This window comes from Halomonas sp. Bachu 37, from assembly GCF_039691755.1.
In the GTDB taxonomy this organism is placed as follows: domain Bacteria; phylum Pseudomonadota; class Gammaproteobacteria; order Pseudomonadales; family Halomonadaceae; genus Vreelandella; species Vreelandella kashgarensis.
Genome location: NZ_CP137552.1, coordinates 1,089,255 through 1,145,803, shown reverse-complemented (window position 1 = coordinate 1,145,803; position 56,549 = coordinate 1,089,255). Strand labels below are relative to the sequence as shown.

The window sequence follows — 56,549 nt, the reverse complement described above, 5'->3', positions numbered from 1 at the left end:
TCATGTGTGAGACAAAATAGTGAGCTGGCGGCTACCTATCTGCTGACAGGCATACTGCTCAGTCATACCTTGGGATACAGCTATACTACCCCGTTCTGGCTTCCGGCAGGCTTTGCTTTGGCGGCGGGTGTCCGTTTTGGCTATGGTGTATTGCCGGGTGCTGGCATCGGTAGTTTTCTCTTCAATATTTCGTACCTGGGGGGATGGGAGCTCAATCTGGACCCTCGGGTATACCTGACCGCATTGGAAATTGCGATAGGTGTCGTGGCTCAAGCGGCGGTAGGCGTTTGGGGCGTCCATCGACTGGGAAACCCATTGGTCAGTGGCCGGAAAGGGAGTATTCCAGGTTTCATTCTAGCGATAGGGTTCGGCTCCACTCTGCTCAGTGCCACCGTCGCTACTGCCGCCTTGTGGCAGCTCACTCCGTCGCCCGTCGGCCCACATCCTGCACATGTCTGGCTGGGCTGGTGGTTGGGGGACAGTTTTGGTGTGGTAGTAGGCGCCCCCTTGGCCTTGGCTATGCTCAGTCGTGCTCCCAATGGTATTTCCCGGCGCTCGAGGCGGCGACTACTAGTCCTGTTGGGCGGCAATTTAGCCGCCATTCTCTTTATTCACCAGGGGCAAGTGAATCAGCATAAGCGGCAAATCGAGCAATCCTTCGCCCGCGACGTGGAAATATTGCAAGCCAACCTGAACCGGATATATCAGCAGAACCTGGCGGACCTTGGCAAGCTGGCCCGTGCCTTCAGCCGGGATCGGCCACCCTCACCACAAGTATTTCATGATCTCTCCTATCAGATATTTACCGATAATCCATCAGTGCTGGCGTATTCTTGGGATCCGGTAGTACCGGTCGCCGAGCGCAAGACCTTCGAGCGCCAGACGCGGCAATTGCTGGATCGGGACGACTATCTCGTCGAGGGCGACTCCCTCGGACAAGACGATTCCATGGTGGTGGTCCAGTATGTGGAGCCATTGGCGCAAAACGAAGCGGCGCTTGGATTCAACTTATTATCTCAAGAGGATCGTCGCCAGTGGGTTTATCGGGCGTTTCAAAGCGGCCGACCCACCGCGACTGAAGTCATTCATCTGACCCAGGCGCCGAATGAACCGGGATATCTGATTCTGCAGCCGGTGTATCACTCACAACGTCAGCCCCAGGCGGTTTCGCTTGACAGCGACCAGTCTCTCGCGGGATTTGTGGTCGGCGTCTTTACCGTGTCTCGAATGATGAGCGCCGCGGTAAACATGAGCGAACTAGCCTTCATGGAGATAACCCTGAGCCAGGCAGGGGATCGCTTCTATTACCTGCCTCTCGAGCAGCCGAGTTCTCATGAGAGTTCTCATGAGAGTTTTTACGAGAGCTTTTATGAAAGTTCTCTGAAGGAACGTTTTACCCTCGATTTCGCGGAACAGACGTGGCTGGTGACGGTAGCCGCAGGCCATGGTTACCGCTTCGCGGCTCCCGGAAATACGTTGTTCGAATTCAACTTGCTACTCACGCTGCTTGGGGCGATGGGGGCCGCCGTCGTGCTCGGCATGCATACGCGTGAAGCCACGTTGGCACTTCGAGTGGAAGAGAAAACCCGGGACCTTGAGTATCAGGCCCACCATGACACTCTGACCGGGCTGGCGAACCGGTCACGGCTGGAAGCTGATTTGCACCATCGGCTTCGCCAGGAGCCGGTGCAGGGTTTCGCCTTGATGCTGATGGACCTGGATCGCTTCAAGCTCGTCAACGATAGTCTGGGACACGGTGCGGGAGATCAGTTGCTCATTGAACTGACGACTCGCTGGCACGGGCGCTTGGGAAACGGGGCAACATTATATCGTATGGGGGGAGACGAGTTTGCCGTCATCTACTCGACTTCCCGAAACGAAGCGGAGGCCCTGCTGGAGGATGCCAAGAGCCTGGGACAGGACTGGTTGAAAACTACCCAGCAGACCGTGTCGATCGGGCAGGTTTCGTTTCAAATCACCGCCAGTCTAGGTGTGGTGCTTTGCCCCTGGGATGGCACGAATGCCAGCGATGCGATACGCAACGCCGATAACGCGCTGCACCAGGCCAAGCTTCTCGGCAAGAACCAGTTGCAGGTTTATCAGCCTCGCCATACGGCGGTGAGTCTGGAAAGTTTCGCTCTCGAACAGGATTTGCGCTTGGCCATCAGCCGACATGAACTGGTGCTGTACTACCAAGGACAGTATTCGCTTGAGTTGCGTAAGCTTTGCGGTTTTGAAGCGTTACTGCGATGGCCCCACCCCGACAAGGGCATGATTTCTCCCGCGCAGTTCATTCCTCTGGCGGAAGAGACCCAACTGATCGTGCCTATCGGCTGGCAGGTGATTTCAATGGCGTGCAGTCAATTGGCCCGTTGGCAAGATGCAGGCCACACGATACCTTATGTGGCGATCAATATTTCCCCCCTGCAGCTTCTCCAGGCAGATTTCGTGATACGTTTGAACGAATTGGTCGATGCCTCCGGTGTGGCCAGGCATCGTATCGAACTAGAGATCACCGAGACCCTTTTGTTGCAGGATCCCGATGTTGCCCTGGAGCAGCTCAATGCCTTGCACCAGGCGGGGTATCGTCTGGCACTGGATGACTTCGGTACCGGATATTCTTCCTTCAATCGACTTAAGCAGATGCCCCTGGATCGTATCAAGATAGATCAGTGCTTCGTCAAGGATATCGGGCGTAACTCCAAGGATGAGGCGATCATTCTGAGCATGATCGACCTGAGTCACCGTCTTGGGATCGAAGTGCTGGCCGAGGGAGTGGAAACCTGGGAGCAATATCATTTCCTTCTGCGCCACGGATGCAACGATATGCAAGGTTTCTTGTTGGCCAAGCCTGAGGCGAAACCCTGCCTGGACTAGCGGCTCAAGGTCGGGGCTTGCACGGTTTCCTGCAGTACGCCACTGAGGGTGTGGGCCGCAATGGATAGCTCGTCATGGGTCAGGATGCCTACCGTGCAGGTGATGCTTGGCTCCAAGAGCGGCAGACAACAAGCGCCGGACTCCTGCATTTGCCGAATACACATCGAGGGGACTGCACTGACACCGAGGTTGGAAGCCACCATGCGGCCCACGGTAGCAAGTTGATGACTTTCAAATGCCACTTGCAAGTCGATGTCACGCTTGCCAAGTTCCTGTTCCAGCAACCGGCGCACCATGGAGGGTCGTTGCAGAGTAATGATGGGCTGCTGCAAGAGCATGGGCCATGTCAGATAGTCAAGTGCCGCCAGAGGTGAGTCTCTAGCAACCACGGCGACAAAGCGATCCTCGAACAGGGCGGTAAACGATAGACTGCCAGTGCCCTCGGGGCGGAAGGCTATGCCCATTTCAACCTGGCGTGAACGCACCATCTCGGTGACTTCTTCATTGATCACATCATGCACGGTGATGTTGATGCGTGGATAGCGCTGGCGAAACTCGACCAGCGCCGCAGGCAGCAGGTTGCAGGCAAATGCTGGCATTGCGGCAACGCTCAAGCGGCCCAGCTGCAGGGTGAAGCGCTGGCGTAGCAGCTCCTCGGTATTATCCCACTGGGCCAGGAGATGCTTGGCCAAGGGGAGCAGGGACTCGCCTTCGGGGGTAAGCCTTACGCTGCGAGTGCTGCGGATGAGAAGCCTGCCGCCCAGAGTCTCTTCAAGCCCCTTGATGGCCAGGCTGAGAGCCGGCTGGGAAAGATGCAGCCGATCGCAGGCCTGGGTGAAACTCAGCGTCTGCGCTACGGCAAGAAAAGCACGAAGTTGTTTGAGTGTCACGCGGTTAGGCCTTCAGTCGATTATTTTGAAAAAATGATAAATTGATAAAAAAAACAAACTTAACAAATATATTGCCAGGGACAACACTGACGCTACAGTAAAATCGTATCGAGCATGACTAGTGCGTTCTTGGTGAGCATCGCAGCTACTTTCATCAGGAGCGTCTCCCACGGTATTTCACCAACAACAATGTGAGGCTTACCAATGGCAGGATTCGATAAGCGGGTTTCATCTTACGCGGAAGCCATGGAGGGAATCCAAAGCGGTATGACGATTCTCGCCGGTGGCTTCGGGTTATGCGGTATTCCGGAAAATCTGATTGCGGAAATCAAGCGCCAAGGCGTCAAGGACCTTACCGTCGTCTCCAACAACTGTGGCGTGGATGGTTTCGGGTTGGGCTTGCTCCTGGAGGACCGTCAGATCCGCAAGATCTTCGCATCCTATGTGGGAGAAAATGCCCTGTTCGAGCAGCAGATGCTCAATGACGAGATTGAAGTCGTGCTCACTCCTCAGGGAACCCTGGCAGAAAAAATGCGGGCCGGCGGTGCGGGTATACCAGCTTTCTATACGGCCACCGGCTATGGCACACCTATCGGTGAAGGCAAGGAAGTACGTGAGTTCAACGGGCGACCGCATATTCTCGAAGAAGCCATCACCGGTGATTTCGCCATCGTCAAAGGGTGGAAAGCCGATCGCTACGGGAATGTCATGTACCGCCACACTGCACAGAACTTCAATCCCATGGCAGCGACTGCGGGTCGTATCACAGTCGTGGAAGTCGAAGAGATCGTCGAACCGGGTGAACTGGAACCGAGCCAGATTCATACCCCGGGCATATACGTGGATCGTCTCATCCAGAGCTCGTTTGAAAAGCGTATTGAAAAGCGCACCGTTCGCAGCTGATCCATTGGTTCAGGTCTTTTCGAGAATTCGATATAACAAGAGGTAATTGACATGGCTTTGACACGTGAACAGATGGCGCAGCGCGTGGCCCGCGAGCTGGAAGATGGCTTCTACGTCAATCTCGGTATCGGCATCCCCACGCTGGTTGCCAATTATATTCCCGATGGTATCGATGTCATGCTGCAGTCGGAGAACGGACTGCTAGGGATGGGGCGCTTTCCCACCGAGGAAGAAGTGGATGCCGACATGATCAATGCCGGCAAGCAGACGGTAACGGCCCGCCCTGGTGCCGCGATTTTTTCCTCGGCGGAGTCCTTCGCCATGATTCGTGGGGGACATGTGGATCTCACTGTACTGGGAGCGTTTGAAGTCGACCAGAACGGCAACATCGCCTCATGGATGGTTCCCGGCAAGCTGATCAAGGGCATGGGCGGTGCCATGGACCTGGTGGCCGGCGCGGAAAACATCATTTGTACCATGACCCATGCTTCCAAGCATGGTGAATCGAAGCTGCTGGAACAGTGCAACTTGCCACTGACAGGAGCTGGTTGCATCAATCGGGTACTTACCGACCTGGCCTATCTGGAAATCAAGGACGGCAGCTTTATCCTGAAAGAGCGGGCTCCTGGCGTGAGTGTCGAAGAGATCGTCGAGAAGACGGCCGGCAAGTTGATCGTGCCGGATCACGTACCCGAAATGACCTTCGTCGAGCTTGATTGAGCCGTGTCTGGGCCAGGCGGTGGATATTCATCCTCAGCCTCGCTCAGGCAATTTCACACCGCGTATGATGTGGCAGCAGGAGTTCGGCAACGCGCTCATGGGCGGTTTGAACACACTTCTGAGCCAGCGCAAGCCCGCCCAGGCTGATGCGATGTTCGTCGCCGTCGGCAAACACCACTTTCTGTGGTGGGGCGGGGTAGAAACGGTAGTCGAGCAGAGGGGAAATCGGCACCACCCCGTGGTGGCGATCCGTCTGTCCGGTCAAGCCTGCTTGTGTCAGCTTCTGGTCCAACGCGTCTAGTGTGGTGCCGAGCTGGCGGCAGTCAAACCCGGCATGATGCAGACGGGGTCCCATGATCGACAACCAAGCTGCAAGGGGATGAGCTTGCTTCAGCTGCTGATAGGTTTGCCAATCCGGCATGGGCCAAGGCCTGCCCCGACACAAGAGATTCTGTCCTTTGCAGTCGTCGGGATGGGCCTGGTTGATCAAGGCTTTGAGCTTTTCACGAGGCTGGCGCGACAAGGTTCCCAGTTGAAGTTCCGCAAGCACCAGCCAGCTGCCGTTATCCGTTGGCGCGAGCAAGTGGACAAGAACGCCTCTATCCGCCATGGCATAACGGCTCATGACGCGGTATCCCAGGTGAGCGAGAGACGGTAGCAGGGCGCTACTGGCAAATGCCCCATAATTGAGGGTAAGAAGCGTCATGTATTCCGCGGTGGTCGGCAAGGGCCATAGCCGCAGCGCCCCGATGTCGGGATGAGCGTGAACGTAGTCCAGCCATAGTTGCTGTGTGAACTCCTCGCGTTGCATAACGTTTCCTCGCCTTTGACGGTACCGACTCCTGATTCATCGCCAGCAAGGCTGGTCGGGGTCAGTATAGGCAAGGAAGGATCAACGCCGTTCAACGCGAGTAAAACGGCGTTGTCGCTGGAGTGCCGCTGGAGTCGCCGAAGTGCGAGCCTTAGAACGTCTAGAGCAACCCTTGGGTGCGCACATAATGATCAAATTCGCTAAACCCACCGATATGAGCTTGATCAACGAAGACCTGCGGAACCGTATATACGGGCTTGCCTGCGGTCTTGGCGATGTCTTCCTTGGTCACACCCTCTTTCGGCATGTCCACATAGCGGTATCCTTCAATCTTGCCCGCTCCCTCGAGTTGCTCGGCCAGGCGCAAGGCCCGTACGCAGAAGGGACAGGACATACGGCCGAAGATAACCACGAACATTGCACTCTCCTGAAGCATGATCAATTGGGCGTCATTGTGTAGCACCGCCCTGAAAATCGCCAATAGCGAACGACTACTCGCCCCATAAGCACGATGTATACGCATTAACGAAGGACACTAGGAGAAAAAATGCAGGCCTTGAGTTCCGCAGACTATCGATATCTTGCCGATATTGCCACGCGCTACCGGGATAAGCATTTGCGTGAAATGAAACTCTCTCCTCATTTCAATCCTGCCTTGGGGGTTGATGCCTTGTGTTTCCACCGAGTCGATGAGGTGCTGGTGGGGGCGTTGATCACTCCCATTGCGTTATGGCTGGTAGCCGTGCCAGCGCAAGCAAAAACGCACATACCCCCAGCAGAAGGAACCTGCTATCGACTATCTCTACCTTCAGGTGAGTACCGCCTGGAAGCGGAACTTCTCGAACCGCCGTTTCATGTCTGGCGGTGCTGTATCCTGGAAGATCTGAAGGAACTTCAAGACATGGGTGAAGCCGCAAGACTTGCTCAAGCGATGATGACGCGGTTGATGCAAGTTGATGACACAAAGTGATACAACATGAACAAGGCGTGAGTCCAAGTACCCAAACCAGATTGCCAGAAGTAAATTACCCAGAAACGAGTTACGCAGAACAAGCTACCCAGAAAGGAGAGCAGCATGAATGAGCATGGAAAAAACGCGACCCCTCGAGTAGCCCTGGTGACGGGCACCAGCAGCGGCATCGGTGAGGCAGTAGTAAAGCATCTATGTCAGCTAGGCCATCAAGTACTGGCAGTGGATTTCAACCCGGCGGGCGAGAACGTGGCGGAAGCTGCGGGCGCCGCCTTCTTCCAGGCGGACCTGACCGACCCCGAGGCCTGCCGTGCCGCCGTAGCGGAGGCCAACAAGCGGTTCGGAGGAGTGGATATTCTCGTCAATAATGCCGGAATTCAGCATGTGGCACCGATAGAAGAGTTTCCGGAAGAGAAATGGCGCCAGATCATCGACTTGATGCTTACCGCGCCTTTCCTGTTGACGCAGGCGGCATGGCCACATATGCGCGAAAACGGCTGGGGGCGCGTGATCAATATTGCCTCGGTTCACGCACAGGTAGCATCACCGGGTAAGTCCGCTTACGTCAGCGCTAAACATGGCATGATCGGTTTGACCAAGACAGCGGCCCTTGAAGGCGGTGCGCAGGGAATCACTGCCAATACGATCTGTCCCGCTTATGTGAAAACTCCGCTGGTAGACAATCAGATTGCTGACCAGGCCAGGATGCATGGTATGGAAGAGCAGGAAGTCATCGAAAATATCATGTTGAAGAATGCGGCGGTCAAGCGGTTGATCGAGCCGGCTGAAGTGGCAGAAATGGTGGCTTTCCTGGCCTCCGATTCAGCCGGGGCGGTTACCGGCAGCAGCTGGAACATCGACCTCGGATGGACCGCGCAATAAGTTCGTCGTGAAGCGACCGGAACCGCAGCATCAACGCTTGACCGGCCTTTTCTGCAACTTTCTTTGCAGTGTACGACGGTGCATTCCCAAGGCACGCGCGGTAGCAGAAATGTTGCCGTCGTGTTCTTGTAGTACCTTCTGGATATGTTCCCAGGTGATACGGTTGATCGATGGTGGATTGTCCGCAAGCTCGGTGTCGGGATCGCCTGTCTGACGTTCGAAAGCCGCCAGGACATCATCGGCATCCACTGGTTTGCATAAATAGTTCACCGCTCCCAGCTTGATCGCCTCGACGGCGGTCGCAATGCTCGAGTATCCCGTCAGAATCACAATGCGGCACTGGGGAGCCACTTCCAGCAACTCCGGCAATAGCTTCAGCCCCGAACTGTGCTCAAGCTTGAGGTCGAGCGTGGCCATCACCGGGTCATGCTGTGCTGCCAGAACCATGGCCTGTTCGGCATCATGGGCCACCAGAACCTCGTAGCCTCTACGACTCAAGGCACGGCTAAGTACGTGGCAGAACATTTCATCGTCATCGACGATTAGTAGTCGTTGCTCAAGGTTTTGCATGGGGACCTCGATGGCTGTGTACCAGGGGCGACAAATTATTTCGCCCTAGTGAAACATAACTTTGCAGGATAGCTTCAATGCGGCGCATGACGAGGCAGGATGACCTCGGTCAAGGTGCCGCCTTCGGGGTGGTTGTAAAGACTGACCCCCCCGCCAAATCGATTGATGGTGGCGTGGGTGAGAAAGAGCCCGATCCCCATCCCTTTGCTCTTGGTCGAGACAAAGGTTTCACCCAATTGATCGGCAATGGATAGGGCGACTCCGGGACCGTGGTCGCGAATGTCGATAGTGATGCTGTTTTCGTTCCAGTCCAGGCGAATGGATACGCTGTCGGGGTTTGCATCCGCTGCGTTGTTGAGCAGGTTGGTAAGCGCCTGGTCGAGTGTGGCATCGACTGCCAGCCAAGGGCGCCCGCGACGCTCCGCTATCTCCAGATGATGACTTACATCGGGACGTAACACGAGCCAGCGCTGAACGACGCCGGCTAGCCAGGTTTCGGCATCGATTACTTCGGGCTCCGCCATCCTCCGCCGATCCGCATTGGCCACCAGGTGCTGCAGGCGAGCCTTGCAAATATCCACCTGCTGGCGCAAGAGAGCCACATCCTTGCCTATGGGCGAGTCGGTGTCGGTTTCCTGCTCCATCTCCTTGAGTAGCACGGCCATGGTGGATAGAGGCGTGCCCAGCTCGTGAGCCGTGCCTGCCGCCTGTGTCGCGACGGCAAGTACTTGTTCGTTGCGTAAAGCGGCCTCGCGAGTACGCGAAAGGGCTTGGTCGCGATTGCGAAGCGCATGGGCCATCTTGTAGATGAAAAAGGTGACGAGACTGGCGGAAAGCCCGAAGTTGATCCACATGCCCAGGGTATGAAGCGTTAGAGGCCTGTCGATGGGGATGTGGCCGAATTGCGGGATGGGCCGGTAGAAAAACATCAGCAGCGTGTACGACGCCATGGCGCACGCTGCGATGATCCAGGCATGACGCCAGGGCAGCGTTGCCGCGGCGATAGTCACTGGAACCAGATAATAGGTGATGAAGGGATTTGTGGAGCCACCGGTAAAATAGAACAGCAAGGTGAGGCCGGTAATATCCGCCAGAAGATGCAACAAGTATTCGCCATGGGTGACAGCCCTGGGCTGGCTCAACCGCCACCATGTCAGTAGATTGAGCAGTCCCATGGTGATTATCACGCTTACCACGGTCACTACCTGCAACTGAAACGCCAGCAACTCGACCCCTACGATCACCCCGATCAAGTAACCTGTCCAGGTGATGCCTCGAACGATAGTCAGCCGTACCAGATTGCGGTTGGGAGTGGAAAGCGGGAGGGGCAGGGCGGTTGTCGGCATATCATTTCCAGGCGAGCAAACGATAAAAATCAGACGATACTCATTTCGTCGCGGAGTTCTTGACGCTGTGGGCGACTCCCTTCAGAGCCAACGTCAGCACGAAGACCAGCCAGCCGGCAGAAGCCATGAGATTGATCAGTAGCATCTTTTGCAGCCATGCGCTGCCCAGCAGAGCCTCCATCACCAGATAAATCGCCATGGCCAACAAGACGGGCAGTGCCAGTACATGTACCCACATGTCGGTGCGGCGCTTGCGCACATGGTAGCGACGCATCGTCAAGCGCAAGGGGCGGTGCGCCCAACTGGTAAATATCACGGTACCTACGGCAAGACCGGCTGCAAGCGTAGGTTCTAGACTTTCTCGATAAAGAGAAACGCTGATCGACCAGCCCAGCATCAGCCACATCAAGCCTTCCATGCTGGCGATCAGGTCGGCATAACGGCGAATCTTGGACATTAGAACGTTACTTCCCGTACAGGCGAGTTTGCCAGCATGATACGCCAAAGAAAGCGGGGTGTGGGCGAAGTGACGGCGGATTTTTCTTCCATCGCTATCGCGTATACTAGCGAGGCAAATCTACTTCAAGCACAGGAAATCGCGTGGACTCTCTTACCCTGACTCGTCCTGACGACTGGCACCTACACCTTCGTGACGGCCCGCACCTCGGCTCCGTGGTGGGCCATAGCGCCGCTCAGATGGGGCGTGCCATCATCATGCCCAATCTCAAGCCACCCATCACGACGACAAGGCAAGCGGCGGCATACCGGCAACGGATCCTCGATGCTCTTCCTCAAGGTTCGGAATTCCAGCCCCTGATGACGCTTTATCTGACTGACACCACACCGGCGGAGGAAATCGAGCAAGCTGTGGCGAGCGGTATCGTGCATGCGGTAAAGCTGTATCCCGCCGGCGCCACCACGAACTCGGACTCAGGCGTGACCGACCTGCGCCATTGCGAAGCGGCCCTAAAGGCTATGGCACGCTTGGGGTTGCCGCTGTTGGTGCATGGAGAAGTCACCGACTCGGACATCGATATCTTCGACAGGGAAGCGGTGTTCATCGAGCGTGTCATGAAGCCGCTACTGGAGCGCCATCCCGGGCTCAAGGTGGTTTTCGAACATATCACCACGGCCCAGGCAGCGGAATTCGTTGCCCAGGCACCTGACAATATCGCGGCAACCATCACCGCCCATCACTTGCTCTTCAATCGCAATCACATGCTGGTAGGGGGCATCAAGCCCCATTATTATTGCCTGCCGATCCTGAAGCGTGAACGCCATCGTCAAGCCTTGCTGGCAGCCGCCACTTCCGGCAGTGGCAAGTTTTTTCTGGGAACAGACAGCGCCCCTCACGCTCAGGGAGACAAGGAGTCCAGTTGCGGTTGTGCCGGGGTCTACTCAGCGCCGGCAGCTATCGAGTTCTATGCTGCAGCCTTCGAAGAGGCGGCGGCGCTGGAGCGATTGGAGGGCTTTGCCAGTCACTTCGGACCGGACTTCTACCAACTACCGCGCAACACTGACCGTATCACCTTGCGGCGCCAGGAGTGGACGATGCCCGAAGCGTATCCCTACGCTGGCGATCAACGGATTATCCCACTACAAGCCGGTCAATCCCTGGCCTGGAAGCTCGCCGGAAAAGGGGCGCAGTAAGCGCAAGGCCTAGCTCCGGCATCGGTAGAAATCAGGGACAATCGTCAGGAAGCGAGGAGAAACAGATCGAGAGAAGCGCTGCAGCAAGCGCTTCTACTCTTGATGGAGCCAGTTGTGGAAGATCGAGGGTAGGAAGCAGAAGATCAGGCTTGCGTACCGGACGAACCTAAATGCTGCAACATTCTGTCCACCATGCGATAGGAGTGATCTGCCGCCATGGGCAGGAACTCATCGAATGAAAGATGATTCTCACCGCTGCCAGGTATATCCGACAGCGCTCTGATCACCACAAAAGGGCAGTCAAACAGATGGCAGGTCTGGGCGATAGCCGCCGCTTCCATCTCCACGGCGAGCATGGCGGGAAACAGAGCACGTGTCGCCGCGACCTTAGCGGGATCGGACATGAAAGCGTCCCCCGTCGCTATCAAGCCTTCGCGCACTTGAACCTCACCCATGGCTGAAATGGCTTTTCGGGCAATTTCCATCAGCTCGGGTGAGGCCCGATAGGCTGGGGGCATGCCCGGCACTTGACCCATTTCATAACCGAATGCCACGGCATCCACGTCATGATGACGTACTTCACTGGAAATAATGATATCGCCGATGTTCAAGCCATCGGCAAAGCCGCCTGCTGAGCCTGTATTGATCACGACATCAGGTTGGTAGCGTTCCAGCAGCAGGGCGGTACCCACCGCTGCGTTGACTTTGCCTATGCCCGATTGCAGTAGCACCACCTCGAGACCGTAGCGGATGCCAATATGGAAAACCGAGCCCGCGTGCTCATGGGTCCGGGCGTTTTCCAGCTGGATAGCCAGTTGCTGTACTTCCTGCGGCATAGCGCCGATGATACCGATCCGCTTCAAGTTCCTCTCCTCACGCTCTGCAAGTTCTTCTCCTTCTTCGCGCTGGTGCCTCAAGCGAATACATTCTTCCATTCGCTGCGTCCCGCCAGGAAATCGCGCGCTATGGACTTGGCACCTTCCAGGCTGTGGCTCGCCGCCCAGCCGCACTGCATTTCATTGCATGCAGGCACGGCTTCGGCCACCAGCACGTCGTTAAGCGTTTTCTCGAGAAGATCGAGCACATCGTCATAATCGTCATGGTTGATCAACGATACGTAGAACCCTGTCTGGCAACCCATCGGGCTAATGTCGACGATTTTATCGGTATGGTTTCGAGATAGTTCGGCCAGGAGGTGTTCGAGCGAGTGCAGTGCCGGCATCTCCATATGAGTCTTGTTGGGTTGGCAGATGCGCATGTCATACTTGTGAATCTCGTCTCCCTGGTCGCCTACCTTGATGCCTGCCAGGCGCACATAAGGCGCCTTGACCTTGGTATGGTCGAGGTTGAAGCTTTCCACGTTCATGGGTTTATTGGTCATTGATAGTGCTCCTTGTAGGTAGCGGTGTTCGCTGTGGCTGATATGGGGATCCGCTGAGGCGTTGTTCAGCCTAGCAAAGGATGCATACATGGTTACGATACGCTCATGGTGTCATGATATTCAGCGGCCTCGAGGGTATTTTCCATCAAGGTGGCTACCGTCATGGGGCCTACGCCACCGGGTACGGGCGTGATATAGCTGGCAAGACGAGATGCTGTATCGAAGTCCACGTCTCCAACCAGCGAGCCGTCTTCATCGCGGTTGATACCGACATCAATGACCACCGCGCCGGGTTTTATCCATTCTCCCTTGACTAACCCTGGCTTGCCTACTGCTACTACCAGCAGCTCGGCACGTTTTACATGGGCTTCCAGATTCCGTGTGAAACGATGGCATACGGTAGTGGTACAGCCTGCCAGCATGAGCTCCAGCGCCATCGGGCGACCGACGATGTTCGAAGCACCTACCACTGTGGCATCCAGGCCACGTACCGCGATGCCACTTTTTTCCAATAAGGTCATTACGCCTTTCGGTGTACACGGACGCAGTGCCGGCATGCGTTGTGCCAGACGTCCAAGATTATAGGGGTGAAAGCCGTCGACATCCTTGTGAGGGAGAATTCGCTCCAGTATTAGGTTGGCATTCATCTGGGGTGGCAGAGGGAGCTGAACCAGAATGCCGTCAACACTGGGGTCGGCGTTGAGTTTGTCGACGAGGGTTTCGAGTTCCTGCTGCGTGGTGCTTTCGGGCAGAGCATGTTGAAAAGAGTGGATGCCGGCTTGCTCACAGGCACGGTGCTTGTTATTGACATAGACTTGCGAGGCCGGGTCGCCGCCCACGAGAACCACGGCCAACCCTGGTGCTTTAAGACCGGCGGAGAGGCGAGATCTGGTCTTCTCGGCGACTTGCTGGCGGACCTGGGCGGCAATGGCTTTGCCATCGATAAGTTGGGCGGTCATGGATACTTCCCCGTGAGTGAACGTAGCGTCTTGATGACGTATAATAATTCGATTTTCGCATGTGCCAACTGCAACGCAAAGCGCTGTATGGTTCTGTCCGCAAAACCAGGACTAAACTCGGGTAAACCAGAATTAGAAAGGGGTGCTAACGGGCAGTGCTTGACTCGAGTTTAAAAATCCGTAGTATATGCAGCGCTTGAGACGGGCCATGCGGTGACGTCGGAGTCGGATGAAAGTCGGGATGTAGCGCAGTCTGGTAGCGCGCCTGCTTTGGGAGCAGGATGTCGGGGGTTCGAATCCCTCCATCCCGACCACGTCGAGTTTGGCGATAGGAAGCTGTATTACAAGGTTTTCTTGGGCTTCGGTTGTGGTCAGGTGCTCAGTGACATACAGTGCGCCTATAGCTCAACCGGATAGAGCAACGGCCTTCTAAGCCGTAGGTTGCAGGTTCAAGTCCTGCTGGGCGCGCCATCATTTAGTGCGATGCTGGTTTTGTCTTGCAATCCTGAAATTGGCTTGAGCTGTAGTAAGAGCTTTATGTGCGAAGCGGTAACTGCTATTTGATATTCGTTATGGTGGATGTAGCTCAGTGGTAGAGCCCCGGATTGTGGCTCCGGTGGTCGTGGGTTCGATCCCCATCATCCACCCCATGGCGATTGTCGATGCTTTAAGTCGCATGTTCTTTACAGCATGTATCGAATGACGAAAAGTAAATAGTAGTAGCGGCGCAAGGCGTCGTGTCTGGCCTAAGCAATGGTGGATGTAGCTCAGTGGTAGAGCCCCGGATTGTGGCTCCGGTGGTCGTGGGTTCGATCCCCATCATCCACCCCATTTGCCTGGTCTAGCTGTATTAATCCAATCTGTCTCCCTTCTGTCGGCTCACTCCGACCATTGATGGCGATTGTTATATTGCCATTCTGCCTCACGATATTCTTCATCGCAGCTGTTATCCTTGTCATCATAAACGTCATTACCATCAGCTTATCTTTGCTACTTTGCCTGTCAGTAAGCTGGTCAAGGACTTTTGCTCCCGTTTCGTCCTGCTCGCTTAACCCTGTGGAGCTTCTGTCGAGCGGTGCCGGAGAGTTCTCCCCCTTGTAATTGCCCGCTTCACCCCCACTATGCGAGTGTGGCGCTTGCCAGCGTGCATCAGGGTTCTTAAAATTGCTCCCTTGAGCTTATTTCAACGCAACTAACATAACGCCTAGCCGGTAGAGGACAATTCATGCAAGTTTCCGTCGAGACGACCTCCCAGATTGAACGCCAGATCACTGTTCAGGTCCCGGCAGCTGAGATCGATGAGGCCGTCAGTGCCCGTCTGAAAGATACCGCGAAAAACGTTCGCATGAATGGTTTCCGCCAAGGCAGGGTGCCGATGGCGGTCGTTCGTCAGCGTTACGGCCACGATGTGCGTAATGAAATCGTGGGCGAGGTGATGCGCGAGCGTTATGTGCGGGCAATCACGGATGAGGGCCTGAATCCGGCTGGTTATCCCCAGATCGAAGCTCGAGTCAATGAACCCGGCAAGGATCTGGAATTCGTTGCCTCGTTGGAGGTTTATCCGGAAATCGAGCTGGCGCCCATCGAAGGAACTCAAGTCGAGCGCCCCGTGGTTGAAATCCAGGACGGCGATGTCGAAGAGATGATAGAGACTCTGCGCAAGCAGAACGCAGAGTGGCAGGAAGTCGATCAGGCCGCTCAGGACGGGGACCAGGTCACTATCGATTTCCAGGGCTATATCGATGACGAGCCGTTTGAAGGCGGAAGCGCAGAGGGCCACTCTCTGGTGCTCGGTTCCAACAGCTTTATTCCTGGCTTTGAAGAGCAGCTGATTGGAGCGAAGCCCGGCGAAGACAAGGAAATTACTGTCACCTTCCCTGAGGACTACCAGGCTGAACACTTGGCAGGAAAAGCGGCGATTTTCAAGGTCAAGGTCCATAAGGTAAGCACACAGCAGCTTCCCGAAGTGGACGAGGCGTTTATCCAGCGCTTCGGTGTTGAAGATGGCGACAAGGAAAAATTCCTTGTCGAAATCCGCAAGAACATGACTCGTGAAGCGGCCCAGGCCGTTGATAACCGGGTCAAGCAGCAAGTGCTCGAAGCTCTGAAGAAAGCTAATCCCATTCCGGTGCCGAGTAGCCTGGTACAGCAGGAAACAGACGGCATGAAGCGCCAGGCAGCCCAGCAGTTCGGATTGGGTGAAGACTTCGATGTCAGCCAGTTGCCCAACGAACTGTTCGAAGAACAGGCCAAGGCTCGTGTCCAGGTAGGGCTGTTACTGGCGGAAGTCATCAAGACCAATGAAATTGATGCAGACGATGACGCCATCAAGGCCAAGGTCCAGGAACTGGCTGAGCAATATCAAGAGCCTGAGCAAGTGGTCGAATATTACATGGGTAACGAGCAGCTCAAGACCCAGGTGAAATCTGCCATCCTCGAAGAGAAAGCAGTGGAAAAACTGCTTGAGCAGGCGAGCGTCGAAGACGTCAACATGTCTTACCAGGAGGCTCTGGCAGCCGCTCAGCAACAAGCCGAGCAAGATGAAGAGACTGCTGAAGAAGGCGAGCAGACAAGCGCCTGATTATCAGTCGCGGCGTGTCCCGAAGATCCCGATCAAAAGGGCACGCTACCCCCTTATCGGACGCAAGGAATCATCTAGATGAGTGAGTTTGAGACGCAAAATGCCGGCGGCCTGGTGCCAATGGTGGTCGAGCAGAATGCCCGTGGCGAAAGGGCTTACGACATCTACTCACGCCTGCTCAAAGAGCGTGTGATCTTCCTGGTGGGTCCCGTAGAAGATTACATGGCGAACCTGGTCGTGGCGCAGTTGCTGTTCCTGGAGTCGGAGAATCCCGATAAGGACATTCATCTCTATATCAATTCTCCAGGCGGCTCGGTAACGGCCGGCATGTCGATTTACGACACCATGCAGTTCATCAAGCCTGATGTGTCCACCGTATGTGTCGGCCAGGCGGCCAGCATGGGGGCGTTGCTCCTTGCGGGTGGAGCTGCGGGAAAGCGTTTCTGCCTGCCCAACTCACGGATGATGATTCATCAGCCGCTGGGTGGCTATCAGGGTCAGGCCTCGGATATCGAGATCCATACACGGGAGATCCTGGGGATACGTGACAAGCTGAACCATATCCTGGCGCATCACACGGGCCAGGACCTGGAGACGGTTTCGCGTGATACGGATCGCGATAATTTCATGAGTAGCGATCAAGCCAAGGAGTACGGCTTGATCGATCAGGTGCTGGCTAACCGGCCCACATCCTGATAGCGTGATTCGTTCTCGCTTTTCTTACTAGCTTTTCGGTGGCGCGAGCCGCCACAGTGATAGAGGTACGCGAATGGCCGACGGCAAAGGCAAGGACGAAGGCGGCAAACTGCTCTACTGCTCATTCTGCGGCAAGAACCAGAATGAAGTGCGTAAGTTGATTGCCGGTCCGTCCGTGTATATCTGCGATGAGTGTGTCGATCTTTGTAATGACATCATTCGCGAGGAGGTTCTCGAAGCCGATGCCGAGAGCGATGATGAGCGTCTGCCAACTCCTCGTGAAATACGTTACACCCTGGACGACTACGTGATTGGGCAGGATCGCGCCAAGATGGTGTTGTCCGTCGCGGTCTACAATCACTACAAGCGACTGCGTAGCGATGTCCGGGAAGGCGACGTCGAGTTGAGCAAGTCCAATATCCTGTTGATTGGCCCTACCGGTAGCGGCAAGACGCTGCTGGCCGAGACCATGGCGCGCTTGTTGAACGTTCCTTTCACCATTGCCGATGCCACGACCTTGACCGAGGCGGGGTATGTCGGTGAGGACGTCGAGAATATCATCCAGAAGCTGCTGCAGAAGTGTGATTACGACGTCGAGAAAGCCGAACGCGGTATCGTCTACATTGACGAAATCGACAAGATATCGCGGAAATCGGATAACCCATCGATTACGCGTGATGTTTCGGGTGAGGGTGTGCAGCAAGCCCTGCTCAAGCTGATCGAGGGCACGACGGCTTCCGTCCCGCCGCAAGGTGGGCGCAAGCACCCCCAGCAGGAGTTCGTACAGGTTGATACCGGCAATATCCTCTTCATCGTCGGTGGTGCCTTTTCAGGGCTGGAAAAAGTCATCCGGGATCGTGCCGAAAAAGGCGGGATCGGCTTCAATGCAAGCGTCAAGAGCAAGGAATCCTCGCGCGGCGTAGGCGAAGTGCTGGCGGATGTGGAGCCCGAGGATCTGGTCAAGTTCGGCCTCATCCCCGAGTTCGTCGGACGTTTACCGGTAATCGCGACGCTTACCGAATTGACCGAGGATGCCCTGGTTGAAATTCTCACTCAGCCCAAGAACTCGCTGATCAAGCAGTATGTGAAGCTGTTCGAGATGGAAGGCGTGGCACTCGAGTTCCGTGAGGATGCGCTACGTGCCGTGGCAGCGAAAGCTATGGAGCGCAAGACCGGGGCGCGTGGGTTGCGTTCTATCCTGGAGTCGGTATTGCTGGATACCATGTATGAAATTCCTTCACTCGAAGGGGTCAGCAAAGTGGTCATCGAAGCTTCGGTGATCGCCGGTGAAAGCGATCCGATACTGATCTATACCCAGCAGGAAGAGGAGCGGGTCGACGGTACCGATGGGTAGTTCGGTATTCGAATGTGCGGCCCAGCCTTAACCGCTTGAGCCATACCAGGGGGTCGCCTAGGCGACCCCCTGTTGCTAGTTAGCGATTGTCTCGGCTAACTTTTTCTCAAGTATCATTCCGATTTGTCGAGGAACGTCTGCGATGCAGCAGAATGCCGAACAGACACAGTGTCTGCCCCTTTTGCCGTTGCGGGACGTTGTGGTTTACCCGCAAATGGTCATACCTCTTTTTGTGGGGCGTGAAAAGTCCATACAGGCCCTTGAGGCGGCCATGGCAGCGGATAAGCGGGTCCTGCTTGTCGCTCAGCGTGAAGCCGCTCAAGATGAGCCGGATAATGCCGATCTTTATGCCATGGGTACCGTGGCCGATATCATGCAGCTGTTGAAGCTGCCGGATGGTACGGTCAAGGTATTGATCGAAGGCGTTTTCCGCGCCGATGTCGTGAATATCGAGGAAAACGACCAAGGTTATACCCAGGCTCAGCTGCTGTCGCGCGAAAGTCATCCTTTGACTGCGCGGGAGCAGGAGGCACTGGTGCGAGTACTGCTCAATCAGTTCGAGCAGTACGTCAAGCTGTCCAAGAAAGTCCCCAATGAAGTGCTCAACTCGCTTGCGGGAATCGAAGATCCGAGCCGCCTTGTGGATACCGTCTGTGCCCACCTCTCGCTGAAGATCGGTGACAAGCAGGAGTTGCTCGAAATGGATCGCGTCCGCGATCGTATCGAGCACCTCATGGCATTGATCGAATCCGAGATCGACTTGCTGCAGGTGGAAAAGCGTATCCGCTCGCGAGTCAAGGAACAGATGGAAAAGACCCAGCGCGAGTACTACCTCAACGAGCAGATGAAGGCCATTCAGAAAGAGATGGGTGAGCTGGACAATGTTCCCAATGAGGTGGAGAAGTACGAGCAGGCTATCGAGGCTTCAGGCATGCCCGCCGAGGCGGCCGAAAAAGCGACTCAAGAGCTCAACAAGCTGAAGATGATGGCCGCGAACTCCGCCGAGGCGACGGTGGTGCGTTCTTATCTTGATTGGCTGATCGCCGTACCCTGGAAAAAGCGCACTAAAGTCAAGCATGACTTGATTCGAGCCCAGCAGGTGCTCGACGAGGACCATTACGGACTCGAAGAGGTCAAGTCGCGCATTCTCGAATACCTGGCGGTACAGAAGCGTGTACGCAAGCTCAAGGGGCCGGTACTGTGCCTTGTCGGTCCTCCTGGTGTGGGCAAGACATCCCTGGGGCAGTCCGTGGCGCGTGCGACCAATCGCAAGTATGTACGCCTGGCCTTGGGCGGTGTTCGAGACGAATCCGAAATCCGCGGACACCGGCGAACTTATATCGGCTCTCTGCCCGGCAAGCTGATGCAGCGAATGAGTCGTGCCGGCGTCAAGAATCCTCTGTTCCTGCTCGACGAAGTGGACAAGCTGGGCATGGATCATCGCGGCGATCCGGCCTCGGCACTGCTGGAAGTGCTGGACCCCGAACAGAACAATAGCTTCAGTGACCATTACCTCGAGCTGGATTACGATCTGTCGGAAACCTTGTTCATCTGTACCGCCAATTCGATGAACATCCCGGGCCCGTTATTGGATCGGATGGAGATCATTCGTCTGCCGGGCTATACCGAGGATGAAAAGCTGGCGATCGCCAAGCGCTATCTCCTGCCCAAGCAGCGCAAGGCCAATGGGGTCAAGGAAGCAGAGCTGGAGCTGGACGACGCCGCGATTCTGGAACTCATTCGTTACTATACGCGCGAAGCGGGCGTGCGCGAGCTGGAGCGCCAGATAGCCAAGGTGTGTCGTAAGGTACTGCGCGAACGGCTGGAGCATGAGCGCGACAAAAAAGCCCTACCCCCACAGTTGCTGGGTGCCGATCAGATCGAGACCTATGCAGGGGTGCGTCGCTACAGCTATGGATTGGCGGACCAGGAGGACCAGGTCGGTCGTGTTACAGGACTGGCATGGACATCCGTCGGCGGTGAGCTGCTGAGTATCGAGTCGGTGGTGACCCCGGGCAAGGGCCGGGTCAACAAGACCGGGTCTCTCGGGGACGTCATGAAGGAGTCGGTGAGCGCGGCGCATACCGTGGTCCGGGCTAGAGCGCTTGAGCTGGGTATCGATCCCGAGCGATTCGAGAAGGAAGATCTGCACATCCACGTACCGGAAGGAGCGACGCCGAAGGATGGGCCGAGTGCCGGGATAGCGATGGTGACGGCAATGGTTTCCGCCTACACCGGCAGAGCCGTCCGTTGCGATGTGGCCATGACAGGTGAGGTCAACCTGCGCGGTGAAGTCTTGCCCATTGGCGGGCTGAAGGAGAAATTGCTGGCGGCGCGTCGGGGTGGTATAAAGACCGTGCTGGTGCCTGAGGAAAACCGCCGTGATCTCAAGGAGGTTCCGGACAATATCAAGGATGCCTTGTCGATTCATCCCGTACGCTGGATCGATGATGTTCTTGCCATGGCACTAGCGGATAAACCAATGGAAGGTCATGAGGCACCACGTTCGGACGAAGCCTATTCATCCAACGCAATTGCCAGTACTCATTGAGCCCTATTTATTACACATCCATTGTGTTAATTCATAGCAGTCTATAAGCCCAAAGCCTTGTGTGGCGGGCATTCTGCGGCATGTTTTCTTGACAGATGTTTCATCGCATTGCTATAAAATACAGCTATGCTGTGATCGTCAACATCGTCTGGTCATCATGCCGTTCAGAGCCATTTATTGAAACAGTCAAGGGGTGAAGTGTGAACAAGTCCGAGCTGATTGAAGCCATTGCTGCATCTGCCGATATACCCAAAGCAGCGGCTACCCGTGCGCTGGATGCCATGGTGGAATCCGTCACCGACAGCCTCAAAAAAGGCGAGAGTGTTTCACTTGTGGGCTTTGGTACTTTCACCATCAAAGAGCGCGCGGCACGTACGGGACGCAACCCGCAAACCGGACAGCCAATTGAAATAAGCGCAGCCAAAGTGCCTAGTTTCAAGGCGGGCAAGGCGTTGAAAGACGCCGTCAACTAAAATGCGTTTGTGGTAATGACATGTATGGGCGCATCGCTTCCGCGGTGCGCCCATGTTATTTGTAGGCCTGTTGTTCTCAGGTTATTACATCGGGTTGCGTACGTTCGAGGCAAGCATGCTGCAAGATATTCGAGACCGTTCCAGAAGCTGGGGCGCAAAAATTATCGTGGGGGCCGTGGTCGCAGCCATGGCACTGTTCGGTGTGGAGTCCCTATTCGGCCTGTTCGGCACCGACAGTAATGATGTCGCCAGCGTTAATGGCGAGTCCATCATGCGCCAGGAGGTGGAGCTTGAAGTGCAGCGTGCTCTTCGCTCCGGCCAGGTACCCCCCGAGCAGGAGCGCGAACTGCGCAATCAGGTGCTGGAGGAGTTGGTTACCGAGCGCCTGCTGACGCAATATGCCGAAGAGGGCGGCATTCATGTTTCCGAAGAGCAGTTGGACCAACTGATCGTCGGTTTGCCGGAATTTCAGGATCAGGACGGCCGTTTCTCTTCCGAGATATTCCGTAACCGGTTATCGAGTGCCGGTTATACACCGCTCTCGTTTCGCAATGAGCTGCGGGTCGATATCAAACGTCAGCAACTGCAGCAAGGGCTTGCGGCAAGCGATTTTACCCTGCCAGGGGAAGAAGAGAGGCTCGCCGAGCTGCAGCGTCAGCAGCGTAGCTTTCGCTATCTAGTACTGACTCCCGAGGAGCTGGATGAAGAGCCCAGCATCAGCGAAGACGACCTTGCAGCCTACTATGAGGAACATAGCGAGCGCTATCGTCGCCCGGAGCAGGTACGTGTGGAATATGTGGTGGTCGATCGCCAGGAAATGGCGGACGATATCGAGCTCAGCGAAGCGCAATTGCGCGAAACCTGGCGTGAGCAGACGCAAGATGCGGATCGTCGCGTGGCGCATATCATGGTGGAGTTCAGCGGCGAACGGAATCGGGAAGAAGCACGGGAACGTATCGAGCAGGCGCAGCAGGAGCTGTCCCGGGGTGAAGGCTTTGCTGATGTGGCAGCCATGTATTCCGACGACACCACCAGCGCGGAAAATGGCGGCGATCTTGGTGTGATAGGGCGAGGCTTCTTTGGCGAAGCCTTCGATGAAGCCGCATTTGCTCTCGAGGAGGGGCAGACCTCGGATATCGTCGAGATGGATGAAGCGTTTCACCTGTTGCAAGTAACCGAACTGGATCGTCTGTCATTCGAAGAGATGAGAGATGACCTGCGCAATGTTGCCGCATTGAGCGAAGTGGATGGTGAGTTCAATCAGCGTGTACAGCAGTTGATCGATGACAGTTTTGCCGCTGATGATCTGGCGAGTGTCGCCGACGATATCGGACTGGAGCTGCATACCAGTCAATGGCTGTCCCGTAACGCACAGGGCGAGGGCGTACTTTCCGAACCCGGAGTAATGGATGCCGCCTTCAATGACGAAGTGCTGGAAGAGGGATATAACAGCGAAGTCATCGAGCTCGACGAAGACCGCCGCATGGTACTGCGGGTAGCGGAACATCGGGAAGCGGCGTTACCTCCTCTCGATGAAGTGCGCGATGAAGTTCGTGCTTCCTTGCTGGCTCAGCGAGAGGAGTCGATGCTGCGTGACCAGGCGGAAGCGCTTATCGCTCGCTTGAATGAAGATGAATTACTCGATTTGCAATGGCAGCAGGCCGAAAGAGTGGGGCGCGATACGCAAACCGGAGTGGCACGCGCGATTGTCGACGCTGCCTTTCGCTTGCCTCATCCAGCGGATGGCGAAACCCGCTATGGTCACGTGGCGACTGCCGAGGGTGTGGCTCTGATCGCGCTCGACGAAGTGGTAGTCGGTGATCCGGATGAGCAAGTGGAATCTTTCGTTTCGCGCATGGCCCGTCAGCTAAGAGCTCAAGCGATAATCCAGGGCCTGGTCGATGATCTGCGTAGCGAAGCTTCTATCGAAAGGCGTTGATGCTTCCCGTTCATATCATCACCGGCTTTCTGGGTAGCGGCAAGACAACACTGATCCAGGAATTGATCGAGCAGAAGCCCGACCATGAAAAATGGGTGATTGTAGTCAACGAATTTGGTCGGGTCGGGATCGACCAGGCCATGTTCGTTCATCGCGACGACGTGGTCATCAAGGGGCTTCCAGGCGGTTGTCTATGCTGCCAGTTGGCTTTCGTGCTTCAGGTGAGCCTGGTCGAAGTGATCCGGCGTCACCAGCCGGATCGCTTGATTATCGAGCCGTCGGGATTGGGTCATCCGGCCGGTCTGCTGGAACTGCTGATGGGTGAGACATTCCGCATGGTGCTGGATGTACAGGATGTCATTGCACTCATGGACCCGCGCCGTCTGGACGATGCACGTTCTCAGAAAAGCGCCACGTTCCACGACCAGATTGAAATGGCGGATGCCGTGGTGCTGACCATGTTCGACATGGCTACCGACCAGCAGCTCGCCATGGCCAGGCAATATCTCGAGCAGCTCTGGCCGCGACGTAAATGGGTGGCTGAAACGTCCCGCGGGCGACTGCCCATTCATCTACTGTTGAATAGCCAGTCGAGTGGGAAATACCCGCCATCGGGACCAGGGCATGCAGACGCTCGTTCCATCCCACCGCAACATCGCCATGCACCTTTGATAATGCTCGACGAGATGGAGGCCGTGCAGCCGACACCCGAGAATCCCGTCTGTGAGATTTCACGAGGTCTGGAGCATGTCAGTCTGGGGATTCGCTTTCACCGCTCACTGCACTGGGATCTAGACCATCTGGTGAACTATTTTGCCGGGTTGAGCGGAGTGAGGAGAATCAAGGCCGTGCTTCACACGGCGGATGGTTGGCAGATCTATAATTGGAGCGAAGGATTGGCACGGTTAGGGCCGACCAGCTGGCGCCAGGACTCTCGTATCGAGCTGATTGCCGAGAGCGGGGAAACGATCTGTCAGCAAACTATCCTGGCCCAAGTGCAAGCCTGTCAAATCACCTGAAACCACCAGGCATGCAATCCTGACGCGACACTATAAAAAATCGCTTGTAAAAGGCCAGTTGCGCGGCGGGATTTAACCCGCGGGATCTGGAGGTGAATGCAGTGGGAACTGGCGTAATCGGGGCTCAGGATGCGCTATAGCATCGTCCAGCACGATATCCCAACCATGCTCATTGTCCCAGTCGCCCAGTACATACCGCTTGGCGGGTACGCCTTCCATCGTCAGATCATGCACGTACGGCCGGTGAGTATGGCCATGGATCATGGTCACGACGCCATGCTCGCTCATGCAGCGTTCCACTTCCGCCGGGGTGACGTCCATGATCGCATCCGCCTTGTTGGCGTTAGCCTCGCCCGATTGCAGGCGCAGGCTTTTGGCCAGCTCCAGGCGCTGCTCGATGGGAAGCGCGAGTATCTGGGCTTGCCAGGCCGGGTCCCGTGCCTGTTGTCGAAACTGCATGTAAGCCTCGTCTCGGGTGCATAGGCTATCGCCATGCAATACCACCAGAGGCGTACCTTCCAGCTCGAGCTCAGCCGGTTCGGCAAGCAGGGTGCCGTTACATGCCTGAATGAATCGTTCACCCAGCAGGAAATCCCGGTTGCCGTGCATGAAGTACAGCTTGGTGTCCTGGTGGGTAAGTTTCTCCAGTGCCTCGATAACCTGCCTGGCGAGCTCCGCCTTGGGATCGTCCTGCAAATCGAGCAGGTCGTCGCCAATCCAGGCATCGAATAGATCGCCGAGAATTAACAGGGCCTCGGCACCGCTGGCAGTATGTTCAAGGTAGCGCAGAAACCCCTGAGTGATATCAGGGGTGGTGGTATCAAGGTGGAGATCCGCAATCAGCAAGGTGTGCATAACACTCCCGGTCTATTCGTCTTCCTTGATGTAAGCTTTTTCGATGATAACATCTTCGGCGGGCACATCGGCATGCATGCCGCGGCGTGTCGTATCGACTCCCTTGATCGATTCCACCACGTCCAGGCCGTCGACGACCTCACCGAATACTGCATAACCCCAGCCCTGCAGGCTCTTGCCGGTGTGGTCGAGGAAACTATTATCACCCACGTTGATGAAGAACTGGGCAGTAGCGGAGTGAGGATCCTGAGTGCGAGCCATGGCGACAGTGCCGTAGGTATTCTTCAAGCCGTTATCCGCCTCGTTCTCGATCGGCTCGCGGGTGCTTTTTTGATTGAAATCCTGGTCAAACCCGCCGCCCTGTATCATGAAACCATCGATAACCCGGTGGAATAGGGTGCCGTCATAGAAGCCATCCCTGACATACTGTTCGAAGTTGGCAGCAGTGGCAGGCGCTTTTTCATGGTTCAGTGCGATGGTGATCTCACCATGGGTGGTTTGTAATACAATCATGGGTAAATTCCTGTTCAATAAAGGCACTCGCCTTGGCGCTGTGCATCGGGGGCACGTTATAATAGCTGTTTTGCCTTCTGTCGCGAAGTCATCGATAGCCGATGCAAATTCATACGCGCCGAACGACGGGCACGCCAACCACATGAGGTTCCTGCAGACACCATGAGCACCGAGACCACCAGCGCGCCGAATTTCATTCGTAACCAGGTACGTGAAGAGATCGAGACAGGTAAAGTCGCCAAGATCGTGACACGCTTCCCCCCCGAGCCTAACGGCTTTCTGCATATCGGCCATGCTAAATCCATCTGCTTGAACTTCGGGCTGGCCGAAAAGTTCGGTGGTGAGTGTCATCTACGCTTTGACGACACCAATCCTGCAAAGGAAGAGCAGGCCTATATCGATGCCATCAAGGAGGATGTCACCTGGCTGGGATTCGAATGGGCGGGCAAGGTGCGGTTTGCTTCCGACTATTTCGAGCAACTGTATGCCTGGGCGCAGCATCTGATACGCGAAGACAAGGCGTACGTCGATGACCTCACGCCGGACGAGATTCGCGAATATCGCGGCACCCTGACCGAGCCGGGCAAACCGAGCCCTTATCGCGACCGCAGTGCCGATGAGAACCTGGACCTACTAGAGCGCATGCGTCGCGGCGAGTTTGCCGAAGGGGAGAAGGTCCTGCGTGCCAAAATCGATATGGCGTCTCCCAACATCAACCTGCGTGACCCCATCCTGTATCGCATTCGCCATGCTCGGCACCACCAGACCGGGGACGCCTGGAAGATCTACCCTTCCTATGATTTCACCCACGGTCAGTCGGATGCCATCGAGGGGGTGACGCACTCCATCTGTACTCTGGAGTTCGAAGATCATCGCCCGCTCTACGAGTGGTTTCTCGCTAACTTGCCCGTGCCTGCCACGCCGAGGCAGATCGAATTCGCGCGCCTCAACCTGGACTACACCCTGACCTCGAAGCGCAAGCTGAAGCTTCTGGTCGACAATGGAATCGTCGACGGCTGGGACGATCCACGGATGCCGACGATTTCCGGAATGCGTCGCCGTGGTTACACACCGGCGTCGCTGCGCAAGTTCTGCGAAATGATCGGCGTGACTCGTGCCGACGGCGGCCTGGTGGAAATGGCCATGCTGACCCACGCGATTCGTTCGGATCTCGAGGACAACGCGCCCCGGGCCATGTGCGTGCTCAAGCCGCTCAAGGTGGTGCTTACCAATGTCGACGAGGATCATGAAGAGGTCTACGAGGTGCCCGGCCATCCCGCGCGGGACGATATGCCGGTGCGCAAGGTGCCGTTTACCCGTGAGCTGTGGATCGATAGCGACGACTTCATGGAAGAGCCGCCGAAAAAGTTCTTCCGTCTCGCTCCGGGCAAGGAAGTCCGGTTGCGCAATAGCTACGTCATCCGTTGCGACGAAGTGATCAAGAACGACTCAGGCGACATCGAGGAGCTGCGCTGTTCGGTCGATTTCGACACCCTGGGCAAGAATCCGGAAGGGCGCAAGGTCAAGGGGGTCATCCATTGGGTCAGCGCCAGCCATGGCGTGCCGATGGAAGTTCGTCTGTATGACAACTTGTTCATGGTGGAGCAGCCCGACCGTGACAAGGATGCGGATTTTCTCGATCATCTCAACCCCGAATCATTGAGCGTGTGCCAGGCCATCGGCGAGCCAAGCCTGGCTGACGCGGCTGCCGAATCCCGCTTTCAGTTCGAGCGTGTGGGCTATTTCTGTGCCGATCGCTATGCAAGCCAAGCGGGAAAACTGGTTTTCAACCGCACTGTCGGATTGAAGGACAGCTGGGCCAAGATCAAGAAGAAAGGCTGAGTGGAGCGATGATGCAGATTTACAACACGCTAACGCGACGCAAGGAACCCTTTACTCCGCTGGTGGCCGGCAAGATCAGCATGTATGTGTGCGGCATGACGGTTTACGATTACTGCCACCTGGGCCATGCCCGGGTGATGGTGGCGTTCGATGTGATCACCCGCTATCTGCGCTGGCGCGGCTGGGATGTCACCTATGTACGCAATATCACCGATATCGACGACAAGATACTCAAGCGGGCGAGCGAAAACGGCGAGACCATCACCTCCTTGACCGAGCGCATGGTGGATGCGATGCATGAAGACGAAGCGCGTCTGAATGTCCTTCCACCCTCGGATGAGCCTCGTGCGACCGGGCATATCAATGAAATCATCGCCATGATCGAGACGCTGATAGACAAGGGCTTTGCCTATGCCGCGAAAAATGGCGATGTCTACTATCGGGTTCGCAAGTTCGCCGACTACGGCAAGCTGAACAATCGCGACCTCGACGCCATGCGCTCGGGGGCACGAGTCGAGGTGGACGAGCACAAGGAAGATCCGCTGGACTTCGTGTTGTGGAAATCCGCCAAGCCCGATGAGGCCAGTTGGCCATCGCCTTGGGGCGAGGGTCGTCCCGGCTGGCATATCGAATGCTCGGCGATGTCCACGTGCTGCCTGGGCGATACGTTCGATATTCACGGCGGGGGGCCGGATCTTACCTTTCCCCATCACGAAAACGAGATTGCCCAGAGCGAAGCCGCCACTGGCAAGACCTACGTCAACACCTGGATGCATGCCGGTGCGGTCAGAGTCAGCCAGGAAAAGATGTCCAAGTCCTTGGGCAACTTTTTCACCATTCGCGAGGTGCTGGCCGAGCATGACCCGGAAGTGGTGCGTTACCTGCTGGTGGCGAGCCATTATCGAAGCCCCATCAATTACGCGCCGGAGGCACTGGCGGAAGCTCGCAAGTCGCTGGAGCGCTTCTATAACGCCCTGAACGAAGTGGAACTGGATAGGCCAGCGGGATCGAACGAAGCCCCTTCAGGCGATACGGCTTCAGAAAAGTCCTCCAGTGACTATGCATCACGCTTCACTGCGGTAATGGACGATGACTTCAATACCCCGGAAGCGCTTTCCGTCTTGTTCGATCTCACCCGTGAGCTCAATCGAGTGCGAGCGGAATATCCCGAGCAGGCACGTGAACTGGCACGTGAGCTCAAACGGTTGGGGGGAGTGCTAGGCTTGTTGCAACAAGCTCCGGCGGATTTTCTGCATGGCAGCGGCGAAGCTTTGCCCTTGGAGAAAACCGAGATCGAAGCTCGAATCCAGCAGCGCGCCGACGCCAAGAAGGCCCGGGACTTCGCTATGGCCGACAGAATTCGCGATGAGCTGGCAGCGCTGGGGATCATTCTGAAGGATTCCCGGGAAGGTACTCAATGGGTCGTGGAATCGGTGAACAACCGCGACTAGCAAGCATCCGATAGCGTTGTAATATTCGGCCCGAATCTGACATCAACGCTATCGGCTCTTATACTCGAGTGAACCCACGCCAACGAGTGAGATTCGCCATGTCCTTTTCTATCAAACCATTAGCCTCCGCTTTTCGTTCTTCTCATCGTCACCCTCACTATTTCTCATGCTCCCCCGGCTCACCAGCCCCCGCTCGATCTTCATTCGCCCGGTGGTCGGTGGCGATGCTGTCCTGCGCTGCATTAGGCGTCGCCTCCCAGGCTCATGCCGAGGATCCAGTGGTTGTCTCTTCCAAGATCGACACCGAAGGAGCAGTCCTTGGCGAGCTGATCATTCAGGCGCTGGAAAAGGAAGGCATCGAAACGGAAGATCGCTTGCAGCTGGGCGCGACCAGTATTGTTCGCGGCGCGCTGGAAACCGGCGATATCGACCTCTATCCGGAATATACCGGTAACGGCGCCTTTTTCTTCGACATGAGCGACAGCGACGTCTGGCACGATGCTGAACAAGCCTATAACACCGTGCGTGAACGCGATGCCGAGAACGGTCTGGTCTGGCTGACTCCCGCCCAGGCCAACAACACCTGGGCCATGAGCGTACGCGGAGACCTGGCTCGCGAGCATGACTTGGCGACGCTAGAAGACCTGGCCGAGTACCTGGACAGCGGCGGTGAATTCAAGTTTGCCGCCAGTGCCGAGTTCGTCGAATCCGAGCAGGCCTTGCCGGCTTTTCAGGAAGCCTATGGTTTCGATCTTGATTCTGACCAGCTGCTGGTGCTTTCCGGCGGCAATACCGCCGCCACCATGCGCGCAGCCGCCCAGCAGACCAGCGGGGTCAATGCCGCCATGACCTACGGCACCGATGGCGGCCTAAAGGCTCTCGACCTGGTGGTGCTCGAAGATACCCTGGGCGTGCAGCCGGTCTATCAGCCGGCCCCGGTGATTCGCCAGGAAGTGCTCGAAGCGTATCCGCAAATCGAGTCGGTCCTTGCCGATGTCTTTTCCACTCTGGACCTGGAAACGCTCCAGTCATTGAATGCCGAGGTAGCTGTCAACGGTCTGGCCGCCGAAAACGTGGCGGCAGACTATCTCGACAGTTTGGAAAAATAATTCATGTCGCTCAAGGATGAAATGGCGGCAATGGAAACCTCACGCCGAAGATTGTCCCCCAATTGGGTGCTGCTGGTCTTGGCCAGTGTCGCCTTGGCGGCATTCGTGGGGCTGGATCTTGCCAGCGTAGCTCCCAACCGAATCGTGCCGGGTGTCGGTCACGGCGCCATCAGTGCGTTGGGCTGGTTGGGGGCCGCGCTCGGCGCAGTGTTATTGCTGAGTGTCGTTGGATTGAGTCTGCTTGCGAACCGGCAACACTATCCCATTCTCCTGGCGCTGGTAATGACGCTGCTCGTGCTTATGCCCTTTGCCTTGATGATTGCGGGGTATAGGCTCATCGAAGCTGACATGCCCCAGGCTCGGCTAGGTATCGGGGCGGGATTCTGGGCGATCCTGTTCGTGCTATTGCTGGCGCTGGTGGAGTTGCGCCAACGGCTGGCCCTTTCCCGTCTCATGAGCTGGGGACTCATCGTCCCGGTGGGACTGCTCTGGTGGTTGTGCCTGGGCTTGTGGCTGGAACCGCTGGCGCTCATGCGCGAATATCACGTGCGCAGCGATCAGTTTTCAGCCGCGATGGCACGGCATATTGCGCTAGTGGCCGCTACAGCGAGCATCAGTGTTGTGGCGGGAGTGGCGATGGCGCTGTTGATGCGACGCTACTCCCGATTGCAGAAGGCGGCATTCGGTCTGCTCAATTTTCTGCAAACCGTTCCTAGCCTGGCCCTTTTCGGCCTGTTGCTGGCTCCCCTGGCCTGGCTTGCCGCCGAGTTTCCCACATTGGCCCGCTGGGGCGTCAGTGGCATCGGTTGGGCTCCGGCCTTGCTGGCTCTGGTCGCGTATAGTTTGTTGCCGATGGTACGTAACACGTTCGTGGCGTTGGAAGCGGTCAGCCCCGCGGTGATCGAAGCGGCACGGGGAATGGGCATGAATGCTCGGCAGGTTTTTTTCCAGGTACGCTTGCCATTGGCGCTACCGGTTTTGCTGGAAGGGCTTCGCATTACACTGGTGCAGGCGATAGGCCTCACGGCGGTAGCTGCCTTGATCGGTGCCGGCGGTCTGGGGACCTTCATTTTCCAGGGGTTGGGCCAGGCCGCCATGGATATGGTGCTCCTGGGTGCGTTACCCATCTTGTTGATGGCCTTGATGGTGGATGCCCTGTTGGGCGCTATCAGTGACGCCTTGCGCCCGGGAGGGGCGAGATGATAGAGCTTTTTAATGTCACCAAGCGCTTTGGCGACGATGTAGCGGTTGACGATATTTCCTTCAAGGTCGACAAGGGCGAGTTCTGTGCCCTGGTGGGTACCTCGGGCTGCGGCAAATCCACGACACTGCGCATGATCAACCGCCTGATCGAACACAGTGAAGGCGAGATCCATCTCGATGGGCAGCCGATCCGCGAATTCAACGAGGTCAAGTTACGCAGGCGCATCGGCTATTCGATCCAGAGTACCGGGCTCTTTCCCCACTGGACGGTGGCGCGCAATATTGCCCTGGTACCGCGTTTGCTCAAATGGCCCGCTTCCGATGTACGTGAGCGGGTACAGCAATTGATGGAACTACTCGGCCTGCCGATCGGAGAGTTTGCCGACAAGTATCCTCACCAACTCTCTGGAGGACAGGCTCAGCGTGTCGGTGTGGCCCGTGCACTGGCGGCCGATCCCGATATCCTGCTGATGGACGAGCCCTTCGGGGCGCTCGACCCGATCACCCGGGAAAAGCTACAGGACGAATTGCGCGCCTTGCAATCACGCTTGCACAAGACCATCGTTTTCGTGACGCACGATATGGACGAGGCCCTCAAGCTGGCCGATAGATTGGTCATCATGCGAGACGGTCGAATCATCCAGCAGGGCACCCCACTGGCATTGTTGAGCAAGCCTGCGGACAAGTTCGTCGAATCCATGCTCGGCGGAGTGGAGCGTGGCCTGAAACAGGCCGGGCTGACCAAGGTATCGAGCCATATGCTGCCGCTGGGCCCCACACTGCCTGCTCATTCCAGAGTAGAAAGTACGCTCTCACTTCGTCACGCCTTGTCCTTGATGCTGCGCGATCACACCGATCGGTTGACTGTCGTCGACGCACACGATGTGCCCATCGGTGAGCTGTCGCTGCGCAAATTGATCAAGGAGCATACTAGTGACCAGTGAGACGTCGTCACGATCCGGCAAATCAATGAAAGGAGTCGCAGTGCCGGTGATCTGGTTGCTATTGCTGGTGCTGGCGGTGAGTTTCATGCCTCAGCTAGAGGCGGTGCTACGGTTCGTGGAGCCGGATAGCCGCAATCTGATCTATGAACGTGCCGAACTTTCCCGGCTGCTCGGGCAGCATCTGCTGGTGGTTACCCTTGCCGCGTGCGTAGCGATTGCGCTGGGGGTGAGCGCCGCCATTGCCGTGACTCGTCCCGTCGGTCGTGATTTCCTGCCGCTGGTGGCGCAGTTGGCGTCGATCGGCCAGACCTTCCCCCCGGTCGCCGTGCTGGCGCTTGCCGTTCCCGTGTTGGGTTTCGGCACTTTGCCGATCATCGTGGCGCTGGTGCTCTACGGGTTACTGCCGATCGTGCGCAATACTCTAGCGGGCTTGCAGGACGTGGATATGAATATCAAGGAAGCAGCGCGGGGAATGGGCATGACCTCTGGACAGATACTGCGCAAGGTCGAGCTGCCCATTGCTGCCCCCGTCATCCTGGCGGGAATTCGGACCTCCGTCACCATCAATATCGCCACGGCGGCGATCGGCGCGACTGTCGGAGCGAGTAACCTTGGCGACCCCATTATTGCCGGCATCGTCAACGACAACACGGCCTATGTAGTCCAGGGCGCTATCGTGATAGGACTGCTGGCGCTGACGATCGATAGTGCGTTTGAACAATTGCAGCGCTGGTTGCGTGCGTATTGAACTCAGGTCGAATGCCCAAGGAGGAGCTGCTGCGCTAGTGTGTTGCTGTTGCGTTGACCTATGCTAGGGAAATCCTCTGGCATAACAGGGCATGACCGACAACACTGCCCCCAAAAGGGGTTACAAGGACAATAAACATGACCACACCGCACGTGCATGAGCCGGTCTTTCTGACCGGTGATGAATTCTCCATTCCTACTTTTAGGCTACTTGATCCCGACGGTTGTCTGCGTGAAGGCGCGACCGCCCCCCAGCTGTCCCGTGATCACGCGCGGCGAATCTATCGAGCCATGCTGGCCACTCGGGTACTCGACGAACGCATGATGGCGGCGCAACGTCAGGGGCGCTTGAGTTTCTACATGCAGTGTACCGGCGAGGAAGCCGCCGTGATCGGCGCCACGGCCGCACTCGACGATGCCGACATGATCATGGCGCAGTATCGCGAGCAAGGTGCTCTAGTATATCGCGGCTTCACTTTTGATGAGTTCATGAATCAGTTGTTCGGCAACGAGCTGGATTACGGTAAAGGCCGGCAGATGCCGGTGCATTACGGCTCGCGCAAGCTGCATTACATGACGATTTCCTCGCCGCTGGCGACCCAGATCCCCCAGGCTACCGGCTACGCTTACGGTCAGAAACTGGCCGAAGACGGCCATTGCACCATCACGTTCTTCGGTGAGGGCGCCGCCTCGGAAGGCGACTTCCACGCGGCGCTGAACATGGCCTCGGTGCATGCGGTGCCGGTGATCTTCTTCTGTCGCAATAACGGTTATGCAATCTCCACTCCCGCTGTCGAGCAGTTCGCCGCCGACGGCATCGCTCCGCGGGCCTTCGGTTACCACATGCATGTGATCCGCGTCGATGGCAACGATATCCTGGCGGTCTATGAAGCGACGCGGCAGGCGCGCCGGATTGCCGTGGAAAACAATCAGCCCGTGCTTATCGAGGCGATGACGTATCGCCTGGCGGCGCACTCCTCCTCGGACGACCCCTCGGGCTATCGCTCCAAGAGCGAGGAGCAGATATGGCATGACCAGGACCCGCTACTGCGCATGCAGAAGTGGATGCTGGGACAGCAGTGGTGGAGTGAAGAGGAAGAGAAGGAGCTTCAGGAGAGCCTGCGTCGGGAAGTGCTGGAAACCATGAAGCGTGCGGAAAAACGGCCGCCGCCGCCACTGGATAGTCTGGTCAGCGAAGTCTATGCCGAGGTGACGCCGTCGCTGCAGAACCAGTTCGACCAATTGAAACGCCATATTCGCAAGTACCCCGATGCCTATCCGCGTGGGGCACGCTCGCTGGACCCAGAAGTGGCTGTCGACAGCAACGACCAGGGGGAGCGCTAGAATGCCGACCATGAACATGCTGCAGGCGATCAACAATGCGCTCGACATCGCCATGGCCGAAGACGAGAAAGTCATCTGCTTCGGCGAGGATGTGGGAATTTTCGGTGGCGTTTTCCGGGCCACCAGCAACCTGCAGGGGAAATACGGCAAGGCTCGTTGCTTCAATACTCCTCTGGTAGAGCAGGGAATCATCGGCTTTGCCAATGGACTGGCGGCCCAGGGATCGGTTCCGGTCGCCGAAATACAATTCGCCGATTACATCTTTCCCGCCTTCGACCAGATCGTCAACGAAACCGCCAAGTTCCGCTACCGCTCGGGAGATCTGTTCAATGTCGGCGGGCTGACGATCCGCACCCCCTATGGCGGCGGCATTTCGGGCGGGCTCTATCATTCGCAATCGCCCGAGGCCTATTTCACCCATACGCCTGGCTTGAAGATCGTGGTGCCTCGCAATCCCTACCAGGCCAAGGGGCTGTTGCTGGCTGCCATTCGCGATGCCGATCCGGTGATCTTCTTCGAACCCAAGCGGCTCTATCGCGCCTCGGTGGGTGAGGTACCCGAAGAGGACTACCAGCTTCCCCTCGGTGAGGCGGATATCATCAAAGAGGGCACGGATATCACGCTGGTCGGCTGGGGCGCCCAGATGGAAGTGATCGGCAAGGCGGTAGAACTGGCGGAAGAGGCCGGTATCTCCTGCGAAGTGATCGACCTGCGAAGCCTGCTGCCGTGGGATGAGGACACCGTGGTCGAATCCGTACTGAAAACGGGGCGGCTGGTGATCACCCACGAAGCGCCCCGCACCGGTGGGTTTGCCGGTGAAATCGCCACCACCATTCAAGAGCGTTGTTTCCTGTATCTGGAGTCGCCGATTGCCCGCGTCACCGGATTGGATACACCTTTTCCCTTGACCCTGGAAAAAGAGTATCTACCGGATCATCTGAAGATTTTCGAGGCAATTCGCGAAAGCGTCGATTTTTGACGTCACAGGACGGGAGAAGAACAAATGAGCGATTTCATGCTGCCGGATATCGGCGAAGGGATTGTCGAGTGTGAAGTGGTTGAATGGCGCGTTGCGGAGGGCGATATCATCGAAGAGGATCAGCCCATCGTCGAGGTGATGACGGATAAGGCGCTGGTGGAAATCACCGCACCCGAAGCCGGTCGCATCACCCGCTTGTATGTCGACAAGGGCAGTATCGCCAAGGTACATGCTCCCTTGTACGCCTATGTCGGTGAAAACGATTCGGGTGAAAGCGACTCGGGTGAGAACGGTGCAGATGAAAACAAGGCAGGCGAAAACGAGCAGAACGGTGAAGACAGCCGACAGGCGCAGCTGGGCGATAGTGATAGGGAGCCTAAGCGAAGCGATGTCGGCTCGTCGGAGTCCAGCACGCCTCAACCCGCCCCGCGCGATCCGGCGAACACCATTGAAGCCAGCGCCGAACAGAGTGCGACCGCCAGTGCGGGGAAGGGCCCTTATGGACGAGTGCCCGCCAGCCCGGCGGTCCGTCGGCTAATACGCGAGCATGAGCTGCGACTGGATAGTATTCCTGGCTCGGGCAAGCAAGGGCGCGTGCTCAAGGAAGATGTGCTCGATTACCTGGAACAGGGCCCGTCCGATAACCGCCAAGGCCAGACGACGCCGGACAAGAATAGGGCTGATGAGGAATTCCGTGTGGAGCCGTTACGTGGTATCCGCGCGGTCATGGCCAAGCGGATGGTCGAGTCAGCCACTACGATTCCGCATTTCCAGTTCGGCGAGGAGATCGACGTCACCGAACTTTTGGCGCTACGCGAACGCCTCAAGCCGCAGGCTGAAGCACGGGAAACTCGCTTGACGCTGATGCCGCTGTTCATGAAGGCACTCGCCCTTGCCGTGGCCGAGCATCCTATCATCAATGCCAGGTTGAACCCTGTCGCTGATGAAATTCACTATTACACCGCCTGCAATATCGGCATGGCGGTGGATAGCAAGGCGGGTTTGTTGGTGCCCAACGTCAAGCACGTCGAACGCTTGAGCGTACTGGAAATCGCCCGGGAGGTGGCGCGCCTGACAGCCGCGGCGCGTGACGGGCGGGTGGATCAGGCCGACCTCAAGGGAGGCACCATCAGTATTTCCAATATCGGTGCCTTGGGAGGAACCTACGCGGCACCGATCATCAATGCGCCGGAAGCCGCCATCGTGGCGATCGGCAAGACCCAGTGGCTACCGCGCTTCGATGCCGAGGGGAATGTGGTAAAGCGGGCCATAATGACGGTGACCTGGGCAGGGGACCATCGTTTGATCGATGGTGGCGCCATCGCCCGCTTCTGCAATAGCTGGAAAGGCTATCTGGAAGCACCGGAGAGCATGCTGCTGTACCTGGGGTAACCATGAGCCAGGCGCCCCTGCAGCAGTTTTATATTCCCGAAGAGCAGTCGATCTATCTGCTCAGCCATCACGATGCGCGCAAGCTCAGGGAGTGGGTGGCCCTGTGCGAGGCGCAGTTGGCCCAGCTGGGTTATCGGGATATTCAATTGATCGGCAAGGGTGCCTATGGCTTCGTATTCGCCGGCACCACGGCGCTGGGTGATCAGTACGTATTCAAGTTCACCCGGGTAACGCTACCCCATGCCCTGCAGGAGCGCTTGGAGGAAGAAGCCTTCATGCTCGAACAGGTCAAGCATCCCCGGGTGCCCGCCCTGGTGGCGTTCCAGCGTGTCCGCGGGCAATCGATTCTGGTTATGCAACGAGCGCCCGGCTTGAACCTGGAAGAGTTCTCGCTGCGCAGCGGGCGCCTGTCGCCACGCTTGATCATGCGCATCGCCGCGCAGCTCGGTGAAATTCTGACGGCGTTGCGGCGTGAGACCGGTCCCGGTTCGCGCCCCGTGGTACACGGCGATATCAAGCCCTCCAATCTGGTATTCGATCCGGACCATGAAGACATCGCCTTGATCGACTGGGGCTCCTCGGTATTCGCGCAGCTGGATGCCAACCAGCAGTTCGTGGCGGCCAATGTCATGGAGCTGATGTCGGATAACCTGCAACAGACCAATGCCCGCCTGGGAGATGTCTACTTCATCGGCGAAGAACAGCTCAATGGTGCGCTCTCTTCTCCCCGTTTCGATGAGCAGGGCGTGGCGGGAACGCTCTATGCCCTGGCCTCGGCGCAATCGTGCCGCTTCGGCCATCGCGCCATTCCTGCCACCTCTCTGGGCCTGCCGATGGAGTTCGCCCGCACTCTCGACGGCATGCTCGATCCCGACCCGCGCACCCGGGCCCGTGCCGGTGAGCACTTCATCCAGGCAATGCCGAGGTTGTCCCGTCTGGTGATGATTGACCTTCCCCAGGCTCCCGTTTCATGCCTTGTCCCGGTATGGGTCAGGGCGACTCAGCGGGATATCGATACGGTGGTATACAGCTCGCGCAAGGAATTCTTGCGCGAAGTCAGCGGCCAGGAAGTGCTCAATGACGTCAACGACGTGCAACTGGATCGCTACTACAAGAATTTCATGCAGGGAATGGGGGAAACGGAAAAGGCGTTTCTCGCAGCGGTAAGCCGTCTGGGCAAGTATCCGGTGGTGGGTGGGCTGGCCGTACGTTGGGAGCGGGAGGGGGTATATATCGATACCTCGCTGAATCTCCACGACGCAAGCTTGAAGCCGGCGTTCATCGCGGCAGTCAATAACATGGTGCATCTGGCCCGGGCAATCCATCGGCGCGGCATCTTCAAGAGCTGTCTGTTCAACGCACGCGATACCTTGCACCTCGAGCGCGACCATCCCGACGAGCCCTTCCAGCCGCTCGAGGGGATGCGGCTTCCCTACGAGACCAGTTCGGTGCCGGAACTCGAGGACCAAACCCGCCAGCACAGTTACTTCGAGGACGGCCCCGATCCCGAGGAGCTGCTGATCTTGCCAGAGCCAATAATGGCGGCGCTGCGCCGGCTCAACGAGATCCACCATACCGGCATGATCATCTTCGAGGCATTGCCGAACCATCTCAAGATCCATAGTTACTATCGGCTGCTGGATCCCGCGCGGGAAGAAGAGTTTCGGCACCAGTTGGATACCATTCTCGAAGCAATCGGTGCCATCGAAGGGCTTGGAGTTTCTGGCTTCATGAAGATGCCCTACAAGGACACCCGCGCTTTTACCCACATGGAACGCCAGCCGGAACGCTTCTATCCTCGCGATCCCAGGGCCGCTCTTGCGGAGTGACCAGGAATCCTGGCGATGCTTAAAGCGATGCCGCAGCCCGGGCGGCCTGGTCATAGAGACCCGACATGGCGCGTAGCATGCCCGCCAAGCGACTCATTTCCTCCGGCTCGACTCCCATGGAGGAGAGCGATTCCACCAGACAGGCCTCGCGGATCTCCGCATATTTCCTACAGGATTCTCGGCCCTCATCGGTGGTGCAGAAAAACGTTTCCTTGCCCTGTTTTTCGCCACTGACCAGTCCCAGTCTCCCCAGCTTCTTCAGCGCATAGGTCACGGTATGGGTGTCCTCCACGTTGAGTACCAGGCAGATATCGGATTGTCGCTTGGCCCGCTTGCGATGATTGACGCTATGCAGTACCAGCACATCCAGTGAGCTAAGCTCCGGATAGCCCGTAGCGGTCATGCAGCGCACCATCCAGCGATGGAAGGCGTTGCCGGAAATGATGAGGCCGAATTCGAACTCGGAAAGTTCCTGGGAGCTGTGCGATAGATGCTCCGAGGAGACGATGGGTCCCCTCGGTTTTGGCTTGACCGACATGAACACTCCTTGTTTTTTTAACGATTGGCCATGACTTCGGGTAGCCAGGTGACGATACCGGGAAAGAGGCTGATCAACACCACGCCAAGCATCATCAGGAAGAAGAAGGGCATGGCCGCCCAGGCAATGCTGAGTATATTGCGACCGGTCATGCCCTGCAGGACGAACAGATTGAAGCCGACTGGCGGTGTGATCTGAGACATTTCAACCACGATTACCAGAAAGATACCGAACCATATCAGGTCGATGCCTGCCGCTTCCACCATGGGCAGCATGATGGAAGTGGTCAGTACCACCACCGAAATACCGTCGAGAAAGCAACCCAGCAGGATAAAGAATATCGTCAAGGCGACGAGCAGCATCCAGGGAGAAAGCCCCATAGTGCCGATCCAGGCAGCAAGGTCGCTGGGCAAGCCGGTAAAGCCCATGGCAGCGGTGAGAAAGGAGGCCCCGGCAAGAATGAAGGCGATCATGGTGGAGGTGCGCACCGCACCCAGCAGCGCATCGCGGAACATGGTGAGACCCATGCTGCCCTGGACGCGAGCGAGCAGCAGCGACAGCACCACACCGACGGCTGCCGCCTCGGTGGGGGAGGCCAGGCCGGTATAGATGGAACCGATCACACCGATGATCAATGCCAGCATGGGGATCAATCGCCGTGAGCGTTTCAGCTTCTCGCCTATCGGCAGGCCCGCCTCGGCAGGGGGCACACGATCAGGATGGCGCCAGGACCACAGCATCAGGTAGAGGGCGAACAACGAAATCAGCATCAGTCCTGGCAGGATGCCGGCCACGAAAAGACGAGCGATGGACTGGTCGGTGGCCACGCCAAAGACGATGAGTATGATCGAGGGCGGAATCAGCAGTCCCAACGTGGCGGAGCCGGCCAAAGTGCCGATGACCAGCTGTTCGTCATAGCCGCGACGGGTCAGCTCCGGAATGGTCATCTTGCCCATGGTGGCGCAGGTAGCCGCGGAGGAACCTGACACGGCGGCAAAGAGACCGCAACCCACCACGTTGGTATGCAACAGGCGACCGGGTATACGCTGCATCCAGGGCGACAGCCCGGTGAACATGTCGTCGGCGAGACGCGAACGGAACAGTATCTCGCCCATCCAGATGAACATCGGCAGGGCGGTCAGCTCCCAGCTATAGCTGGAACCCCAGATATCGGAGGCCATGACATCGCCGGTGGGAATCGAAGTGAACTGCGAAAGACCCAGCCAGCCCAGGCCCAGTAGGGAAAAGGCGACCCAGACACCGCTGCCGAGCAGTACGAGAAGGACGCCGAAGAGCAAGGTCAACATAACAAGCATGGGGATTCTCCGGGCTCACTCGGGGCCGCTGTCATCGACGATGAAGTCGTGTGGATCACGGATGGCCGTGGTCAGAGTGTAAAGGGCGCTCTCCAGCAGGGCGAGACACAGCAGGGCCACGCCGGCGAGCATCGCCGATTGGGGAATCCACAAGGGAATTCGCAGCAGGCCGTAAGAAGTCTCGTTGAAGGCGATGCTGTCATCCAGCAGCCAATAGAGATTCCATGCCAGGTAGACACTGAGTGCAAGGGCGATGGCAAGGCAGAATACCTCGAACCAGACCCGGGTTGCCGGTGGGAGACGGCCGATCAGCAATGTCACGCGAATATGCCCGCCATGCACGAACGTATATGCCAGCCCGAGGAAACTGGCGCCGACCAGCAGAAAGCCTGATATTTCCGAGAGGCCGGGGATGGCAAGGCCGATTCGGTCACCGCCGATTCCCGTGATGATACGATCAATGATTCGTCCGACAATCTGGGCAGTGATGAGCAGGCATATAAGCGTAAGGCAGGTAGCCGCCAGATAGCCGCCCAAATTGTAGAGAGGGCGCAGTCGATAGGTCATGAAAAAATCCCCGAGTAGGCCAGGAGCGCCCCGGCCGTGCTGAATGAAGTAGCCGGGGCGGTCGGGTTGGGATTACTCCCGATTGTTTTCGTAGGCGTCGAGGATGGTCTGTCCCTGTTCACCGGCGCTTTCGACCCACTCATCGGTCATGGTCTCGCCGACTTTCCGAAGGGTCTCGGCCAATTCCTCGCTGGGCTCGCTGACAACGATGCCGTTCTCCTCGAGCACGGCGATGGCGTCATCGGTCTCCTGACGGCTCATGTCCCAACCGCGTGTCTCTGCTTCGGCGGCAGCGTCGAGCACGGCCTGCTGAGTGGCTTCATCGAGGCGCGAGAAGGCTTTTTCACTGACGATGATCATGTTCTTGGGTAGCCATAGCTGAGCGTGGTTGAAATGGCTCAGATAGTCCCATGCCTTGGTATCAGCGCCGGTGGCGGGAGAGGTGATCATGGCCTCGACACGACCGGTACTGAAGGCAGTGGGGATATCGGGCACTTCGACCTGGGTCGGGACTGCACCGGTGAGCTGAGCGATGCGCTCGCTGGCGGTGTTATAGGCTCGCATGCTCAGATTCTCGAGGTCGTCGCCGGTCTCGATGGCCTTGTTGGTGTATATCCCTTGCGGTGGCCATGGCACAGCGAACAATAGGCGCAATCCTTGTTGTTCAAGTTCCTCGGCTATGATGTCTCGAGAGGCTTCCCACAATGACCAGGCATCGTCGTAGCTACTAGCCAGGTAGGGCACGGAGTCCACTTCGAAGATGGGATTTTCATTGGCCAAACGAGACATGATCAGCTCGCCGATGGGCACGATGCCACGACGCACCGAATTCTTGATCTCGGCATGGCCGATCAGTGATCCATTGGAATGGACGGTAATGTCCAGCTCGCCATCGGTGGCTTCGCGGACGTCATCGGCAAACTCACGAATATTCACAGTATGGAAAGTACGATCGCCATAAGGGGTCGGCATATCCCATTCGGTGGCAGCCTGGGCGGTGGTGCTCAGGCCGGCGAGACCAATACCCAGAGCGGCGGCAGTGGTTAATAAAGAGAGTTTCGAATAGCGAGAGGTCATGGTGATTCCTCGGTTATCGGATGTTGTTATCAGGTCGACTGGACGGCCAAATCCACTGGCTACCAGTGCCAGCCACATTCAGCATAGCGACTGTACTAGCGAAGGTTAAGGATCTGCTCAATGTCTAGTCAACGTAGTGTCGACTAATGGACGGTGTTTTATCGTCAAAACGTTGATAAATTGTTTTTAAAACAGATTGTGGAGTCTTCCATGAAACATCTACAGCTCAATGCCGATATGGGTGAGAGCTTCGGTTCTTGGATCATGGGGATGGATCATGAGGTTATGCCTCACGTTCATCTGGCAAACGTTGCTTGTGGCTATCACGCTTCAGATCCTGATGTGATGCGGGCAACGGTTCGTCTGGCGAAAGAGCACGGGGTGACTGTGGGGGCGCATCCGGCCTACCCCGATCTGGTCGGATTCGGGCGTCGTTCGATGGTTTGCTCACCGCAGGAAGTGGAAAACTTCGTGCTTTATCAAATCGGAGCCCTGGACGGTATCTGCAAGGCCGAAGGCATGAGCCTGGGCTACGTGAAACCCCATGGTGCGCTCTACAACGACATGAGCCGCGACCCGGAAATTTTTTCGGCGGTGATGCGGGCGATCCTGGCTTTCGATCCTGCGCTGCCGTTGATGACCATGGCGACTCGGGACACGTCTGCTGTAAGCGACCTCGCGGCGCAACATGGCGTTACCCTGTGGTTCGAGGCCTTTGCCGATCGAGCCTATGATGGCGCCGGGCGCCTGGTGTCACGACGGGAGAGAGGGGCGGTTCATCACGATCCGGCAGTCATCGTCGAACAGGCAACGCGCATCGCCCGTGGACTTCCCTTGATCGCAAGTGACGGAAGGGAACTGGTGCTTCATGCCGATACGCTTTGCGTTCACGGTGACAACCCCGAATCGATTGCTGCCGTGAAAGCCATCCGTAGTGCGCTGGACGAGCTGGCGTCATGAGTCATTTGCCACGTATCGAATCTGCCGGCCTTGACGGTTGGCTGGTGCGGCTGTTCGACGAAATCGAGGAAACCAACGTGGCCTGGTTGAGCGCCTTGGCCAAACGCTGCGAGGCAGCATTCGGGAAGGCACTGGTCGACTTGATTCCTTCCTACACCACGCTGCTGGTGATATTCGACCCCTTCACGCTGGCGCCCGGCCAGGCGCGTGAGGTTCTGGCATCGCTGTTAGCCACTCTGGAGCCTGGTACCAGCCTGGGTTCGGGGAAGATCAAAGAAGTACCAGTCTGTTACGACGTACGCTTTGCCGCGGACTTGCCGCGTGTGGCCGAGCGCGCAGGTATGGAGCTACAAGCCGTCATCGACTGTCATTCAGACAAGCTGTACCGAGTATTTGCGTTGGGCTTTGCTCCCGGTTTTGCTTTCATGGGCAGTGTCGACTCGCGCATAGAAACGCCAAGGCTGGAGACGCCGCGCCAGCGAATACCGGCGGGAAGCGTTGCCCTGGCGGGGCGGCAGACGGCAGCTTATCCCCTTGTGAGTCCCGGAGGATGGAATATTCTAGGCCGAACTCCCGCCACGTTGTTCGATCGCCATCGACAAGGCTTCAGCTTGCTGCAGGTAGGAGATCGAGTCAGATTTATACCGTTATCTTTCGGTGAATACAAAAAACTGGGGGGCGATATCCGGCCTATGGAGTCATCAACAACCATTACGGGAGAAAAGGGGAAAGCGAAGTGAATCAAGCCAGAACACTTGCATCCGTTTCTTCTTCGCCCGCTGCCGAGGGGTTGCGTGTAATCCAGGCCGGACCCTTGGCTTTGCTACAGGATGCCGGGCGTTTCGGCGTGCGTCACCTGGGGGTTACCCAAGGTGGTCCGGTGGATTTGCATGCATGGGCATGGGCCAATGCCTTGGTGGGGAACGGTTGGGGGAGTGCGGCGTTGGAAGTAACGCTAGGTGGTTTGACGCTTGAAGCCACCAAGCGCTTGAATATTGCCGTGTGCGGGGCGGATCTCGGCGTGATGCTGGAGGGGCGTCCCGCTCCCTTGTGGCGGACAGCCACGCTTATGCCGGGACAGCGGTTGTGCTTCGGTGCGCCGGTTTCTGGGGTACGCGCTTATCTTGCCGTAACGGGTGGCTTTCAGGCCGACCCGGTTCTCGATAGCGTTTCAGCGGTGGTGAGAGAAGGGCTAGGGGGCCATGATGGCCAAGGGGTCGCCTTGAAAGCAGGCGACAAACTTCGGGTGGCTGAGATTGATCCGGTGACTCGCCATCGCCAGGTACCGCATCAGGAAATTCCTGATTATGACCAGACGTGTGAGTTGCCGCTGATCCCGGGGGCGCAAGTCGGGCGCTTTTCGGGTGCCAGCCTGTTTGCGGCCTTCAATCAGCCTTGGAAAGTCGATGATCGTGCCGACCGCATGGGAGTTCGACTGCGCGGACCCAGACTCGAGAGCGATATAACGAGCATGATCTCCGAAGGGATCGGCCTTGGAGCGGTCCAGGTCCCTCCCGATGGCCAGCCGATCGTACTGCTCAACGATCGCCAGACCATTGGTGGTTATCCGCGTCTCGGCGCCTTGACCCCGCTGGGAGCCTCGCGCCTGGCGCAATGCCTGCCGGGTCGGGAGGTAAGGATACGCCCGGTTTCACATGAATGGGCGTTGACGCAGGCGCGGGCTTTTCGCGCACGAATCGATGATGCGCGTTGACGGGACTCATTCACTGACAAGCTTGTCTCTCTCCTCGGCCAGCCACTCCACGACGGCAAGACTGAGTTGATCACCGGCTTCGCCGAAGGCGGCGACGACACTCGGAATTTCCTCGTTCTCGGCGATGGCGGTTGCGGAAAACTGGCGGCTGGCCAGGCGCCGGTTGCTCCGCGGGTCACGTAACTGGGTATCCAGCTCGATGACGGCCTGTGTCACGTCTTGCGTGTACTCACTTTGGAAACGCCGTAGCTCGCTGATGAGTGCCAGATCGCCGGGCAGGCGGTCACTATTCACGGTAGTAAAGAGCTCGCTCTGCTGCAGTGCCTTGATCAGCCGCTCCCGCACCATGATTGGCGCTGTAGCATGCCAGCGCGCGCCACCGTAGATATTGATGACATTGGGCTCGGGCGCCACCACGATTCTTTCGCTGTCCAACAGGCGATCCGCTTCCGGTGTAGCCACCACTAGGCTGGCTGTACTGGGCGATTGTGTTTGGCTGGGAATAGGGGCGGCTGGAAGGGTATATAGCGTTATTGCTTCTTTTTCCGGAAGGAGGGTGCAGCTGCTGGAGGCTATTGCCATGGCGCAGGCGGGGAGCCATCTTAGCCACTTCGAGTGTGCGGCGTGAGCTATCATGGGCGAAACTCCTCGATGCGGTCACCTCCCAGTAGAAAGTCGCGTGGATTTTCCTCGAGTCGGCGAGTGATACGGTTGAGGTTGGACAAGGTGGCGCGTAACTCCTCTAACGCGGGAGCGATATCGCGCGTTCCCTGCAGGCCGACTTCGATGGCGCTGGCATTGTCCGTCACCAATCGATCGACATGTCGTGCGGCATTGGCAAGACTCGAGCTGGCCTGAGAAGCATTGCGAAAGGCGGCTTCGCCCTCCTGTTCCAGCAAATGTTGCACGGAATGAGTGAGCTCATTGACACTTGTGACGGTGCGCGTGGCTTCGCGCGACAATTCGCTGAAGAGTTTCATGTTGGTATCCAGCGCTTCCTGCTGAGCGACCACCATATCGGTAATATCTGACAGGTTGGCAAGAATATTGCCGGCTTGCTTTGCATTTTGATCATTGAAAAGATCATTGATATTTTCAAGTATCGTATTGATATTATTGATGATATCACCGCCTTCATCGAAGAGCGTAGCAAGGGGGGAAGGGTCGGCGATGATGAGGGGTGGTTCATCGTTAGAGCTGGTCAGCGGTGGGCTTTCCGGGGTGCCGCCATGCAGCTGCACGGTCATGCTGCCGGTGATGTTGGCATAGGCAAGGCGTGCTCGCGTGTCCTCCTTGATCGGAGTACCGCTGCCGACGCGTATCCGCGCAATCACCTGGCGAGGGTCATCCGGCGCCAATTCAAGCTGGGTAACCTCACCCACTTCAATGCCGCTGTATTGGACCTTACTACCAGTGGAAAGACCGCTTACGCTGCGCTCGAACAGGATGCGGTAAGTCTCGTATTCGCGGTCACTACTGCTTCTGCTGATCCATAATGCAAATAGCAGCGCGGCGACAGTTATTGCCACGGTGAATAAACCGATCACGACATGATGGGCGCGTGTTTCCATTACGATTGTGGCTCCTGGTCAGGCGATGATAGGTGGCGAGGCTGTTGCGAGACGGCCTGCTGAGCGGCTCTGCCGCGTGGACCATGAAAATAGTCCTGAATCCACTCATCCTCGGTTGTAGCCACCTTGTCCAGCGTATCCGCGACCAATACGCGTTTTTGCGCCAGTACCGCCACGCGGTCACAAGTGGCATACAGGGTGTCGAGATCGTGAGTCACCAGAAATACACTAAAGCCTAGCGCGTCCCGCAAGGTCAGCAACAGCCGGTCGAACGCCGCTGCGCCGATGGGGTCGAGTCCAGCCGTCGGTTCATCGAGGAACAATACGTCGGGATCGAGTGCCATGGCCCGGGCCAAGGCGGCTCGCTTTATCATGCCGCCGGAGAGAGAATCGGGGAACTGCAGTGCAGTCTGGGGTGGCAGACCCACCAGGGAAAGCTTGATGCGAGCAAGGTGCTCGGCATCGGCACGCGATAGCCGGGCGTGCTCTATCAAGGGCAGGGCGATATTCTCCTGCAGGTTGATCGAACTGAACAAGGCTCCCTGTTGAAAGAGCACGCCGAACCGCCGCTCCATTTGGGCTCGCTCCCGGGAAGAGAGGTGAGCCAGTTCCTGCCCGAATACCTCAATGCGTCCTTCATCGGGTGGCTTGAGGCCGACGATGCTGCGAAGCAGGACCGATTTTCCCGTTCCCGAGCCCCCGACCACGCCGAGTATTTCGCCGCGTAAAAGCTCAAGGTCGAGCGCTTCGTGAACGCTGTGGCTGCCGAAGCGGTTAACCAGCCCGCGCACTCGGATCACGGTCTCATGCCGAGGGGCATTCACCATCCCATCTCCATGAAAAAGAGCGCAGCGAGCGCATCCAGCAGTATCACCATGAAGATCGATTGCACGACGCTGGAGGTAGTGTGCTCACCCACGGATTGGGCACTGCCACTCACCTTGAAGCCTTCCAGACATCCGATGACCGCGATGACGAAAGCGAATAACGGGGCTTTACCCAGGCCGACCAGGAAGTGCTTCAGCGGGATATCACGCTCGATGGTGTACAGATACTGGGTAAGCGAAATATCCAACGTTCCCACCGCAACAGCCGCGCCCCCCGCCAAGCCGCATAGCATACCGACAAAGGTGAGCAGGGGCAGGCTGATCAATAGGGCAAGCACCCGAGGCAGAACGAGCAGTTCGACCGGATTCAGACCCTGGGCTCGCAACGCATCGATTTCCTCATTGGACTTCATCGCCCCCAATTGCGCGGTAAAGGCGCTGGCAGTACGTCCGGCCAACAGTATGGCGGCAAGCAGTACGCCGAATTCCCGCAAAAAGGCGAAAGCAACCAGATTGACGGTATAGATGGTCGCGCCGAAATCGCTGAGCACAGTGGCCCCAAGAAACGCCACCACCGCTCCTACCATGAAGGTGAGCAGTGCCACGATGGGAACGGCGTTAAGGCCGGTTTGCTGTACCTGGGCCACGGTGGCGGTAATACGCCAATGACGGGGTCTTATCAACACCCACACTAGGGTGGCTAGCACCAGGCCGATAAAACCCAGGAGTTGACGCTGCTGCATCCATAGCCCCGTGACGTTTCGGCCCAGGCTTTCCAACGCGGCGACCAGGCGTGAGGGCGTGGTGTCCTCGGGTTCCAGGGGAGACACCATGGCAGTGGCGACGCGCTTCAACAGAGCTCGCTGTTCAGCGCTGAGATCGGGCGCCCAGTCATCGACTTCCTGAACCCGTGCGGGCCCTAGTAATTCCACCATCAAGGAAGCGCCTGCTGTATCGATGGCCTGTAATCCTTGCAGAGAAATCCTTGTGACCGAGCGTTGAGATGGCAATGAATGAATGGCAGCCTTGATTTCAGTGTAGTGTGCCAATACCCACTCGTCCGAAAACGCCAGCTGATTGGTTTGGCAATCAATCCATGGGCCCGACATCCATGCCTCCTCTGCCCCGGTTATCCGTACGAGACGGAAACGCTTGATTTTATTCCTTACCTTACCCAGACCTCTGGGCGCGGTGCAAGATGGTGTGCCGGTCGGTCGCTTATGCCGAACGCTGTCAGTTGCATAGAGTCTTGTATCAAATGATGTCAGCTCAGCGCTTGGGAGCGAGTTCGTGGCGAATGTTATCGGCGACTTCCTTCAAGCGCGGGCCGATTTTTTCCACCAGACGTTCGTGAGACAGGCGCAGGCTCGCACCGCCACAGTTGATAGCCATGATTTCCGCACCATCTTCCAGGACAAGCGGCATCGAGACGGCGCTGATATCGGTCTGCCACTCCCCTTCGGAAAGGCAGAATCCATAGCGCGCGTAGTCTTCGCGGCTCTTCTGAATACCCTTTTCCAGTTTTGGCCAGTCCTTGCCATAAAGCTGCTTGAGTTCCTGCAGTACCTTGTCTCGCCGTTCATCGGGCAGCCCGCACAGCCAGGCGCGGCCGATGGCCGTCGTGGCCAAGGGCAGGCGTGAACCGACATCGAGACGGATGATCAACGGGCCGCTGCCGTGGCAGGTTTCCAAATAGACCATGGAGGTCTTCTCCGCAGCGCCGAGATTGACATTGCAATCGGTGGAGTCTGCCAGTTGTTGCAAGTGAGGCCGGGCAATGTCGCGAATACCGATATTGGCCAGGTAACGATACCCCAGCGCCAATATACCCGCGCCCAGACGGTACTTTTCGAGATACTGGTTATGCTGAAGGTAACCTAGCTGGGTGAGGGTGTAGGTGAGGCGCGAAACCGTCGGCCGCGGTATACCGGTGCGGTTGGAGAGTTCGGCATTGCCCAGATATTCCTCCTTGGCGCCGAAGGCACGCAGCAGTTCCAGCCCCCGGGCCAGAGCGGTGACGAAGTTGCGATCCTTTTCGGAAGACTCGCTCTCGCTTGTTGTAGTATTTGTTGTGTCATCCAGTCGTTTCATGGGCTTCTCGACGATTTCGTTTGGCATGCGAAGTATCGCATAGCTCGCGTGTCTTTATTGACGCTACCCTGGAATCCAGATCATGAAAAAGTCCTCTTGTAACGCAGGCATCCAGGAATCAACGTAAGGCGGCGTTTCCGGTCAGCACTCAGCGGTTGTCCAGGGTGTTGAGGGGCAGGTTCAAGGCGGCCCTTCGACGCAGCCAGGGGCTGGGGCGATAACGCGGGTCACCGGTGGCGGCCAGCAGGTTCTCCAAAATCGTCAGGATGCGTCGGCTACCGTAGTGATCTCCCATACGTAGCGGACCTTGGGGATAGCCCAGGCCAAGCTCGACGGCGCGGTCGATGGTATCGGGTGCGGCGACGCCTTGCTGGGCGATATCGGCCCCGACATTGACGATACAGGCCACCACGCGCTGCAGGACGAAGCCGTTGCTGTCGTTTATCACACTGACCTTGGTGCCATCGGCGCCCAGCAGGGCCGTGGCGGCATCGCGCATTTCCGCCGATGTGGCGGGAGTGGTCATCAAGGTTCGCCGCGACGCCAGCCCGGCGAGCATGTCCACGGCGACACAGCGACTTGTGTCCAGACCCAGACGCAGGGCGCAGGTGGTAGCGTCTTCGCCCAAGGGAGCCAGCAGGCAAAGGGCCTCGTTACTGGGCTCTTCAGCAGTTTCCAAAGGCCAGCCGGCAGCGTTTATCAGTGCAGCCAGAGCCTGGCGGTCAGATTGCTCATCGACGCCAAGCCATACCGGGCGTGGCGCCGACTGGGCAATGGGCGGCTCGTCTTCCACCACGGCCTTGCCGTCTTCGTAGCGATAGAAACCTTCTCCGCTCTTGCGCCCCAGCAATCCGGCATTCAAGCGCTGGCGCGTAATGGGTGAGGGGCGAAAGCGTGCCTCCTCGTAGTATTGATGGTAGATCGATTCCATCACCGCATGGGAAACATCCAGACCGGTCAGATCGAGCAGGCTGAGCGGCCCCATGCGAAAGCCGCCTTGATCCACCAGGATGCGATCGATGGTGGCATGGTCGGCCACATTCTCGCCCAGAATCTTCAAGGCCTCGGTGCCGTAGGCGCGCCCGGCATGGTTGACCAGAAACCCCGGTGTGTCGGTGGTTCGCGCGGTAAAGTGCCCCATGGCCTGTCCCAGTGCTTCGACGCGCTCGGTTACCGCCATTGCCGTGCGCAGCCCCGGGATGACTTCGACAATTTTCATCAGCGGCACGGGATTGAAGAAGTGAAAGCCGATGACGCGCTCGGGGCGCTGGCAAGCGGAAGCTATCGCCGTAACCGATAACGACGAAGTGTTGGTCGCCAGTACCGCGCGTTCCTCCAGAATATTTTCCAGTTCCTGGAAGAGCTGCTGCTTGGCTTCCAGCTTTTCCACGATAGCTTCAACGACGATGTCGCATTCGGACAAGTCATCCAGGCCATCGGCTTGATACAGAGAGGCCTTGTATTGTTCCACCTGGGCTTGGCTCAAGCGTTGCTTCTGGAGGCTGCGGTCCCACAAGCCGCCAATGAACTCCTTGGCCTCCTGTACCGCGCCGTCACGCGTGTCATGTAGCATTACCTTGACCCCCGCCTGGGCGGCCAGTTGCGCGATACCGCGCCCCATGGCTCCGGTGCCGACGATGCCTAGTGTGTGAAAGGGCAACTGGGTTTGCTGCTGGGGTGTGGTCATTAAAGGTGTCCTCTGCTACGGGGCGTGAGTTTCGCCAGCGTTCTGGTCGCGATGGCTGTGTCATCGCAAGCAACGGCAAGGCGGCTGCTCAAAGATGGGTGGGATGAAATAGTTAGCCTGTATATTGTTTCGCTAAGCAAAACCATGTTCCGTTTATTGACTGCCATCCTAGGCTATGCAAAAGTGCCTGACAAGCAAAGCAAGCGGTAGCGAAACAGGCCGACATCAAGGCGGCTTGTGATCCCGCCGTTTATCGCTCCCGGGGCAATCCCGCCAATTCCTTGAGGACACGTCATGATTCGCGATCCCGAACTTCTCAATCAGCTGCTCGATACCATTTCACGTTTCGTGCGCGAGCGCTTGATTCCCAATGAAGCACGTCTTGCCGAAGACGATGCGGTACCCGCCGAGCTGCTGGAAGAGATGAAGGAGATGGGGCTGTTCGGCCTGTCGATTCCCGAAGAGTATGGCGGTCTCGGCCTGACCATGGAGGAAGAGGTCCTGGTCGGCATGGAGATCGGCAAGACATCACCGGCGTTCCGCTCGGTCTTCGGTACCAATAACGGCATCGGCGCCCAGGGCATCCTGATCGACGGCACCCCTGAACAGAAAGAGAAGTACGTGCCGCGGCTGGCGACAGGTGAGCTGTTGAGTTCCTTCTGCCTGACGGAGCCGGATTCCGGGTCGGACGCCGCCAGCCTGCGGACCACGGCGATACGCGATGGCGATCATTATGTCCTCAACGGGACCAAGCGGTACATCACCAACGGCCCCGAAGCGGATGTCTTTACCGTGATGGCGCGTACCGATACCAGTGTCAAGGGCGCCAAGGGAATCACGGCGTTTATCGTCGATGGCGATACGCCTGGGCTCAAGCGTGGCCCGGCGGATAACAAGATGGGCCAGAAGGGGGCCCATACCTGCGATATCATCTTCGAGAACTGCCGTGTGCCGGCGGAAAACATCATCGGCGGCAAGGAGGGCCAAGGGTTCAAGACGGCGATGAAGGTCCTCGATCGCGGCAGGCTGCATATCTCCTCCGTGTGCGTGGGCGTGGCCGACCGTCTGGTCGAGGAGTCGCTCAACTACGCCATGGAACGCCAGCAGTTCGGCGCCCAGCTGGCCGATCATCAGTTGGTGCAGGCCATGCTGGCCGACAGCAAGACCGAAGCATATGCCGGCAGGTGCATGGTGCTGGACGCAGCACGGCGCAAGGACGCGGGTGAGAACGTTTCGACCCTGGCCTCCTGCAGCAAGCTCTTCTGCGCCGAAATGGTCGGCCGTGTGGCGGATCGCGCCGTTCAGGTACACGGCGGCGCGGGCTACATGTCCGAGTACGCTGTGGAACGCTTTTATCGTGACGTCCGTCTGTTCCGTATCTACGAAGGCACCACCCAGATCCAGCAGCTGGTCATTGCCCGTAACATGGTGCGGGAGGCGTCGTAATGACGTTGCCCACCCCTCGTCAGGTGCCGGATGAAAACATCTTCGGTCGCCTTCGTCCAGGGCGAGCCGGGCACCATGCTGGAGGAGGCGGAGCTGAGAAACTTCATCGCCGAGCGGTTGGCACCGTACAAACGGCCCACACAGATTATGCTGATGGAAAGCCTGCCGGCCACCGCCAGCGGCAAGATTCTCAAGGGACGGCTAAGGGACGGCTAAGGGACATCGCACAAAAGGAGCAGGTGAATGAGTGATGCTGACCGACACGGTGCCGAGACTTCGCAAAGCCTCATGGGATATCACGAACTGTTGGGCATGCAGGTGGTCGAGTGGACGCAGGAGTTCGTCGTCATCGAATTGAATATCGCTGACAAGCATCTCAACCGAAGCGGCATCGTGCACGGCGGCGTGCTCACCTCGATGCTCGACAGTGCGCTCAGCCTGGCGGGACTCTACTGCTCGACACCGGGACACGTGCGCAAGGGGATGACGCTATCGTTGACCACCACCTTCGTCAGCCCGGCACGGCACGGCGTCTTGCGGGCTACGGGAACGGTACGTGGCGGAGGTGCCAAGACATTCATGTCCAGTGGCGAGGTTCGAGACGAAGCGGGTAACCTGGTGGCATTGGCGGAAGGGGCCTTTCGGCGTCGTAGCGGTAGCGAAACCCAACAAGGCGTGCCTGAGTGACCAAGGCGCGATTCCAGGCTTCCTTGCTGGGCATCGTCACGTTAACCACCTTGTGGCATCTGGTAGCGGGAAATGCAGTGGTTCAGGCGGCAGGAGTGCTGGCCTTGGGCAGTTATCTTCTTTCGGTCCGCCATGGGCTTTCGGTAATGGCCCGGGGGCTTCTCGGCGTTGCGACCTTGCTTACGTTGCTGGTCCTGTGGCGAGCCGACGCTCCCGGTTTGCTGCTCTTCGAGGCTGCAGGGCGCTTCGCCTTCTTTGTGACGTTCATCGTGGCCTTGAGCCTGTTGCGCCTGCCGGCCTATCGCTCTCGTCTGGTGCGGCGCTGTGGTCAGAGCATGTTGCTGCAACCACCCAGCAGGCGATATCCCATCTTGTCACTGGGGGCGGCGCTGTTCGGCATCATTCTCAACATTGGGGTGCTCAATCTGTTCGCTTCGATGATCGAGAAAAGCAATACTCTGGTGGCTGCCCAAGGGCGGACCTGGGTGCAGCAGGCCCGCCAACGGCGCATGATGCTGGCGCTTCTGCGCGGATTCTCCCTGGCACCGCTGATTTCTCCCATGGGCATCGGCGTAGCGGTGGTGCTTTCCACCATACCGGGCCTGACATGGCCTGAGCTGGCTCCCTATGTACTCGGTGCCGCTCTGGTCATTTTCCTGTCCGGCTGGGCAATCGATCATCTGACTGGTCCTCATCCCGCCGTACAGGGAGATCGTCGATCGCCACCTTCACTGCGGCCTCTGGCCCATTTTTGCTTGTTGCTGACAGCCATCGTCATGCTGGTTTTCGTATTCTCCTGGGGGCTGGAGGTACGTTTGCCCATCGCCGCCTTGATGGGCGCACCGACAGCTGCTTTCGTCTGGCTGGCTTGGCAGCGCCGTCGGCTTGGTTGGGGTGGTACGGTAGCGGCAGCACACAGCCTCCATCGTCAGTTGCCCTGGTTGCTGGCGCCGGCCGGAAACGAATTGGTGGTGCTGGGTTCAGCAGGTTATCTCGGCCATCTGTGCGTGGGGCTGGTGGATACGGCGAGCCTCGCAACGGCTTTGACGTTGCTGGATTCACTGGGAGGTTTTACCGTCGTCATTGCCATGTTGCTGGTGATGGGGCTGGCGCAGGTCGGCATCAATCCCATTGTCACCGTGACCCTGCTGGCCGGCTTGCTACCGCAGCTGAATATAGCGGGGCTTTCCTCGCCATTGATAGGCGCATCGTTGATGGTGGGCTGGGCATTGGCCTTGATGTCCTCACCGATGACGGCCTCGATGCTGATTCTGTCGCGCTTCACCGGCATTCCTTCGACCCGTATCGGTTACCGCTGGAATGGTATTTTTCTTTGTGCTTCGATTCCTTTGCTGGCGGTCTGGTTCCTGCTGGCAGGGTGGTGAGCTGATATGTATGAAATAGGGTTTTGTTCATGAAAACAGGAGCTTGTGTATGAAAATCCTCGTCGCGGTCAAACGCGTCATCGACTACAACGTCAAGATCCGGGTCAAGCCCGACCACTCCGATGTGGAACTGACCAACGTCAAGATGGCCATGAACCCCTTCTGCGAGATCGCCGTGGAAGAAGCAGTACGCCTGAAGGAGAAGGGTGTGGCCACGGAAGTGGTGGCGGTGACCATCGGCCCCAAGGCCGCCCAGGAACAACTGCGCACCGCCCTGGCGCTGGGCGCCGACCGCGCCATCCACGTCGCCACCGACGACAAGGTCGAATCCCTGGCCGTGGCCAAGCTGCTGGCCAAGGTGGTGGAAGACGAGCAACCCAACCTGGTGATCCTCGGCAAGCAAGCCATCGACACCGACAACAACCAGACCGGCCAGATGCTCGCCGCGCTGACCAACCTGCCCCAGGGCACCTTCGCCTCCGAGGTCACGGTCGACGGCGACAAGATCACCGTCACCCGCGAGATCGACGGCGGCCTGCAGACCGTGGAACTGACGCTGCCGGCCATCGTCACCACCGACCTGCGCTTGAACGAGCCGCGCTACGCCAAGCTTCCCGACATCATGAAAGCCAAGAAGAAGCCGCTGGACAGCAAGACCCCCGAGGACCTGGGCGTCGCCACCGGTTCCCAGGTCACCCTGCTCAAGGTCGAATCCCCCGCCGAACGCAAGGGCGGCGTCAAGGTGGGCTCCGTCGACGAGCTCGTGGACAAACTCAAGAACGAAGCCAAGGTGCTTTGATAGGAGCTAATTGCATGAGCATACTGGTACTCGCCGATCTCCACGACGGCCAGCTGGCCGGCGCCACCGCCCACGTGGTCGCCGCCGCCCAACGCATTGCCGCCGACAATGGCGCCGACATCAACGTCCTCGTCGCCGGTGACGGCGTGCAAGCCGCCGCCGACGCCGCCGCCAAGCTCGACGGCGTCGCCAAGGTCCGCCTTGCCGACAACGCCGTCTACGCCCACCAGCTCGCCGAGCCCCTCGGGGCACTGCTGGTCGCCCTGGCCGACGACTACAGCCACGTCCTCACCAGCGCCTCCACCACCGGCAAGAACGTCCTGCCGCGTCTCGCCGCGCTCAAGGACGTCTCGCAGATATCCGAGATCGTCGAAGTCGACGGCGCCGACACCTTCAAGCGCCCGATCTACGCCGGCAACGCCATCGCCACCGTGCAGAGCGCCGACCCACTCAAGGTCATCACCGTGCGCAGCACCGGCTTCGACGCCGTGGGCGAAGGCAACGACGCCACTGTCGAAACGGTCGACGTCGTGGTCGAGAACACCCAGTCCACCTTCATCAAGCAGGAACTGGCCCAATCCGACCGACCCGAACTGGCCGGAGCCAAGGTCGTCATCTCCGGTGGCCGCGGCATGGGCAACGGCGACAACTTCAAGCTGCTCGACGGCATCGCCGACAAGCTCGGGGCCGCCATCGGCGCATCAAGAGCGGCGGTGGACGCGGGCTTTGTGCCCAACGACATGCAGGTGGGTCAGACCGGCAAGATCGTCGCCCCCGAACTCTACATCGCCGTGGGCATCAGCGGTGCCATCCAGCACCTGGCGGGGATGAAGGACTCCAAGGTGATCGTCGCCATCAACAAGGACGAGGAAGCGCCGATCTTCCAGGTGGCGGATTACGGCCTGGTGGGAGACCTGTTCGAGATCCTGCCGGAGCTCGAGAGCAAGCTGTAGGAGTTTCGCGTAGGTAAAAGCGTTGGATAATAAAAAGGCCTCGCAAGAGGCCTTTCGAGTTTCTAATTGATGTTTATTCTGCCTGGCGATGCGGGCCGCCCAGGTGGCGCGGATACGCGAGCGCCTCGACAGCGAGAAAATCGATGTCGCT

Annotated in this window: 54 protein-coding genes and 4 tRNA genes (1 of these 58 only partly in view); 36 read left to right on the top strand and 22 right to left on the bottom strand. The window is 57.7% G+C overall.

The genetic code is table 11. From position 1 onward, the window contains the following. Positions 1-6: 6 nt before the first annotated feature. Complete coding sequence (locus tag R5M92_RS05285) at positions 7-2,877, top strand: EAL domain-containing protein (RefSeq protein ID WP_346798387.1); 2,871 nt, start codon at positions 7-9, stop codon at positions 2,875-2,877. On the opposite strand, the gene R5M92_RS05280 is transcribed toward R5M92_RS05285, so the two are convergent. Further along, positions 2,874-3,767 carry a LysR family transcriptional regulator gene (locus R5M92_RS05280; RefSeq protein WP_346798385.1) on the bottom strand — a complete coding sequence of 298 codons (894 nt, stop codon included), beginning with the start codon at positions 3,765-3,767 and terminating at the stop codon, positions 2,874-2,876. The two genes, R5M92_RS05285 and R5M92_RS05280, sit on opposite strands and share 4 nt — an antisense overlap. Before the next feature lie 204 nt (positions 3,768-3,971). On the opposite strand from R5M92_RS05280, the gene R5M92_RS05275 reads away from it, so the two are divergent. Further along, a complete protein-coding gene (locus R5M92_RS05275) occupies positions 3,972-4,670 on the top strand; it encodes a CoA transferase subunit A (RefSeq protein ID WP_346798383.1) in 699 nt (232 codons plus the stop codon). A 51-nt stretch (positions 4,671-4,721) separates the two neighbouring features. Beyond that, positions 4,722-5,390, top strand: coding sequence for a CoA transferase subunit B (locus R5M92_RS05270; RefSeq protein ID WP_346798382.1), 669 nt, complete (start codon positions 4,722-4,724; stop codon positions 5,388-5,390). A gap of 43 nt (positions 5,391-5,433) precedes the next feature. Here R5M92_RS05270 and R5M92_RS05265 read toward each other — a convergent pair whose 3' ends face one another. Beyond that, positions 5,434-6,201 (bottom strand): DUF1338 domain-containing protein, encoded by a 768-nt coding sequence (locus R5M92_RS05265; protein WP_346798380.1) that lies wholly within the window; start codon positions 6,199-6,201, stop codon positions 5,434-5,436. A 160-nt stretch (positions 6,202-6,361) separates the two neighbouring features. Continuing rightward, on the bottom strand, positions 6,362-6,619 hold the full coding sequence (locus R5M92_RS05260) for a GrxA family glutaredoxin (RefSeq protein WP_346798379.1): 258 nt from the start codon (positions 6,617-6,619) through the stop codon (positions 6,362-6,364). A gap of 129 nt (positions 6,620-6,748) precedes the next feature. On the opposite strand from R5M92_RS05260, the gene hybE reads away from it, so the two are divergent. Further along, positions 6,749-7,171: a [NiFe]-hydrogenase assembly chaperone HybE gene (hybE, locus tag R5M92_RS05255; RefSeq protein WP_346798378.1), complete on the top strand. Its 423-nt coding sequence runs from the start codon at positions 6,749-6,751 to the stop codon at positions 7,169-7,171. A 105-nt stretch (positions 7,172-7,276) separates the two neighbouring features. After that, positions 7,277-8,053 (top strand): 3-hydroxybutyrate dehydrogenase, encoded by a 777-nt coding sequence (locus R5M92_RS05250; RefSeq protein ID WP_346798377.1) that lies wholly within the window; start codon positions 7,277-7,279, stop codon positions 8,051-8,053. Positions 8,054-8,083: 30 nt separating this feature from the next. Here R5M92_RS05250 and R5M92_RS05245 read toward each other — a convergent pair whose 3' ends face one another. From R5M92_RS05245 to R5M92_RS05235, 3 genes are all read right to left on the bottom strand, one after another. Beyond that, positions 8,084-8,623 carry a response regulator transcription factor gene (locus R5M92_RS05245; protein WP_346798376.1) on the bottom strand — a complete coding sequence of 180 codons (540 nt, stop codon included), beginning with the start codon at positions 8,621-8,623 and terminating at the stop codon, positions 8,084-8,086. Between the two features lie 74 nt (positions 8,624-8,697). Further along, on the bottom strand, positions 8,698-9,969 hold the full coding sequence (locus R5M92_RS05240; RefSeq protein ID WP_346798375.1) for an ATP-binding protein: 1,272 nt from the start codon (positions 9,967-9,969) through the stop codon (positions 8,698-8,700). 40 nt (positions 9,970-10,009) lie between these two features. Continuing rightward, the gene (locus R5M92_RS05235; RefSeq protein WP_346798373.1) at positions 10,010-10,426 is read right to left on the bottom strand and encodes a hypothetical protein; all 417 of its coding nucleotides are present in this window, start codon (positions 10,424-10,426) and stop codon (positions 10,010-10,012) included. Positions 10,427-10,569: 143 nt separating this feature from the next. Between R5M92_RS05235 and pyrC the strand changes: the two genes are divergently transcribed. After that, entirely contained in the window at positions 10,570-11,619 is a 1,050-nt protein-coding gene (gene pyrC, locus R5M92_RS05230) for a dihydroorotase (RefSeq protein ID WP_346798372.1), read from the top strand. 143 nt (positions 11,620-11,762) lie between these two features. Here pyrC and mtnN read toward each other — a convergent pair whose 3' ends face one another. The 3 genes from mtnN to folD form a co-directional block, all read right to left on the bottom strand. Then, entirely contained in the window at positions 11,763-12,482 is a 720-nt protein-coding gene (gene mtnN / locus R5M92_RS05225) for a 5'-methylthioadenosine/S-adenosylhomocysteine nucleosidase (protein ID WP_346799253.1), read from the bottom strand. 50 nt (positions 12,483-12,532) lie between these two features. Further along, entirely contained in the window at positions 12,533-13,000 is a 468-nt protein-coding gene (locus tag R5M92_RS05220) for an S-ribosylhomocysteine lyase (RefSeq protein ID WP_346798370.1), read from the bottom strand. A 92-nt stretch (positions 13,001-13,092) separates the two neighbouring features. Continuing rightward, entirely contained in the window at positions 13,093-13,959 is an 867-nt protein-coding gene (gene folD, locus R5M92_RS05215; RefSeq protein ID WP_346798369.1) for a bifunctional methylenetetrahydrofolate dehydrogenase/methenyltetrahydrofolate cyclohydrolase FolD, read from the bottom strand. 237 nt (positions 13,960-14,196) lie between these two features. Between folD and R5M92_RS05210 the strand changes: the two genes are divergently transcribed. The 11 genes from R5M92_RS05210 to R5M92_RS05160 all read left to right on the top strand — a co-directional run bounded on the left by R5M92_RS05210 (position 14,197) and on the right by R5M92_RS05160 (position 24,572). Next, positions 14,197-14,273: transfer RNA gene (locus R5M92_RS05210), tRNA-Pro, on the top strand. A gap of 80 nt (positions 14,274-14,353) precedes the next feature. Further along, positions 14,354-14,430 (top strand) — tRNA-Arg (locus R5M92_RS05205). Positions 14,431-14,534: 104 nt separating this feature from the next. Then, positions 14,535-14,609 (top strand) — tRNA-His (locus tag R5M92_RS05200). A gap of 106 nt (positions 14,610-14,715) precedes the next feature. Beyond that, positions 14,716-14,790 (top strand) — tRNA-His (locus R5M92_RS05195). A gap of 394 nt (positions 14,791-15,184) precedes the next feature. Further along, a complete protein-coding gene (gene tig, locus R5M92_RS05190) occupies positions 15,185-16,540 on the top strand; it encodes a trigger factor (RefSeq protein WP_346798366.1) in 1,356 nt (451 codons plus the stop codon). Positions 16,541-16,618: 78 nt separating this feature from the next. Further along, the gene (clpP, locus tag R5M92_RS05185; RefSeq protein WP_346798364.1) at positions 16,619-17,236 is read left to right on the top strand and encodes an ATP-dependent Clp endopeptidase proteolytic subunit ClpP; all 618 of its coding nucleotides are present in this window, start codon (positions 16,619-16,621) and stop codon (positions 17,234-17,236) included. 73 nt (positions 17,237-17,309) lie between these two features. Continuing rightward, entirely contained in the window at positions 17,310-18,590 is a 1,281-nt protein-coding gene (gene clpX, locus R5M92_RS05180; RefSeq protein WP_346798363.1) for an ATP-dependent Clp protease ATP-binding subunit ClpX, read from the top strand. 142 nt (positions 18,591-18,732) lie between these two features. Further along, positions 18,733-21,141: an endopeptidase La gene (gene lon, locus R5M92_RS05175; protein ID WP_346798362.1), complete on the top strand. Its 2,409-nt coding sequence runs from the start codon at positions 18,733-18,735 to the stop codon at positions 21,139-21,141. A gap of 200 nt (positions 21,142-21,341) precedes the next feature. Beyond that, positions 21,342-21,614, top strand: coding sequence for an HU family DNA-binding protein (locus tag R5M92_RS05170; protein ID WP_346798360.1), 273 nt, complete (start codon positions 21,342-21,344; stop codon positions 21,612-21,614). Positions 21,615-21,729: 115 nt separating this feature from the next. Further along, positions 21,730-23,553, top strand: coding sequence for a SurA N-terminal domain-containing protein (locus R5M92_RS05165; RefSeq protein WP_346798358.1), 1,824 nt, complete (start codon positions 21,730-21,732; stop codon positions 23,551-23,553). Next, the gene (locus tag R5M92_RS05160; protein ID WP_346798356.1) at positions 23,553-24,572 is read left to right on the top strand and encodes a GTP-binding protein; all 1,020 of its coding nucleotides are present in this window, start codon (positions 23,553-23,555) and stop codon (positions 24,570-24,572) included. The genes R5M92_RS05165 and R5M92_RS05160 overlap by 1 nt, the downstream gene beginning before the upstream one ends. Positions 24,573-24,644: 72 nt before the next feature. Here R5M92_RS05160 and R5M92_RS05155 read toward each other — a convergent pair whose 3' ends face one another. Both R5M92_RS05155 and R5M92_RS05150 read right to left on the bottom strand, forming a co-directional pair. Next, positions 24,645-25,427, bottom strand: coding sequence for a UDP-2,3-diacylglucosamine diphosphatase (locus tag R5M92_RS05155; protein ID WP_346798355.1), 783 nt, complete (start codon positions 25,425-25,427; stop codon positions 24,645-24,647). A gap of 12 nt (positions 25,428-25,439) precedes the next feature. Next, positions 25,440-25,940, bottom strand: coding sequence for a peptidylprolyl isomerase (locus tag R5M92_RS05150; protein WP_346798354.1), 501 nt, complete (start codon positions 25,938-25,940; stop codon positions 25,440-25,442). A 162-nt stretch (positions 25,941-26,102) separates the two neighbouring features. Here R5M92_RS05150 and R5M92_RS05145 point away from each other — a divergent pair, with 162 nt between their 5' ends. From R5M92_RS05145 to R5M92_RS05100, 10 genes are all read left to right on the top strand, one after another. After that, positions 26,103-27,782 (top strand): glutamine--tRNA ligase/YqeY domain fusion protein, encoded by a 1,680-nt coding sequence (locus tag R5M92_RS05145; RefSeq protein WP_346798352.1) that lies wholly within the window; start codon positions 26,103-26,105, stop codon positions 27,780-27,782. Positions 27,783-27,793: 11 nt separating this feature from the next. Beyond that, positions 27,794-29,233, top strand: a complete 1,440-nt coding sequence (gene cysS, locus R5M92_RS05140) for a cysteine--tRNA ligase (protein WP_346798350.1) — start codon at positions 27,794-27,796, stop codon at positions 29,231-29,233. A gap of 224 nt (positions 29,234-29,457) precedes the next feature. Continuing rightward, positions 29,458-30,342: an ABC transporter substrate-binding protein gene (locus R5M92_RS05135; RefSeq protein ID WP_346798348.1), complete on the top strand. Its 885-nt coding sequence runs from the start codon at positions 29,458-29,460 to the stop codon at positions 30,340-30,342. A 3-nt stretch (positions 30,343-30,345) separates the two neighbouring features. Further along, the gene (locus R5M92_RS05130; RefSeq protein ID WP_346798346.1) at positions 30,346-31,545 is read left to right on the top strand and encodes an ABC transporter permease; all 1,200 of its coding nucleotides are present in this window, start codon (positions 30,346-30,348) and stop codon (positions 31,543-31,545) included. After that, positions 31,542-32,489: an ABC transporter ATP-binding protein gene (locus R5M92_RS05125; protein ID WP_346798344.1), complete on the top strand. Its 948-nt coding sequence runs from the start codon at positions 31,542-31,544 to the stop codon at positions 32,487-32,489. Before R5M92_RS05130 ends, R5M92_RS05125 begins: the two co-directional genes overlap by 4 nt. A 25-nt stretch (positions 32,490-32,514) precedes the next feature. Then, entirely contained in the window at positions 32,515-33,237 is a 723-nt protein-coding gene (locus R5M92_RS05120; protein ID WP_346798342.1) for an ABC transporter permease, read from the top strand. Positions 33,238-33,374: 137 nt separating this feature from the next. After that, the gene (locus R5M92_RS05115; protein WP_346798341.1) at positions 33,375-34,580 is read left to right on the top strand and encodes a thiamine pyrophosphate-dependent dehydrogenase E1 component subunit alpha; all 1,206 of its coding nucleotides are present in this window, start codon (positions 33,375-33,377) and stop codon (positions 34,578-34,580) included. A 1-nt stretch (position 34,581) separates the two neighbouring features. Next, entirely contained in the window at positions 34,582-35,559 is a 978-nt protein-coding gene (locus R5M92_RS05110; RefSeq protein WP_346798339.1) for an alpha-ketoacid dehydrogenase subunit beta, read from the top strand. Between the two features lie 24 nt (positions 35,560-35,583). Beyond that, positions 35,584-36,951: a 2-oxo acid dehydrogenase subunit E2 gene (locus R5M92_RS05105; protein WP_346798337.1), complete on the top strand. Its 1,368-nt coding sequence runs from the start codon at positions 35,584-35,586 to the stop codon at positions 36,949-36,951. 2 nt (positions 36,952-36,953) lie between these two features. Further along, a complete protein-coding gene (locus tag R5M92_RS05100) occupies positions 36,954-38,780 on the top strand; it encodes a protein kinase domain-containing protein (RefSeq protein ID WP_346798335.1) in 1,827 nt (608 codons plus the stop codon). Positions 38,781-38,799: 19 nt separating this feature from the next. Here the strand turns inward: R5M92_RS05100 and R5M92_RS05095 are convergent, their stop codons facing one another. The 4 genes from R5M92_RS05095 to R5M92_RS05080 all read right to left on the bottom strand — a co-directional run bounded on the left by R5M92_RS05095 (position 38,800) and on the right by R5M92_RS05080 (position 42,278). Continuing rightward, complete coding sequence (locus R5M92_RS05095; RefSeq protein WP_346798334.1) at positions 38,800-39,318, bottom strand: winged helix DNA-binding protein; 519 nt, start codon at positions 39,316-39,318, stop codon at positions 38,800-38,802. A 17-nt stretch (positions 39,319-39,335) separates the two neighbouring features. Next, positions 39,336-40,634, bottom strand: a complete 1,299-nt coding sequence (locus R5M92_RS05090; RefSeq protein ID WP_346798332.1) for a TRAP transporter large permease subunit — start codon at positions 40,632-40,634, stop codon at positions 39,336-39,338. A gap of 15 nt (positions 40,635-40,649) precedes the next feature. Next, entirely contained in the window at positions 40,650-41,201 is a 552-nt protein-coding gene (locus R5M92_RS05085) for a TRAP transporter small permease (RefSeq protein WP_346798331.1), read from the bottom strand. Between the two features lie 72 nt (positions 41,202-41,273). Next, positions 41,274-42,278, bottom strand: coding sequence for a TRAP transporter substrate-binding protein (locus R5M92_RS05080; RefSeq protein WP_346798329.1), 1,005 nt, complete (start codon positions 42,276-42,278; stop codon positions 41,274-41,276). Positions 42,279-42,488: 210 nt separating this feature from the next. Here R5M92_RS05080 and R5M92_RS05075 point away from each other — a divergent pair, with 210 nt between their 5' ends. From R5M92_RS05075 to R5M92_RS05065, 3 genes are read left to right on the top strand one after another with little or no spacing between them, the layout of a single operon-like run. Next, positions 42,489-43,238: a 5-oxoprolinase subunit PxpA gene (locus R5M92_RS05075; RefSeq protein WP_346798327.1), complete on the top strand. Its 750-nt coding sequence runs from the start codon at positions 42,489-42,491 to the stop codon at positions 43,236-43,238. Then, positions 43,235-43,978: a 5-oxoprolinase subunit PxpB gene (gene pxpB / locus R5M92_RS05070; protein ID WP_346798326.1), complete on the top strand. Its 744-nt coding sequence runs from the start codon at positions 43,235-43,237 to the stop codon at positions 43,976-43,978. The genes R5M92_RS05075 and pxpB overlap by 4 nt, the downstream gene beginning before the upstream one ends. Beyond that, the gene (locus R5M92_RS05065; protein WP_346798324.1) at positions 43,975-44,952 is read left to right on the top strand and encodes a biotin-dependent carboxyltransferase family protein; all 978 of its coding nucleotides are present in this window, start codon (positions 43,975-43,977) and stop codon (positions 44,950-44,952) included. Before pxpB ends, R5M92_RS05065 begins: the two co-directional genes overlap by 4 nt. Positions 44,953-44,958: 6 nt before the next feature. Here the strand turns inward: R5M92_RS05065 and R5M92_RS05060 are convergent, their stop codons facing one another. The 6 genes from R5M92_RS05060 to R5M92_RS05035 form a co-directional block, all read right to left on the bottom strand. Further along, on the bottom strand, positions 44,959-45,588 hold the full coding sequence (locus R5M92_RS05060) for an ABC-type transport auxiliary lipoprotein family protein (protein WP_346798323.1): 630 nt from the start codon (positions 45,586-45,588) through the stop codon (positions 44,959-44,961). Further along, positions 45,585-46,523: an MlaD family protein gene (locus R5M92_RS05055; protein WP_346798322.1), complete on the bottom strand. Its 939-nt coding sequence runs from the start codon at positions 46,521-46,523 to the stop codon at positions 45,585-45,587. The genes R5M92_RS05060 and R5M92_RS05055 overlap by 4 nt, the downstream gene beginning before the upstream one ends. Beyond that, positions 46,523-47,350: an ABC transporter ATP-binding protein gene (locus tag R5M92_RS05050; protein ID WP_346798320.1), complete on the bottom strand. Its 828-nt coding sequence runs from the start codon at positions 47,348-47,350 to the stop codon at positions 46,523-46,525. Before R5M92_RS05050 ends, R5M92_RS05055 begins: the two co-directional genes overlap by 1 nt. After that, positions 47,344-48,459: an ABC transporter permease gene (locus R5M92_RS05045; protein ID WP_346798318.1), complete on the bottom strand. Its 1,116-nt coding sequence runs from the start codon at positions 48,457-48,459 to the stop codon at positions 47,344-47,346. Before R5M92_RS05045 ends, R5M92_RS05050 begins: the two co-directional genes overlap by 7 nt. A 160-nt stretch (positions 48,460-48,619) precedes the next feature. Next, positions 48,620-49,441: an IclR family transcriptional regulator gene (locus tag R5M92_RS05040; RefSeq protein ID WP_346798316.1), complete on the bottom strand. Its 822-nt coding sequence runs from the start codon at positions 49,439-49,441 to the stop codon at positions 48,620-48,622. A gap of 148 nt (positions 49,442-49,589) precedes the next feature. Further along, the gene (locus R5M92_RS05035) at positions 49,590-51,128 is read right to left on the bottom strand and encodes a 3-hydroxyacyl-CoA dehydrogenase (protein WP_346798314.1); all 1,539 of its coding nucleotides are present in this window, start codon (positions 51,126-51,128) and stop codon (positions 49,590-49,592) included. A 294-nt stretch (positions 51,129-51,422) separates the two neighbouring features. Between R5M92_RS05035 and R5M92_RS05030 the strand changes: the two genes are divergently transcribed. Genes R5M92_RS05030 through R5M92_RS05005 form a run of 6 tightly spaced genes read left to right on the top strand, consistent with a single transcriptional unit; the run spans position 51,423 to position 56,398 of the window. Beyond that, positions 51,423-52,574, top strand: coding sequence for an acyl-CoA dehydrogenase family protein (locus tag R5M92_RS05030; RefSeq protein WP_346798312.1), 1,152 nt, complete (start codon positions 51,423-51,425; stop codon positions 52,572-52,574). Positions 52,575-52,604: 30 nt separating this feature from the next. Continuing rightward, the gene (locus R5M92_RS05025; RefSeq protein ID WP_346798311.1) at positions 52,605-52,790 is read left to right on the top strand and encodes an AMP-binding enzyme; all 186 of its coding nucleotides are present in this window, start codon (positions 52,605-52,607) and stop codon (positions 52,788-52,790) included. Positions 52,791-52,817: 27 nt separating this feature from the next. Next, a complete protein-coding gene (locus tag R5M92_RS05020) occupies positions 52,818-53,261 on the top strand; it encodes a PaaI family thioesterase (RefSeq protein ID WP_346798310.1) in 444 nt (147 codons plus the stop codon). Next, entirely contained in the window at positions 53,258-54,646 is a 1,389-nt protein-coding gene (locus R5M92_RS05015; RefSeq protein WP_346798308.1) for a hypothetical protein, read from the top strand. The genes R5M92_RS05020 and R5M92_RS05015 overlap by 4 nt, the downstream gene beginning before the upstream one ends. 49 nt (positions 54,647-54,695) lie before the next feature. Further along, positions 54,696-55,445: an electron transfer flavoprotein subunit beta/FixA family protein gene (locus R5M92_RS05010; RefSeq protein ID WP_346798307.1), complete on the top strand. Its 750-nt coding sequence runs from the start codon at positions 54,696-54,698 to the stop codon at positions 55,443-55,445. Between the two features lie 14 nt (positions 55,446-55,459). Further along, complete coding sequence (locus tag R5M92_RS05005; RefSeq protein WP_346799251.1) at positions 55,460-56,398, top strand: electron transfer flavoprotein subunit alpha/FixB family protein; 939 nt, start codon at positions 55,460-55,462, stop codon at positions 56,396-56,398. 73 nt (positions 56,399-56,471) lie between these two features. Here R5M92_RS05005 and R5M92_RS05000 read toward each other — a convergent pair whose 3' ends face one another. Further along, a protein-coding gene (locus tag R5M92_RS05000; RefSeq protein WP_346798305.1) for an enoyl-CoA hydratase/isomerase family protein crosses the window boundary here: on the bottom strand, positions 56,472-56,549 show its 3' portion. The gene runs 1,341 nt beyond the window's last position; the window shows 78 of its 1,419 coding nt (coding positions 1,342-1,419); its start codon lies beyond the right edge, outside the window; the stop codon is at positions 56,472-56,474.

What these genes read in the sequence shown, in the direction of transcription:
- R5M92_RS05275 (WP_346798383.1), top strand. Translation starts at nt 3,972, where the DNA reads ATGGCAGGATTCGATAAGCGGGTTTCATCTTACGCGGAAGCCATGGAG.
- R5M92_RS05270 (WP_346798382.1), top strand. Translation starts at nt 4,722, where the DNA reads ATGGCTTTGACACGTGAACAGATGGCGCAGCGCGTGGCCCGCGAGCTG.
- R5M92_RS05265 (WP_346798380.1), bottom strand. Translation starts at nt 6,201, where the DNA reads ATGCAACGCGAGGAGTTCACACAGCAACTATGGCTGGACTACGTTCAC.
- R5M92_RS05260 (WP_346798379.1), bottom strand. Translation starts at nt 6,619, where the DNA reads ATGTTCGTGGTTATCTTCGGCCGTATGTCCTGTCCCTTCTGCGTACGG.
- hybE (WP_346798378.1), top strand. Translation starts at nt 6,749, where the DNA reads ATGCAGGCCTTGAGTTCCGCAGACTATCGATATCTTGCCGATATTGCC.
- R5M92_RS05250 (WP_346798377.1), top strand. Translation starts at nt 7,277, where the DNA reads ATGAATGAGCATGGAAAAAACGCGACCCCTCGAGTAGCCCTGGTGACG.
- R5M92_RS05245 (WP_346798376.1), bottom strand. Translation starts at nt 8,623, where the DNA reads ATGCAAAACCTTGAGCAACGACTACTAATCGTCGATGACGATGAAATG.
- R5M92_RS05240 (WP_346798375.1), bottom strand. Translation starts at nt 9,969, where the DNA reads ATGCCGACAACCGCCCTGCCCCTCCCGCTTTCCACTCCCAACCGCAAT.
- R5M92_RS05235 (WP_346798373.1), bottom strand. Translation starts at nt 10,426, where the DNA reads ATGTCCAAGATTCGCCGTTATGCCGACCTGATCGCCAGCATGGAAGGC.
- R5M92_RS05220 (WP_346798370.1), bottom strand. Translation starts at nt 13,000, where the DNA reads ATGACCAATAAACCCATGAACGTGGAAAGCTTCAACCTCGACCATACC.
- folD (WP_346798369.1), bottom strand. Translation starts at nt 13,959, where the DNA reads ATGACCGCCCAACTTATCGATGGCAAAGCCATTGCCGCCCAGGTCCGC.
- tig (WP_346798366.1), top strand. Translation starts at nt 15,185, where the DNA reads ATGCAAGTTTCCGTCGAGACGACCTCCCAGATTGAACGCCAGATCACT.
- clpP (WP_346798364.1), top strand. Translation starts at nt 16,619, where the DNA reads ATGAGTGAGTTTGAGACGCAAAATGCCGGCGGCCTGGTGCCAATGGTG.
- clpX (WP_346798363.1), top strand. Translation starts at nt 17,310, where the DNA reads ATGGCCGACGGCAAAGGCAAGGACGAAGGCGGCAAACTGCTCTACTGC.
- lon (WP_346798362.1), top strand. Translation starts at nt 18,733, where the DNA reads ATGCAGCAGAATGCCGAACAGACACAGTGTCTGCCCCTTTTGCCGTTG.
- R5M92_RS05165 (WP_346798358.1), top strand. Translation starts at nt 21,730, where the DNA reads ATGCTGCAAGATATTCGAGACCGTTCCAGAAGCTGGGGCGCAAAAATT.
- R5M92_RS05160 (WP_346798356.1), top strand. Translation starts at nt 23,553, where the DNA reads ATGCTTCCCGTTCATATCATCACCGGCTTTCTGGGTAGCGGCAAGACA.
- R5M92_RS05155 (WP_346798355.1), bottom strand. Translation starts at nt 25,427, where the DNA reads ATGCACACCTTGCTGATTGCGGATCTCCACCTTGATACCACCACCCCT.
- R5M92_RS05150 (WP_346798354.1), bottom strand. Translation starts at nt 25,940, where the DNA reads ATGATTGTATTACAAACCACCCATGGTGAGATCACCATCGCACTGAAC.
- R5M92_RS05145 (WP_346798352.1), top strand. Translation starts at nt 26,103, where the DNA reads ATGAGCACCGAGACCACCAGCGCGCCGAATTTCATTCGTAACCAGGTA.
- cysS (WP_346798350.1), top strand. Translation starts at nt 27,794, where the DNA reads ATGCAGATTTACAACACGCTAACGCGACGCAAGGAACCCTTTACTCCG.
- R5M92_RS05135 (WP_346798348.1), top strand. Translation starts at nt 29,458, where the DNA reads ATGCTGTCCTGCGCTGCATTAGGCGTCGCCTCCCAGGCTCATGCCGAG.
- R5M92_RS05130 (WP_346798346.1), top strand. Translation starts at nt 30,346, where the DNA reads ATGTCGCTCAAGGATGAAATGGCGGCAATGGAAACCTCACGCCGAAGA.
- R5M92_RS05125 (WP_346798344.1), top strand. Translation starts at nt 31,542, where the DNA reads ATGATAGAGCTTTTTAATGTCACCAAGCGCTTTGGCGACGATGTAGCG.
- R5M92_RS05120 (WP_346798342.1), top strand. Translation starts at nt 32,515, where the DNA reads ATGAAAGGAGTCGCAGTGCCGGTGATCTGGTTGCTATTGCTGGTGCTG.
- R5M92_RS05115 (WP_346798341.1), top strand. Translation starts at nt 33,375, where the DNA reads ATGACCACACCGCACGTGCATGAGCCGGTCTTTCTGACCGGTGATGAA.
- R5M92_RS05110 (WP_346798339.1), top strand. Translation starts at nt 34,582, where the DNA reads ATGCCGACCATGAACATGCTGCAGGCGATCAACAATGCGCTCGACATC.
- R5M92_RS05105 (WP_346798337.1), top strand. Translation starts at nt 35,584, where the DNA reads ATGAGCGATTTCATGCTGCCGGATATCGGCGAAGGGATTGTCGAGTGT.
- R5M92_RS05100 (WP_346798335.1), top strand. Translation starts at nt 36,954, where the DNA reads ATGAGCCAGGCGCCCCTGCAGCAGTTTTATATTCCCGAAGAGCAGTCG.
- R5M92_RS05095 (WP_346798334.1), bottom strand. Translation starts at nt 39,318, where the DNA reads ATGTCGGTCAAGCCAAAACCGAGGGGACCCATCGTCTCCTCGGAGCAT.
- R5M92_RS05090 (WP_346798332.1), bottom strand. Translation starts at nt 40,634, where the DNA reads ATGCTTGTTATGTTGACCTTGCTCTTCGGCGTCCTTCTCGTACTGCTC.
- R5M92_RS05085 (WP_346798331.1), bottom strand. Translation starts at nt 41,201, where the DNA reads ATGACCTATCGACTGCGCCCTCTCTACAATTTGGGCGGCTATCTGGCG.
- R5M92_RS05080 (WP_346798329.1), bottom strand. Translation starts at nt 42,278, where the DNA reads ATGACCTCTCGCTATTCGAAACTCTCTTTATTAACCACTGCCGCCGCT.
- R5M92_RS05075 (WP_346798327.1), top strand. Translation starts at nt 42,489, where the DNA reads ATGAAACATCTACAGCTCAATGCCGATATGGGTGAGAGCTTCGGTTCT.
- pxpB (WP_346798326.1), top strand. Translation starts at nt 43,235, where the DNA reads ATGAGTCATTTGCCACGTATCGAATCTGCCGGCCTTGACGGTTGGCTG.
- R5M92_RS05060 (WP_346798323.1), bottom strand. Translation starts at nt 45,588, where the DNA reads ATGATAGCTCACGCCGCACACTCGAAGTGGCTAAGATGGCTCCCCGCC.
- R5M92_RS05055 (WP_346798322.1), bottom strand. Translation starts at nt 46,523, where the DNA reads ATGGAAACACGCGCCCATCATGTCGTGATCGGTTTATTCACCGTGGCA.
- R5M92_RS05050 (WP_346798320.1), bottom strand. Translation starts at nt 47,350, where the DNA reads ATGGTGAATGCCCCTCGGCATGAGACCGTGATCCGAGTGCGCGGGCTG.
- R5M92_RS05045 (WP_346798318.1), bottom strand. Translation starts at nt 48,459, where the DNA reads ATGTCGGGCCCATGGATTGATTGCCAAACCAATCAGCTGGCGTTTTCG.
- R5M92_RS05040 (WP_346798316.1), bottom strand. Translation starts at nt 49,441, where the DNA reads ATGAAACGACTGGATGACACAACAAATACTACAACAAGCGAGAGCGAG.
- R5M92_RS05035 (WP_346798314.1), bottom strand. Translation starts at nt 51,128, where the DNA reads ATGACCACACCCCAGCAGCAAACCCAGTTGCCCTTTCACACACTAGGC.
- R5M92_RS05030 (WP_346798312.1), top strand. Translation starts at nt 51,423, where the DNA reads ATGATTCGCGATCCCGAACTTCTCAATCAGCTGCTCGATACCATTTCA.
- R5M92_RS05025 (WP_346798311.1), top strand. Translation starts at nt 52,605, where the DNA reads ATGAAAACATCTTCGGTCGCCTTCGTCCAGGGCGAGCCGGGCACCATG.
- R5M92_RS05020 (WP_346798310.1), top strand. Translation starts at nt 52,818, where the DNA reads ATGAGTGATGCTGACCGACACGGTGCCGAGACTTCGCAAAGCCTCATG.
- R5M92_RS05010 (WP_346798307.1), top strand. Translation starts at nt 54,696, where the DNA reads ATGAAAATCCTCGTCGCGGTCAAACGCGTCATCGACTACAACGTCAAG.
- R5M92_RS05005 (WP_346799251.1), top strand. Translation starts at nt 55,460, where the DNA reads ATGAGCATACTGGTACTCGCCGATCTCCACGACGGCCAGCTGGCCGGC.